This window comes from Nocardiopsis salina YIM 90010, assembly GCF_000341025.1.
In the GTDB taxonomy this organism is placed as follows: domain Bacteria; phylum Actinomycetota; class Actinomycetes; order Streptosporangiales; family Streptosporangiaceae; genus Nocardiopsis; species Nocardiopsis salina.
Genome location: NZ_ANBF01000084.1, coordinates 1 through 46,467, shown reverse-complemented (window position 1 = coordinate 46,467; position 46,467 = coordinate 1). Strand labels below are relative to the sequence as shown.

Genomic DNA, 46,467 nt, shown 5'->3' with positions numbered 1-46,467 from the left:
GGCGTCGTGGTCGATCCCGGCCCGGCGGGCGGCGTCGGTGAGTTCGGCGGAAAGGCGCTGGGCGGTGGCGCGGTCGCGTTCGATACGTTCGGCGACCCGGTCGGCCTCGGTGCGCAGCCCGGCGATCTCGTGGGCACGCCCGTCGAGGCGTTCTGCCTGGGCCTTCAGGCGGCGGCCGTTCTCCTGTGCGGTGTTGCTCCGCTCTCGCAGGCCGGCGTGGTCGGTCAGGGCCTCGTCGGCCTCCAGGGCCTTGATCTGGGCGGCGAGCTCGCCGCCGCGGGCCTCGTGGCGTTCCTGTTCGGTGCGGGCCTCCTCGCGGGCGAGGGTGGCGCGGTCGTGTTCGGCCGCGGCCCCGGTGACGGCACGGGCGTGTTCGCCCGCCTGGTCGGCGGCCGTGCGGATACGGCCCAGTCGGCGCCGGGCGTTGGCGGTCAGGTAGGCGGAGTACTCGCCGAGGAAAGTTCCGACGGCCTCGTGCGCGGCGTTGGCGCTGTCGAAACGGCGCTGTACGGCGGCGAGGTTGGCGAAGTCGCGGGCGGCCTGGTCCAGGAGGGTCTCGTCGACAGGGCTCAGGCCGCTGGTGAGGGTCTCGGAGACCTTCTCCGGGTCGAGGTCCTTGGCGAGCAGCGGCCGGCGCAGGGCCAGAAGCAGGTCGAGGAGCTGGACGTAACGTTCCTTGAGCCCGAACAGCCGGGCATCGACGGCGCGGCGGTAGTCGGTCGCGGTGCTGTGGTGGGCCTGCTCCCCGAGGGCGGCCTTGAGCTGGCGTTCGGTGAGGGGGCGGCCGTCGGAGGCCAGCAGCCCGAAGTCCACCCCCATGCGCCGGTCGGTGACGAAGAAGGAGGGCACGACGCCGTCGCGGTGCTTGTGGGCGCGCAGCCCGATGACGAGGGTGACGGTCTCGGGCGGGGTGCCGTCCTCCTCGACGGGGCGGGCGAACTCCATCCACACGTACCCGTAGGCGGACTCGTCGCCCCGGTAGAGCAGGTTGGACTTCATGGTGCGGTTCTGGCCGCTGAACGGGTCGAGCCTGCGGGCGTCGGTGTAGCCGTCCAGGATGAAGGGGAACAGCACCTCCAGCGCCTTGGTCTTGCCGGAGCCGTTGTGGCCGCGCAGGACGAGCCGGCCGTCGGCGAAGGCGAACTCCTCGTCGACGTAGTCCCAGACGTTGATGACGCCTGCGCGGCTGGGCTGGAAGCGGTCGCTCCTGCGGCTCATGGGGTGGATCCTTCGGTGTGGTGCAGGTCGGCTGCGTCGGGGGCGCTCGCGTGCCGGCCGACGGACTCGGACGGGCCGTCGGCCGTGTCCTCGGCGTCGGTGTTCCCGGTGTCCGGGGCCGCGGCAGGTTCCCCGCCCTCGGCGGTGTCCGGGGCCTCGAGGGGGCCGAACGGGAGTTGGCCGGTGTCGGGGCGTTCGGGCAGCGCCCCCTGGATGTTGCGGTAGCGCAGTGCGGCGGGCATCACCGCGACCCCGTCCGGGGTGGGGCGCACCAGCCGCAGGTCGGTGAGCAGGGCCAACGCGGCGTCGAGGAGCCCGTGGGGGTCCTGCTGCCAGGTGTTGGTGAACGAGGCGGACCCGAACTCGGCGAACAGGTCGGCGACCATCCCCTCCAGACGGGCCCGGTCGACGACGGGTACCCGGTCGGGGGCGGCCGCGGGCCCGGTTCCGGCGGGTGAGGGGTCGGTCCAGGCGAGTTCTCCGACCACCCCGTGGCGCGGCAGCCCTGCATCGACCTGGCGCACCAGGTCGCCGTGCTCGACGGCGCGTGCGGGCAGTTCACGGTGGTCGAGGGCGGCCCAGGAGGTCTCGAACAGGTCGGCGATCTGGGCCAGCAGGAGCCCGGCGGTGCGGGTGACCGCGCCGCCGCGGCCGGGGAAGGGACGGTCGGTGAACAGTCCGGAGGGGTCGGCGAGCAGTACCCCTTCGGCGCGGCGCTCGACCACCATGCCGGTCATACGGGCCACGTCCTCGGCCGGGCCCTTGGTGCGCAGGGCGGAGGCGACCTCCGGGTCGAGGTCGGCGTAGAGCACGACGGGGTGTTCGACCAGCAGGCGGCGGGCGCGCTGTGCGGCGCGCTCGCGGCCCAGTTCCCGGGGGACGGGGTCGCTGAGCAGGCCGGTGACGCTGCCCAGGTGCTGCACGGGGCGGGCGGGCCGGAAGAGGATCTCGCAGATCTCGTGGTCGATGTCGAAGAGCGCGTCGGCGTGCTCGTGGCCCCGTGCCCAGGCCTCCAACGACCCGTCGGACAGGTGCAGGGCGCCACGGTCCAGGAGCCAGTGCGCGGCGTCGACGAGGGCTGCCTTGTGGGTGGAGTCGGTGGGATCGTAGCCGAGCCCGTCCACGGCATTGGCCGAAGGGGTGAAGCGGCGGACCAGGTCGCCGAGGCTGATCTCCACCTGTGAGCGCTGGAAAGTGGCCAGGAGCAGGCACAGGTAGGCCAGGCGGCGCCGGTCGAAGGGTTTGCCCTTGCGCGCGAAGACCTGGCGCTGGGTGGGGTCGAGCTCGTCGAGTTCGCGGACCAGGCGCACGTGGTCGGTGGTGGCGATGAGGGTGTAGCCGAAGAGGGCGCGCAGGTCCTCCGACATCTGGTCGGCCCAGCGGAGTACGTGCTCGAGGGCGCCGGGGCGGGGGCGCGTGGCGGTGATGAGGTCGCACGTGAGCCCCCGCCGTACGGCCTGTTGGTAGGTGCCCAGGTCGGCGGGGTCGACGGTGCGTGCGGGGCCGCGGCGGCGGGCCATCACTTCCCCTTCCCGGAGAGGAGCTCGAGGCGGAAACCCGGCAGGTGGATGCTGCCCTGGGCTGTGCGCACCGTGCTGCCCTGCTCGCTGGGGACCAGGCGCACGGTGGTCCCGCCGTCGGTGCCGTCGGCCGAGCTCAGGCGGCCGGCCACGACACTGCGGGATTCCAGAGCCTTGGTGACCAGGCGCAACAGGATGCGGGTGTCGGTCTCGTCCAGGACGCGGGTGTGGGCGCCGTCGGAGACCAGGTCGCGGGCGGCCCGGCGTTCGGCGGCGCGGTCCTCGGCCTGGCGCTCGCGCAGGGCGGCCTTGGCACCGGGGTTGCGGCGCACCGGCTTGGGCACCCCCGTGCTGGGCGCGCGGTCGCTGCGGAACAGCGTCACCGACACCTCGACACCGGGGGCGTCCCACCAGGTGGCATTGGGTGAGATCTGTTCGCCGTCCTCATGCGCGCTGCCCAGGTGTCGGGCGGAGCGCATGTTGAACGCGGCGCCCATGAGGGCGTGGGCGGCGCCGTCGTCGGGGGCACCGTGCACCCATTCGGCGAGGTGGCGCAGTTGGGTGGAGCGGTTCACACCGCTGCGCTGGGCCTCGGTGATCTGGCGCAGCAGGGCGATGACACCGGAGACGGCCGAGCGGGTGGCCGCACCCAGTTCGGCGGCTCGGGTGGGCGNCCGGCCAGCCAGCGGCGGCGCCAGTCCTCGAGGCGTTCGGCACGGTCCATGAACAGGCGCTCGTCGGCCTCGGCGGCACGTGAGAGCAAGGTGGCCAGACCGGTGTCCTCGACCTCGTGCACGGCGGTGTCCAGGCGCGGCAGGTAGCGCTCGAGCTCGGCCATGAAGTCGGACATGTGCACGAGCAGCGCGTTCTTGTGGCGCAGGAACACCTCCGGGGAGGCCTCCGTGGAGCGCAGGATCTCGCCGAGGGTCACGTGGAACTGGGCGGAGCGGCGACCCATGTCCTCCATCACCGAGTCCAGGCGGGACAGGCGCCGGTAGACGTCCTCACCCTGCCCGGTGCGGTTGGCCTCGGACAGGGCTCGCAGGTCGTCGAGCACGTCGGAGAAGACCAGCCGGGAGAGGTTGACGTCCTCCACGCGGGCACCGAGCACGTTCTCGACCGCCTGGTAGGCCCAGTATCCGAGCTCGCCGAATTGGTAGACGGACTGCCGGTTGCGGTAGCTGGCGAGGTTGCCGGCACGGGAGGCGTCGTCGAAGCGGTGCACGAGCCCGTCGGCGGCGAGCTGGTCGAGGCGGTCACGCAGACCGCTGTCGGGCACGGGCACCTCGGGGTGGGAGGCGGCGAGTTCGCGCAGGGCTCCGGCGACGTCTCCGGCCCCGACCTGGACCTGGTGGACCTCACGCAGGCGGTCCATGGCCCGCAGGATCCACAGGTAGGTGACGTGGTCGTCGCGGCGGGTGAAGTTGAACAGTCGGAAGCGGTCGCTGACCGCGAGCGCGTCCAGGTCCAGGGCCCTGCGCTCAGCCACGGATCATCCCCGTCTCTGTCCGGATGCACGGTTGCACGTTCGTCGAAGGCGTCGCGGCCGCGGCGCTCCCCCGCCCCTGACCGGCCCGACCGGCGACCCTCCCATTCTGACAGCGTCGCGGGGCGGCCGGATCCGGGTCGAACGGCGAGGGCAGTGGGGTGGGGCACACGTCTGCTCCGCCCGCCCCGCAAGGGTTCCGGGGCCGCAGAGTATGCTCCCGACGGGTCGGTGGACGTTGAGGAGGACCGCGGTGGGACGGCGGCGCAGGCGGGGTGTGTGGGCGTTCGTGCGCCGACACCGGGACGGGTGGCCCTGGGTGGTGCTGGGGCTGCTGGCGCTGGGCACGTGGCTCAGCGCGAACGCGGACCGGCCCCTGCTGTGGGCCGCGCTCGGGGCCGCCGGCCTCGCGGGCGCCGTGGTGCTGGTGTGGTGGTTGCGCCGACGGTGGGCCGCCTGGCGTGAGCAGCGGTCGGTGGCCCGCACCGACCTGTCAGGGGTGGACCTCATGACCGGGACCGAGTTCGAGGCGTTCGTGGCCTCCCTGCTGCGCACCCACGGGTACCGGCAGGTGGAGGTGGTGGGCGGCGCCTCCGACGGTGGTGCTGACGTGCGCGCCCGTGCCCCGGACGGGCGCGCGGTCGTGGTGCAGTGCAAACGCTGGCGGCGGCCGGTCCCACCGAACGAGGTGCGGGCGTTCGTGGGCACGCTCTCGGGGAGCCACCGGGGGTTCACGGGGGTGTTCGTGGCCTCGCGGGGTTTCACCGACGCGGCGGTACGCGAAGCGGGCGCGGGCCACGACGCGGCGCTGACCCTGGTGGGCCGCGAGGACCTGGCCCTGTGGATGCGCGGCGAGCGCGCCCCCGAGCTGCCGCCGGCCCGCGCCGCCTGAGGGCGGAGTTCGCTTCAGCCGCGCGGCGGTGTGCGCGGCGGGCGGTCCAGAGTGTGGGGCGATTCGTCGATCAGGCGCGCCAGGGCCTCCAGGAACGCGTTGACCTCCCCCGTGTCCAGGCGGAGTTCGGTGAGGATCTCGCGCCGGCTGCCGTCGTCGTGCTCGGGTCCGGGCAGGCCGGAGAGCTGATTGAGGCGTTTGACCCAATTGCGTTCGAACATGGTGTAGGCGCCGCGCCCCAGGCTCTCGGTGGCGTCGTTCATGCTGACCACGCTGTGGGTGTCGAGCCAGTCCAGCCCGGCCTCGTGTACGCGGCCGCGTGTGGCCAGGACCTCGCGCCACTCCACCTGCACGATGCGTACGTACATGCGTGAGGCGCGGCGGGTGCCGGAACGGCGGCGACCGACCGAGCGCCAGGCCTCGTTGCGTTCCTCGACGAGCCGGTGCAGCTCGTCGGTGTCGGCGTCGGTGTGCAGGGCGGCGTGCAGCGCGCGGGCCAGGGCGGCGTTGCGGGCGCGGGTGCGGTTCAGGGCCTCCAGGACGGTGCCGCGGTCGTCGGTGCCGAAGGCGGCGTACACGGCCCGTTGGAAGTCGGCGCCGACCACTCGCGCGCGGCGCAGCATCTGCCTGCGCAGATCGGCCTCGGCACGGGCGTCGGTCAGTCGGCTGTAGATGAGCAGGGCGGCGGGGATGCCGAAGGTGAGTCCGGTCAGTCCGGAGACCATGGAGGTCAGGTAATCCAGCCCTGTCCAGAACCCGGTGGCGTCGCCCCACAGGCCGAGGGTGAGCAGAACCGCGCCCAGGGCGGCCGAGACGGCCGAGGACCGGCGCAGCCAGGGCGGGCTGTCCGACCAGAAGTCCCACACCGCCCGGCNTGCCCCCCCCCCCGCCATTGTGGCGGTGGTTGCCCCACCGGGGAGGAAGGCCGAACACGGGTGTCGCACGCGGAACCGGGTCCCCTCCGGTGTCGGAGCCCACACCCCGCACCACGGACGTCATGGTCCGGCAACACGTGGGTGCGGCGCGTGTAACGCAACGGTAGTTGCCTGTGCGCGGCGCTCGACAGCACCATGTCGGTGACCGGCCCGCGAGGCGCGACGGGCAGGCTCGCCGATCCCCCACGGCACTGACGAACCGGAAGGTCCCAGATGAAGTTCCCCAAGGGCAGCAAGGGTCAGAGCCCCGCGCCGGACGGCCCGGCCGCGCGCCCCGAGGACACACGTCCCCCTGCGCGCTGGATGTTCACCTACGGTCTCCAACACATCCTGGCGATGTATGCGGGTGTGATCACGCCGCCCATCATCATCGCCGAGGCGGTCGGCCTGGACGGCACGGAGACCGCCATGCTCATCAGCGCCGCACTGCTGGTCAGCGGCCTGGGGACCCTGTTGCAGACCTTGGGTCTGTGGCGTTTCGGCGCCCAGCTGCCCCTGGTCATCGGCACCTCGTTCGTACCGGTGAGCGCGATGACGGGCATCGGGCAGAGCAGTGGACTGCCCGCGGTGTTCGGCGCCGCGATCGCAGCGGGTGTCTTCGGGCTGGTCGCCGTTCCGTTCGTGGCGTCGCTGATCCGCTTCTTCCCCCCGCTGGTCACCGGAACCGTCATCACCGTGATCGGCGTGACGCTGCTGCCGGTCGCGGTCGGCTGGATCCAGGACGACCCCGGGTCGGGCGCGCCCAGCACCCCCGCTCTGGCCATGGCCGGCGGCACACTGGCGACCATCCTGATCCTGAGCAAGGTCCTTCCGGGTGTGTGGAGCCGGATGGCGATCCTCATCGGCCTGGTCCTGGGAACCCTGGGGGCGGCCGCCTTCGGACAGGTCGACCCGTCCGAGGTGGGAGAGGGCCCGGTGTTCTCGGTGGGCCAGCCGCTGTACTTCGGTGCCCCCGAGTTCCAGCTCGCAGCGATCGTGACGATGTGCGTGGTCATGATCGTGATCCTGGCCGAGGGTGTGGCCGACATCCTGGCGGTGGGCCAGGTGGTGGGCACGAAGGTCGACGGACGCCGACTGGCCGACGGGTTGCGGGCGGACGCGGCCACCGCCGTGGTGGGTCCCTTCCTCAACTCCTTCCCCGGCAGCACCTTCAGCCAGAACGTCGGCCTCATCGCGCTCAACAGGGTGCGCAGCCGCCACGTGGTCGCCGTCGGCGGCGGGATCCTGGTGACGATGGGCCTGTTCCCTCACCTGGGACAGGTCGTGGCGATGGTCCCGTCCCCGGTGTTGGGCGGGGCCGGGCTGGTGCTCTTCGGTTCGGTGGCCGCGGCGGGGATCCGCACCCTGTCGGAGGTGGGCTTCGACGGCAACCACAACCTCATGATCGTGGCGGTCTCGATGGCCTTCGGTGTGCTGCCGATCGCCGCACCGGATTTCTTCACCGCCTTCCCGGAGTGGGCGGAGATGATCCTGCACTCGGGCATCGTCACGGCCGCGGTGAGCGCGCTGCTGCTCAACGCGTTCTTCAACCTGTGGGGGTCCTCCGCCGACCCGGCCGAGGACCCCGACCCGGGCGAGAAGAAGGCAGCGGACGGTGGCGGACGCCGGGATTGACCCCCACAGCACCGGACGGAGCTGGGGAAACACGATCGAGGATGCAGGGACCGTCCGGAACTCTTCCCAGCACCCGAACGGCCGTGGAGCCAGAAACCGACGCACCAGGGCCTGCTCGGCGAACGCCGGCCCACACCGTCACCCGCCACCGACCCTCGAACGACGCCTGACGGCGCAGTGGTCGATCGAAGCGACGGAAGAGTCCACCGAACAGACCTGGGGCCGTCACAGCGATTTCGAAGCCGGACGAAACTGTCGAAGCGAACACGGGAAAGGTCCGTTCGGCAGACTGGACGTGGAGCCCCGGGGAGAAGACGAGGCATCGAACCTTGCCGGACTGCCGGGGGCCTGTTCCACGTGCCCACCGCGGACTTCCCCGAGAACCCGCCCGCACCCCGGAGCACCGGCGGATGAGCAGGAGCGGACCCGTGGGGCCGCCGTCCGCGTTGACCACGTCCTCACTCAGTCGGGCACGGGAAGGGCGAGATCGACCATTGCCGAGCACTCGGCCAGGCACCCGCCCAAACGGAGTTCGCCGCCCGGATCGGCCCCGGGGAAGGTGAAGGCGGCGTGGGTCCCGCTGCCCGCGTCGAGTTCGTAGCGGCCCGCGGACACGGCGGCGGGTTCCTCGGCGTCCGACCCCTCGGGCACGTAGGCAGCGCCGTCCAGGTCGAGGCTGACGTCATCGACGGTGGTGAGGTCTGCGGTGACCACGAGGGTCCCGTCCTCGACGCTCCGGTAGGCGCTGAGGAAGGTGGCGTGTACACCCTCGGATTCGTCGGTGACCCCGTCGGCCGCTGACAGCCGGGGGCCGGGATCGGTGCCGTCCACGCGCAGGTCGGCGAGGCGTTCGTCGTTCTCGGTGAAGTGGTCGTGCACCGCGCAGACGGGTTGGGTCCCCGGCTCCCGGGTGCGGCAGACCTCGTTCCCGCCGGACGCGGTGTGCACATCGCTGTCCGGAAGCGGTGTTCCGGCGTCCTCCCAGGCCTGGGAGAAGCCGGCTTGGTGACGCAGGTAGGCGTGGGCGGTGGAGTCCTCTTCGGCCAGGTCCAGGCCCTCGCGCATCCGATCGGGGTCGGAGGCAGCGGCCAGCGCACTCACGTAGTCGTGCACGAGGGGCTCGGAAGCCGCCTGTTGTGTGGCTCCCCCGGGCGGCGGGTCCTCGCCCTCGCTGCCCCGGCGCCGGTCGGCGTCGGTGGCGTCGTCGCTCTCGGAATTCGGCGCGGTGCGTTCGCCGGTCTCCTCCCCGTTGGTTCCGGGCAGGACCTCGTCCGCGCCGGGAAGCTCGCACCCGGACGCCGCCAGCAGTGCCAGAGCTGCGGCTGCGGTGGACACTCGTGCGGAGAACATCGGCCTCTCCCGTGGGTCCCGAGGGTCCGGGACACACACGATAGGACGGCATGCGTCAAAGGAGAGCCTTGGTGCGCCAAGTCTTGTTTGTACACCGGTGGGACGCCCGGGCCGGCGCCCCACCGCACGGGGGTCAGGGCCGCAACAGCACCGGCAGCTCCTTGAGGCTGTTGACGACGATGGAGGGGTGGTTCTCCAGCTCGGCGTCGGGCACGGCCAGGCGCATGTCGGGGAAGCGCTCGAAGAGCGCCGGCAGGGCGATCTGCCCCTCCATGCGCGCCAGGTGGGAACCCGGGCACACGTGCGGCCCGAACCCGAAGGAGATGTGGCGCCCGCGGTCGCGGGTCAGGTCGAAGGTGTCGGGGTGCGGCTCGGTGCCGTGCTCGTCGCGGTCGCGGCTGATCGCACCGTAGGAGACCATCAGGGCCTGGCCCTTCTCGATGGTCACACCCCCGGCCTCGACGTCCTCGGCGGCGAAGCGGAAGACGAAGTTGGACGTGGGCGGGTCGAAGCGCAGCGTCTCCTCCACCACGGTGTCCCAGCCAACCTCGCCCTTCTTGACCAGGTCGAACTGTTCCGGGTGGGCCAGCAGCGCACGCACGGCGTTGGTTATGAGGTTGACGGTGGTCTCGTGGCCGGCGGCGACCACGACCTGCAGGGTCCCTCGGATCTCCAGGTCGGTGAGGGCGTCGCCGTTCTCGCCCGCGTTGATGAGGTCCGTGGTCAGGTCGTCGCCCGGGGCCGCACGCTTGGCCACGATCATGTCGTCGTAGTAGCGCTCCAGGGTCGCGTAGACCTCCATGAACTCCTGGGGCGAAGTCACGGAACTGAAGAACTTCACGTACATGTCGCGCAGGTAGGCGTGCTCGGAGCTGTCGACGCCGTAGAGCTCGCCGATGACGTTCATGGGGAGCTTGAACGCGAACTCCGATTTCAGATCCAGAACCTGGTCGGCGCGGTCCTCCAGAGCGTCGAGCAGCTCCCCGGTCAGCTGCTCGACGCGGGGGCGGATCCGCTCGGTACTGCGCGCGGAGAACGCCTTGGCGGTGAGTTCGCGCAGGCGCCGGTGCTCGGGTCCGTCGGTGCCGAGCAGGTTGGTGGGGGTCGGGGGGATCGTGCTGAGCAGGGGCCACCCCTCGGGGATGCGGCCCTGCTGCAGGTCGTCCCAGTGGGCGACGTCCTTGACCATGCGGCGGTCGGTGAGCAGGTCGCGGGCCAGAGCGTGGTGGGTGACGGCCCAGGCGGTCACCCCGTCGGGCAGTTCGACGCGGGTGATGGGGCCGGCCGCGTGGAGTTCCTCGCGCTCGGAACGCAGATCACGCACGTAGGGGTCGAGGGTGACGGTTCCACCGGAGCCGTGATCGACGGGACAGGGCATCAGTAGCCTCCTCGGGGGGTTACGGGGGTGAAGGTGACGGGGAGGGACGAGACCCCGCGCACCCAGGGAGAGGAGCGCCAGCGCAGGTCGTGGGGCGCGACGGCGAGTTCGGCGTCGGGCAGGCGGTCCAGCAGGATCTCCACGGCTGTGGCGGCGACCGTCTCTGCGATGTCCTGCGCAGGGAAGGGGCACCGGTGCGCACCGTGGGAGAACGACAGGTGCGCGTTGTTCCCCTCGGCCGTGACCCCCGCGCGCACGGACGGGTCCTGATTCGCGCCCGAGAGGCCCAGCAACACCATGTCGCCCCGGCCGATCCGGCGTCCGCCCAGTTCGGTGTCGTGCACCGCGAACCGTCCGGCATGGATCTGGGTGGGGGTGTCCTCCCACAGGACCTCGTTGAGCGCGGCCCGCACACTGCTGCGCGCGCCCGCGAAGGATGCGGAGAAGCGCTCGTCGGTGAGCATGAGCCGCAGGGCGTTGCCGATCCACTCGCCCGTGGGCTGGTTGCCGCCGCCCAGGACCACGATGAGTTCGGCGGTGAGTTCGTCGTCGGTGTAGCCGGCCGGGTGGGCGAGCAGCCGCGAGACCGCGTCGGGGCCGGGTGCGGCCCGGCGTTCGGCGACCAGGTGGGCCATGCGGGTCATGAGTTCGCGCTGGGCGGCCATGGCGTCCGGACCGCCGTCGATCATGGTGGTCATGATCTGGGCCAGTTCGTCGCCGCGGCGGTCCTCGAGCCCGTAGATCCACGCCAGGACCAGCGCTGGGATGCGGGCGCTGTAGGCCGTGCGCAGGTCCACACTGCCCGAACCGCAGAAAGTGTCGATGAGCCGGTCGGCCATGCGCACGGTGACGGCCCGCAGCTCGTGCGGGTCCACGGCCGAGAGCGCGTCGGTGATGGCGCGGGAGCGGCGCCGGTGCTCGTCGCCCTCGGAGTAGAGCACGGTGGGCAGCTGCATGACCATGGGCAGCAGGGGCCAGTCGGCGGGGACCCGCTCCCAGGCGTTCCAGCGGGCGGAGCTGCGCGCGAACACCGACGGGGTGTTGAGCACGTGGTGCAGTTCGCGGTATCCGATGACCAGCCACGCGGGCACGTCGGAGTCCATGAGCACCGGGACGACGGGGCCGTGCTCGGCGCGCATCTTCTCGAGGTGGCCCGCGGGGTCCGTGGTGTGTTCGGGACCGCGCAGGCGGACCGGGCAGACGTTCACGTCGCGCTCCTCTGCGTCGGGGCCGAGGCTGCGACCAGGGCCTGCACGTGTTGGACGAGGGTGATGAGGACCTGTTTGGCGGAGGCGCGCTCACGGGCGTCGCACCGGATGAGCGGCACTCCGGCGTCCAGGTCCAGGGCCGCGCGCACGTCCTCGAGGTCGTGCTCGACACCGAAGTCGTTGTGGGCGACCACGAAGGGGGTGCCCTGCTGTTCGAGGCGGTCGATGGCGTACCAGGAGTGTTCGATACGGCGGGTGTCGACCAGGACCACGGCGCCGAGCGAGCCGGTGAAGAGACGGTCCCACAGGAACCAGAACCGTTCCTGGCCGGGTGCGCCGAACAGGTACAGCACGGAGGTGGCATCCAGGGTGATGCGGCCGAAGTCGAAGGCGACGGTGGTGGAGCGCTTGTCCTCGACGCCGGCGAGGTCGTCGACGCCCCCGCCGGCGCGTGTCATGGTCTCCTCGGTGTCGAGCGGCCGGATCTCGCTGACCGAGCGCACCAGGGTGGTCTTTCCGACACCGAAACCGCCGACGACGGCTATCTTGAGCGCTCGGGAGGCGGTCGGGGGCAGGGCGACGCCGTTCGGTTCGGGTTCAGAGGTTGTGGAGTGCAACGAGCACCTTCTCCAGCACGTCCGGGGAAGCGAAGGGGTGGGACTGCGAGGGCGCGGGCGCGGGGTGGCGTGCGGTGACCTGCCCGGTGTCGATGAGGTCGGTGAGGAGGATCCGCACGACCGTGACGGGCAGCCGCAGGTGCGCGGCGACCTCGACGACGGCGGTGGGGGTCCGGCACAGGCGCAGGATCGCCGCGTGTTCGGACTGCATGCCCGGTGCGGGGGCGCTCTCGGCCACGACGAGGGTGACGGCGTCCAGGGCGTCGTCGGCTCCCCGGCTGCGCCCCCCGGTGATGACGTGGAGGCGGTCGGGGCTCTCGTCGCGGTGGGAGCGGGTCACGACGCCCCCGTGGCCTGGCGCGGCGGGGTGGTCAGGTACTCGCCCATCTGCTCGACGAGTTCGTTCATGTTGTGCCCGACCAGCCCGGGGTCTGCCTGCTCGGAGGTGAGCACGGCCAGGTGGGCGCCGGCACCGGCCTCGACGATGAAGAGGAGCCCGCCGTAGAACTCGGTCATGGCCTGGCGCACACCACCGCCGCCGTTGCCGAACTCGATCGATGCGCTCTGCGACAGGCTCTGGAGCCCGGCGGCGATGGCGGAGAGATGGTCGGCGCTGTCCCGGGTCAGCCCGGAGGTGTGGCAGAGCTTGAGGCCGTCCCGCGACAGGACCAGCCCGTGGCGGGTGCCGGGGGTGCGTTCCAGGAGTCCTTCGAGGAGCCAGGTGAGCTTGTCGAGGTCCATCATCCGTCCTTCGGTGTTCCGGTCGGTCCCTGCCCGCGTACGGCGGAGCGGAATGCTCCGAAGCCCTGGGACGAGGTCGCGGGGCCGGAGGTGGCCGGTCCGGGTTCGGGCCGTTGGGTGGCTGCGAGGGTCTGTCCTCGCCTGCGCATGGGCAGGCCGCTGGAGTGGCGCGGGGGTGTGTCGCGGTCCTCGGTGGCGGGGCGGTCGGCCGGTGCGGGCCCCGGTGCAGGAGATCCGGTGGGCGGTACCTGTGCGGCAGGGGCGGGCTCCGGCGGAACGGATGCCGTTCCCCGCGCGGGCGGTGTGCCCTGACCCGGGCTCGGGCTGCCGGCCCCCTGCACGGGCGGTGTGCCCTGACCCGGGACGGGGCCGGTACCCGGAGAGTTGCCTCGCGCGGGCGCAGCACCCGGGGCGCTCCCCCGCCCCGGCGACGGCGGCAGGCCGGACGCCGGGGCGCCCCCGGTCGTGGGACCGGTCGCGAGGGGTTTGACGAGTGTGCGGGGCAGCAGGACCACGACCGCGGTGCCCCCGCGCGAGGAGGGGCGGAAGGAGACCGACAGCTCGTAGCGGTGGGCGATGAGCCCGACCACGGACAGTCCGAGCCGGGTCCCGGAGATCTCCCCGATGTCCGCGCCCCGGGCCACGGTCTCCCGCGCCCGGCCGAGGGCCTCCTCCCCCATGACGAGGCCGCCGTCCTCGACCATGACGGCCAGCCCGGCCTGGACCTCCTCCACGTGCACGTGGACCTCGGAGGTGGGCGGGGAGAACTTCGCGGCGTTGTCGAGGACCTCCGCGAGCGCGTGGATGATTCCCTCGGCGGCGAACCCGGCGATGGCCTGGTCGGGTACGTGGTGCAGACGCACACGCTGGTAACCGCCGATGCGGCTCATGGCGCCGCGCGCGATGCTCTCCATCGGGATGGCACGGCTCCAGCGGCGACCGGAGCGTGCCCCGGTGAGCACGGCGATGCTGTCGGCAGTGCGGCCGGTGCGCGCGACGGTGTGGTCCAGGTGCATGAGGTCGCCGAGCACGTCGGCGCCGGCGGTGCCGTCCCCGTGGCTGTCCTGCATCCGTCGCAGGTCGGCCAGCATCGTGGTGGTCATGGCTTGGATGCGACCGGCTGCGGTGGCGCAGGCGCTGACGGTGGCCGCGCGGCGCCGTTCGGCCCGGGAGATCTCGGAGACGACGAGGTCGAGCACGGGCTGCCAGGCGGGATACTCGGAACGGGACAGGGTGTGCAGGACCCGTTCGGCGCTCTCACCCTCGCGCAGGCGGGTGATGACCCGGGGAAGGTCGCGTTCGGCGAGGGTGGCGGCCTGGTCGAAGACGGCGTCGACGCGGCCGTCGAGTTCGCGCACCTTGCGGGCGCGGCGGGCCAGGAGGGCGGCGCACACGGTCAGCAGGACGACGGTCGCGCCTCCGGCGGCCAGGACGGGCGCCGTCAGGTCCGCTGGGGCCTCCCAGAACACCCACGTCCAGAGCAGGAGTGCGGGCACGGGCAGCAGGAACCACAGGGGTTCGGTCGACCGGGACGAGGGCGCTCCTCGGTCTCGGGGGATTTTGTCGCTCATCTCCAGATCCGGCCACGTCGTCGCTGATGGGACCGCTCGGGGCGTCGGGGTCCCACGTGCACGAGGGAGCGAAAGGGTGCACCGAAATGCATCGGCGCCGCTTTCGCCGCACAGCGGCACAACCTACCACTGCGCCGCGCGGACGACGATAACGGAAATGCGGACCTTTCCGTTGCACCCGCCCCAGGAAAAAGCACACCATTGCGCACGGGTGAAAGCTTGTGATACTCGCACGGACGCACATGCTGCTGATCCGTTGACACCGTTACGCACCGGGATGCCTGTGACGGGAAGGGTTCACGTGCACCCACGAGAACTGCAGGCCAGAGACGTTCCCTCCCACGACTCCGGAACAACAATCGCGGAAAACACGAAGGCCGGCGGGCCGCACCCCGAATTCACGCACGCTCGACCGGGCCGTGACCATCGCCTCGCCCCCCGCATCCCCGGGGCGATGACAACGCACGAATGCGCAGGCCGTACGGTGGGGGACGCACAGACAGGGGCGCACACGGACGATCGGCCCGTGTCCCGCATCACACCCACGCAGCGACACCGAGGCGACGCACGCACCGGGAGGAGGCACGGCCCCCGGTGCATCATGCGCGGTTCGATCTCGGGTCCTCGGGGAATCTTGACGTGGACCGACGCGTTACAACCCCGCGAGAGAGCACGAGCGCCTGGAGGCACCCACACGATGGCCGAGCGAGCACTTCGCGGAACCCGGCTCGGAGCGACGAGCTACGAGAACGACCGCAACACCGACCTGGCTCCCCGGCAGGAAGTCACCTACGACTGCACCCGAGGACACAAGTTCTCGGTCACCTTCGCGACCGAGGCCGAGGTTCCGGTGGAATGGGAGTGCCGGTTCTGCGGCGACCGCGCCCGTAGGCGGGACGGTGAGGGCGAGGAGCCCAAGAACGCCAAGCCGGTGCGTACGCACTGGGACATGCTGCTGGAGCGCCGCAGCATGGAGGACCTCGAGGAGGTCCTGGCGGAGCGTCTGGAGGTTCTGCGCGCACGGCGCCGCGAAGAGGCGGCCAAGGTCGAAGAACTGGCCGACCAGTAGTAACACCACCCTCGCAGCAGCGACATCACGGGGCGGCGGACCACGNCCCCGGCCCGCCGCCCCGTCGTCGTGTCCGGTCCCGGCCGGCCCGCGAACGGCGGCGGGGCCGACCCATGTGGAGGGTGCTCAGACGTCGGGCTGGAGGCCGTCGGCCCCGAAGGGGTCGCGGGTCCTGCCGACCAGGGTGTTGACCGATTCGAGCACGAGGGTGGGCCGGTAGGGGAACTGCTCGGCGGTCTCGCGCCCGGAGATGCCCGAGAGCACCAGGACCGTCTGCAGGCCGGCCTCGAGCCCGCTGAGCACGTCGGTGTCCATGCGGTCGCCGACCATGACGGTGTTCTCCGAGTGCGCACCGATGCGGCGCAGCGCCGAACGCATCATGAGCGGATTGGGTTTGCCCACGAAGTAGGGGCGCCGCCCGGTGGCCTTCTCGATGAGCGCCGCGACCGCGCCGGTGGCCGGGAGCGGGCCCTCGGCGCTGGGGCCGGTCGCGTCGGGGTTGGTGGCGATGAAACGCGCACCGTTGCGCACGAGCCGGATCGCGCGGGTGATGGCCTCGAAGCTGTAGGTGCGGGTCTCGCCGAGCACGACGTAGTCGGGGTCGCGGTCGGTCATGACGTAGCCGACGTTGTGCAGGGCCGTGGTCAGACCGGACTCCCCCACGACGTAGGCCGAACCGCCGGGCCGCTGGGTCTGCAGGAACTGCGCGGTGGCCAACGCCGAGGTCCAGATGGACTCCTCTGGGATGTCCAACCCCGCGTTGAGCAGCCGTGCACGCAGGTCCCGCGGGGTGTAGATGGAGTTGTTGGTCAACACCATGAACGGGGTCTCGTTCTCACGCAGCTCCGCCAGGACCGCGTCGGCGCCGGGGACGAGGTGCTCCTCGCGCACGAGCACGCCGTCCATGTCGAAGAGGTAGTTCCACTCGCTGTCGTTGCTCACGGGACCATTGTGCAGGCACGGGGGGCCGCGGGAACACGTACCCCGCGGTAGTTGAGGCGTCTCACACCGGCGGCCAGGGCACCGAGGGCCAGTCGGGGGCCGGGTAGGGGTGGATGCCGTGCTGGATCAGCAGGTCGACCCGGTCGCGCACCGCGTGTGCCTCCGGGCCGGTCAGGTGGCTCTCCAGGGCGGCGGCGACCTCGCTGCCGGGGTCGGCGAGCAGGCCGCGCAGGCGCATGAGCGCGGTGAGCGCCTCCTCGGTCAGGGGCAGGCCCTGCCACTGCCACAGGACGGTGCGGAGCTTGTAGTCCTCGGCGAAGGAGACGCCGTGGTCACAGCCGTACAGGTGGCCGGCGGGGGTGGGCAGCAGGTGGCCGATCTTGCGGTCGGTGTTGTTGATGACGGTGTCCAGCACGGCCATGCGCCGGAGCCCGGTGTGGTCGGTGCTGCGGGAGAGTTCCACCAGGTCCGCGGTGGTGTCGCCGTGCACCCACAGCTGCACCATGCCCTCGCCGAAAGGGCCGTCACGGTGCACGGTGGGCGGGACGACCGCCCAGCCCAGAGCCTCGGAGACGGCGAAGGCGGAGGTCTCGCGGCCGGCCAGGGTGCCGTCGGGGAAGTCCCACAGGGGCCGCTCCCCCGCCACGGGTTTGTACACACACGCGGCCGAGCGGGTGCCGTCGGAGACGGTGCAGTACAGGGTGGCGTTGGAGGCCTCGGTCAGGCGCCCCTCGACGGTGAGTGCGCCCTCGTGGAGCAGGCGCATCCCCTCTGGAGGCGTGAGGCCGCCGAAGGCGTCGCGGGACCCGCCCGCCACCGGTTCGGACGGCGGGTTCCCGGACTGCTCGCGCTCGGCGGCCACGTCAGACCAGGCTGTCGGGCCGGTACCCGTTCTGGCGTACGCACACGTGCCCGGCAGGGTCCAGCGGGCGGCCGCACAGCGGGCAGTCGGGACGACCGGCGGAGACGACCTTGAGCGCGCGGCCGGCGAAAGCGCGCGCCTCACCGGGGGTGAGGTAGACGCGCAGGACGTCGCGGTGGGCGGGGCCCTCCTCGGTGAAGACCTCCAGCTCCTCCTCGTCCTCCTCCGTCAGTTCCTCCCCGGCGCTCTCGTCGATCTCCTGGGCCTCGATGATGACGCGCGCCGCCTCGGCGTCCCAGGCCAGAGCGAGGGTCCCCACCCGGAAGTCCTCGTCGATGGGCTGTTCGAGGGGCCCGTCGTCCTCTGGCGGTTCGGCGTCCTCGGTTTGGGCGCCGAAGCGGCGGTTCACCTCTTCCAGCAGTTCCTCGACTCGGGTGGCCAGGGCCTCGACCTGGGCTTTCTCGAGAACGACGCTGGTGATGCGCCCCTCGCCCACGGCTTGCAGGAAGAAGGTGCGTTCCCCGGGCTGGCCGACGGTCCCGGCGACGAACCGTTCCGGCGGGTTGAACTGAAAGACGGGCATGCCACGAGCCTAAGGGATCACGGTGACACGGGACGATTCCCGGTCAGGTGATCACGCGTTGGACCTCCCACATGCGCTCCACCGTGCGGAACCCGAAGAGGTCGTTGACCGCGAGCATCGGTGCGTTGTCGGGGTCCACCCACGTGCGGAGCCACCTCGACCCCGGGGCCTGCCGGGACAGCTCCTCGAGGTTGCGCCGTTTGAGCGCCACGCCCAGCCTGTGCCCCCGATGGGACCGCATCACCAGGGTGTCGTCCTGGTAGACCTCCCCCGCGCCCCCGTCCGGGACCATCATCAGGCTGTACCCGGCCCACTCCCCCGACGCGGCCCGCGCGACGGAGACGATGGTGGTGTCTCCCTGCTCGACCCGGCGCAGGTCCTCATCACGGACCCGGTCGGCATCCCACACCTGCGGTTCGGTGTCGAGCTCTCCGGTGGGGACATCGCGCTCCATGGCGGTCCGCATGCGCGCGTAGGGCTCCAGCAGGTCCTCCGGGCACGGCCCGGTCCAGGTGAGGATCCGGTGGCCGCCGGTCGCCTCGGGCAGGGCCGCCTGCCGTTCCTCCGGGAAGGGCAGGTCCAGGACCTGGTAGTCCTCCTCGTGTACGACGTCGAAGCCGTGGGACCGGGCGAACAGGGCGCCCGGCCAGGAGTCCGGGGACTGCCCTCCGGGCAGGCAGACCTCGCCGGCCGCGGTGGTACGCCCTTCCTCCGCCATGGTCTTCGCGGCCTGTCCGAGCAGCCGTGCGCCCAGGCCCCGGCGCCGGTGCCCGGGAACCACCGACACGTCCAGCTCGGCCAGGTGCCGGTTCTCCAGGTCCGGGAGGTCGACGAGGAGGGTCCCCACGGTCCGACCGTCCTCCGAACCCGAACCCAGGAGGAAAACATGAAAAACATTCATGCACACCGCCACAAAACAACAGAAATCACCGCTGTTGTACTGATGCGAGACCCTGAGAACCGTCGGAAACGAGGCATGCGAAAAGCCGGAGAAGACCGTCGGACCGACGGAGAAAACCCGCTCCGTGCGGCGGCGGGCCGGGTCGGGGGTCACGCCTGTTCGGTGCGCCCCGAGACCCCCGCTCCCCCTCCGACGGCGGCTTCGCCCTTGGCCTCGTAGGCGGTGGGCAGCCCGGCGGCCAGGGACTCGCCGGTGTCGTTGAGCCCGTTGAGGAAGGGGCGGGAGCGGGTGTAGGTGACGGAGGTGACCGAACAGGGGTCCACGCGCACACGCTGGAACAGGTCGAGGTGCATACCCAGGGCGTCGGCGACGATCGCCTTGATGATGTCCCCGTGGCTGCACACGACATAGACGGGCGGCACCGGCGGGGTGTCGTCGTCGCTGGGCGGCGCCTGGGCGGCGACGTGCCCGTTCCAGTCGCGCACCGCCTCGACGGCCCGGGCCGAGGCGGCGGCCAGGGCCTCGCCGCCCGGGAAACGCGCGGCGCTGGGGTGGTCCTGTACGACCCGCCAGAGCGGTTCGTCGGACAGGTCGGTGAGGGAACGCCCGGTCCAGCTGCCGTAGTCGCACTCGATGAAGCGCTCGTCGGTGGTGACCGGCAACCCGAGGCGTTCGGCCACGGCCTCGGCCGTCTCCTGACAGCGCTCGAGAGGGCTCGAGACCAGAGTGGCAGCGGTCAGGCCCTCCAGGCGCCGGGCCAGGTCGGCGGCCTGTCCGCGCCCGGTGTCGTTGAGGTGGACACCGGGCGCGCGCCCTGCCAGCTTCGGCCCGGTGGCGTCGGTCATACCGTGCCGGACCAGGAGGAGGGTGACCGCCTCGGGCGCGGGCGGGGAGCCGTGGGGTGCTGCCGGTGTCGCCATGCCCCCACCCTAGGACGTCCCCTCCCGCGTGCCCACGGGACGGATCCCGGTGTCGGGCGCCGTGTCAGGTCGATCCTCCCACGCCCGCGCCGCCCTCCGGGGCGAGCACCCCGTACTGGACCAGGACGAGGATGAGCACGCCCAGGGCGATGCGGTAGAGGACGAAGGGCATGAAGCTGTGCGTCCGGATGAAGCGCATGAGCCAGGCGATGACGACGTAGCCCACCACGAGGGCGACGAGGGTCCCAACGACGGTGGCACCCCAACCGGCGTACTCGTTGCCGCCGATGTCGAGCATCTTGTAGAAGCCGGAGGCGAAGACCGCCGGCATGGCGAGCAGGAACGCGAATTCCGCGGCGGCCGGACGGGTGAAGCCGAGCAGGCGGCCACCGGTGATGGTCGCACCCGAGCGTGAGACACCGGGGACCAGCGCGAGGGTCTGCGCGAGACCGAAGCCCAGCCCGCGGCCCAGAGTGAGGTCCTGCAGCTCCCGGTCGCGGCGGGCCATGCGGTCGACCACGCCGAGCACGATGCCGAAGACGATGAGGGTCAGCGCGATCAGGCGCAGGTCCCGGAAGGCGCCCTCGATGTGGTCCTCCAGGGTGAGGCCGAGGATGCCGATGGGGATGGTGGCCAGGATGATGTACCAGCCCATACGGGCGTTCATGTCGCTGCGCAGGCCGCGGTCGACGAGGGATCGGCACCAGGTGGAGATGATCGCCCACACCCGCTTGCGGAAGTAGATGACGACCGCGAGTTCGGTGCCGATCTGGCTGACGGCGGTGAAGGCCGCACCGGGGTCGGGCCAGTTGAAGAAGGCCGCGAAGACCCGCAGGTGGGCGCTGGAGGAGACCGGGAGGAACTCGGTGAGTCCCTGGATGAGGCCGAGGACGACCGCCTCGAGGATGGACACGGAGCTGTCGGACTTTCGTGAGGGTCCGGTGCGCGCGGTACCGGAGCACGGCCAGGGGCTCTCGGCTCGACCGGGCGCGGGAACGGTGTGACGTCCGCGGGTCGGCGCCGACCCCCACTGTAGTCACCGAAAACAATTATATAACTGCAAAGAGTCGCTACATGGGGGCGGCACAGGCACAGGAACCCACATCCGAGGGGATTCCCGACCGCCCGGGGGCGGCGAGCCGAGTGCCCCAAAACTAGAGCAGCAAGGTGTACCCGAGGCCGCTGCAAGTTGAACACGGTACTCTCCGCCGCATGGAACAGCGACAGGTGGGCAGATCAGGCCTCTGGGTCTCACGGACTGCTCTGGGCACGATGACCTGGGGCAACGACACCTCCGAGGAAGAGGCCGGGCAGCAGCTCACAGCGTTCCTCGAGGCGGGCGGCACGTTCGTGGACACCGCGGACATCTACACCGGCGGGCAGAGCGAACGCATCCTGGGCCGCTTGCTGCGCGGGACCGTGCGGCGCGAGGAGGTGGTCGTGGGCACCAAGAGCGGCCACACCCCCGGCGCGCACCGCCCGGTGGACACCTCCCGCCGCCACCTGTTGGCCTCCCTGGACGCCTCCCTGCGACGCCTGCAGACCGACTACGTGGACCTGTGGCAACTGCACGCCTTCGACCCCGCGACCCCGCCGGAGGAATCCCTGGCAGCGATGGAGGCGGCGGTGGCCGCGGGCAAGGCCCGGTACGTGGGGGCCGGCAGCGTGGAGCCCTGGCAGTTCGCGACCCTGGCGACCTGGCAGCGGGCCTGCCCGGGCCGGGTGCCGATGGTGAGCGCGGGTTCGGAGTACTCCCTGCTCAACCGCGAGGCCGACCACGCGCTGCTGCCCGCGGCCGGCGCCTCGGACGCCCACGTGATCGCGTGGTCGCCGCTGGGGCGCGGGGTACTCAGCGCCAAGTACCGCGGCGGCGTGCCCCAGGACTCCCGGGCGGCCTTCCCCCACATGGCCGGGTACGTGGAGCCCTACTTGGACGAGCGCGGCCGCCGGGTCGTGGAGTCGGTCTGCACTGCCGCCGAGGGGCTGGGTGTGCCCCCGCTGGCGGTGGCGCTGAGCTGGGCGCGCGACCAGGAGGGCGTGGCCGCCGCTGTGGTGGGGCCGCGCACCCTGCCGCAACTGGAGGAGATCCTGGACGTGGAGGCGGTCGAGCTGCCGCCCAAGATCCGCGAGGCACTGGACGACGCCACCTCGGTACCGGGGCGCTGAGGTCCGCGGTGCACCGGCCTCGGCACCGGTGGGGCCGGGGGTGGCCGTCCTCAGGGAGCGGTAGGCTCACCGGAGTCCGCCCACTTTCCGTGACGAGGGGAACCGGTGTCCGAGGCTGTCGAACAGGTCAGTGCCGTCCTTGACCGCATGGGTGCCCCGCCCGCTCTGGCTCCGCGCCTGGTCTCCGTGCTCGGCCCCCACGCGGCGCTCGACCTGGACACCGATCCCTGGCTGCTGCTGCGCCTGCCCCAGGTGAGTGTGGAACAGGCCGACTACTGCGCCCGCCGCCACCTGGGGGAACAGGCACGCCCCGACGACCCTCGTCGCCTGGCCGCGCTCACCTCGCACGTGCTGCGCCGCGCGGCCGCGCGCGGGCACACGGCGGTGGAGGACAAGCGCCTGGCCACGATGGTGGGGCAGCTCGGTGCACCCGACCCCCCTGCGGCGGTGTCGGCGGCCGAGGAGCGTGAGGAGGCCGTGCTCTTCGAGAGCACCGACGACACCGACGACGACTTCGACCCGGCCGAGGACGGGGTCCCGGACCTGCCCGACCCCGACCGCCACTACGCGCTTCCCGACGTGGGCCATGCGGAGCAGCGCCTGGGCGAGCAGCTGTTGCGCCTCATCGGGGGCAACGACCCGATCATGGACTCGGCCACCGCCGGGGAGACCGTGGACACCGCGGCCGAGAAGTTCGGGTTCGAGGTCACCCGGGCGACCCGGGACGCCCTGGTGACGGTGGCGCTGCGACCGCTGGTGGTACTTCGCCAGGGCCCGTCGTCGCTTCCGGAGCTGGCCCGGGCAGTGCTGTGCCTGCATCTGATCGCCGAGGACAGCCAGGTGGGCCTGTCCGTGGCGGCGCCCACCGCGCAGGCCGCGGCCGCTCTGCAGGACGCCGTGGCCGAACTGGTGCCCGACCCTCCGGTGCGGGTGGAGTCGTTGACCGCACTGACCGGGCGCGCACCCCTGGAGACCGGCCTGGTCGTGCTCACCGAGGCGATGTCGGCGGGGGTCTCCACCGCCGCGCAGCTGGCCTCCGCGTGCCCGGACGGGGCCCACCTGGTGTTGGCTGCCGACCCGCACCAGGCCCCGTCGGCCTCCCCCGGGCGGGTGGTGATCGACGTGGCCACGTCCCGGACCGCACACGTGGCCCAGCTCGGCGAGGGCCCCGCCGGCCCGGTGCGGGAACTGGCTGCGGGTGTGGCCGCGGGCGAGGTCCCCGACGTGGCTGCACCCGGCCGTGAGGTGGTGCGTGTGGCCGCGTCGTCGGCGGAGGAGGCCGCGCACCGGGCCGTGCAGCTCATCACCGACTCGATCCCGCGCGCGCTGGAGATCGCCCCCGAGCATGCCCAGGTCGTCACCGCACGCGAGGACGGGCCCGCGGGCGCCCACGAGCTCAACGCCGCATTCAAGGAACGCATCAACCCGGGCCGGGGCTTCGACGCCGGCGACCGGGTCATGACCGCCTCCGGCGACCAGGGCCACCTGCGCGAGGTCAACGCGGACGGCGCCGTGGTCGAGCTGGCCGGCGGTGCGCGGACCACGGTGTCGGATCCGGGATCGCTGCGCCACGCGTGGGCCGTCCCTGTGGCCGCGGCACACGGGGGGCTGTGGCCCGCGGTCGTGGTGGTCCTGCCGCCGGACACGCCGGTCTCGCGCCCACAGGTCTACACCGCGCTGACCAGGGCGACGCGGCACGTGTCGTTGGTGGACGCCACCGGGGGCACCCTGGAGTCGGGGGTACGGGACAACGCCGCCCTGGAGCGCACCACACGCCTGGTGTCGGTCCTGCGCGAGGGCTGAACACCCGGTCGCATCTTCCACGGTCGCACGTGTGCCCCGGCCGCGCGGCCGGGGCACACGTGCCTGCCGGGCCGGGCCCGCCCGGGTCAGGCGATGCGGTCGAGGAAGGCTCCGTCGACGGTGAGGTTCTGCCCGGTGATGAACTCGGCCGCGGGGCTGCCCAGGAACGCGGCCGCGCGTGCGACCTCCTCGGGTCGGCCCAGGCGCCCGTACGGGATGCGGCCGCGGATGGTCTCGTAGAAGTCCGGGTCGCTCTCCCTGCGCCGTTCCCAACCGCCACCGGGGAATTCGACCGGCCCGGGCGAGACGGTGTTGACGCGTACGCCGTCCGGCGCCCAGGTACGGGCCAGGGACGCGGCGTGGTGGTTGAGTGCGGCCTTGACCGCTCCGTAGGAACGCGGCCCGGCGGGCCGGGTGGTGTGCAGGGCCGAGGTGGTGGAGATGAGCACCACGGCGCCCTGCTCGGAGGCCTTGAGGTGGGGCTCGGCCGCCTCGGTCAGGCGCACGAAGGGCATGAGGTCGGCGTCGAAACCGCGCTGCCACTGGTCGGGGGTGGGCGCGCTGCCGCCGGAGACGTTGGACACGAGCACGTCCAGCCCGCCCAGGGCGCGGGCGGAGTCCTCGACGAAGTTGGGCAGGGCGTCGTGCTCGGTCACATCGAGGGCACGGGTGAAGGCACGCACCCCGAACCCTTCGGTGATCTGCTCGGCCTCGGCCTCCAGGGCCCGTTCCCCTCGCGCGCACAACGCCACGTCGGCGCCCTCCTGCGCGTAGAGCCGGGCAATGGCCCGCCCGATGCCTCGGCTGGCCCCGGTGACCAGTACCTTCGCCCCTGACAGTCCCAGATCCATGGTTCCCGCTCTCTCGGTGGTGGTTGTTCCCAGGGATACCGGACGCGCCGGGGACGGAACGGTTCCGGCCCCGGCGCGCCTCGCGGGTCCTCTGCGGGCCCGCCGCAGCGGGGCCCGTGCGCTGTCTCTAGTGGCCCATGCCGAGACCGCCGTCGACGGGGATGACCGCGCCGGTGATGTAGGAGCCGCCGGGGCCGGCGAGGAACCCGACGGTGCGCGCGATGTCCTCGGGGGCGCCGAAGCGGCCGAGCGGCACGTTCTTCTTGATCTCGTTCTGCCGGTCCTCGGGCAGTTCGTCGGTCATGTCGGTGGTGATGAAGCCGGGGGCGACGACGTTGACGGTGATGTCGCGCGAGCCGAGCTCACGGGACAGCGAGCGGGCGAAGCCGACCAGGCCGGCCTTGGACGCGGCGTAGTTGGCCTGGCCGCCGGAACCGAGCAGGCCCACGACCGAGGAGATGAGCACGATGCGGCCGGAACGCTTGCGCATCATGCCGCGCACAGCACGCTTGGCGACGCGGAAGGAGCCGGTGAGGTTGGTGTCCAGGACCGAGGAGAAGTCGTCCTCGCTCATCAGGGCGAGGAGCTGGTCCTTGTTCATCCCGGCGTTGGCCACGAGCACCTCGACGGGGCCCTGGTGCTCCTCCACCTCCTTGAAGGCGGCGTCGACCTGGGCGGTGTCGGTGATGTCGCACCGCACGCCGAACAGGCCCTCGGGCGGTTCGCCGGAGCGGTGGGTGATGGCGACCTTGTCGCCCGCTTCAGCGAGTTCGCGGGCGATGGCCAGGCCGATCCCGCGGTTGCCGCCGGTGACCAGTACCGAGCGAGACATAGTTGGGCACCTCATTCTGTCGCGGCCCGGTCGGGGCGGGGCGACGTGGGTTCGGGGGTCCGGATCGCCAAGCAGCGTACCGAGCTACTCGCCGGTAAACCCAACCGGGGCCCGGTGGGCCGGGGGCCCGACGCCCCTGCGGACACGGACATCCGGCCACGTCAGGGGTACCGCGTGAGGCACACCACTCTCGCGTGCGGGCGCAACCGTGTGCGGGTCAGGCCCACCCGGCGTCGTGCGCGAGGATGGCCGCCTGGACCCGGTTGGACATGCCCAGTTTGGACAGGATCCGGCTCACGTGCGCCTTCACGGTGGCCTCGCGCATGCCCAGCGCCCGGCCGGCCTCGGCGTTGGAACTGCCCTCGGCGACGGAGACCAGCACCGCACGTTCGCGTTCACTGAGCACCGACAGCCGCTCCTGCGCCTCCACCCGTCCCGCGGCCGAGTCCGCGGGGGCCGGCGCGGCGAAGCGTTCGAGCATCCGCCGGGTGACGCTGGGCGAGAGCATGGCATTGCCCTCATGGACGGTTCGCACCGCCTCGACCAGGTCTCGGGGCGGGGTGTCCTTGAGCAGGAACCCGACCGCACCGGCACGGAGGGCGGCGTGCACGTACTCGTCGAGGTCGAAGGTGGTCAGCAGCACCACCCGCGGAGGGTTCGGCAGGGCAGCCAGATCGCCCGCGGCGGTGAGGCCGTCGGCGCCGGGCATGCGGATGTCGAGCAGGATCACGTCCGGTTCGAGCTCGCGGGCCAGGGAGACGGCCTCGTCGCCGTCACCCCCCTCCCCCACGACCTCGACATCGGGGGCCGAGTCCAGGATCATCCGCAGCCCGGACCTGACCAGGAGTTCGTCATCGACCAGGAGCGTGCGGATCACCGTCTGCGTCCCCTTCCTCGGTGTCGGGCCGGTCGGTGGGAACGATAGCGCGCATCCGCCATCCTCCGTCGGGGCAGGGCCCCGCCGAGAGGGAGCCCCCGGCCAGGGTGAGGCGTTCGCCCAGCCCGGCCAGGCCGTAACCGCTTCCGGGTGGCGGATCGGCAGGTGCGGGCGCGGGGGTGTTGGCGACCTCGGCCTCGATCCGGTCATTTCCGCGGTGCAGGTGCACGGTGACCCGCGCGCCGGTGGCGTGCTTTGCGACGTTGGTCAGCCCTTCCTGGACGACCCGGTAGGCGGTGCGCTGCGCGGCCTGCGGCACCGGCGTGTGCGTGTCGCCGGTGTCCTCCCGACGCAGGTCCATGCCTGCGTCGCGCCACTCCTCGAACAGGCGGTCGAGGTCGGACAGCACGGGCTGGGGTGCGGTGGGCGCGGTGTCGGTCTCCCCGTCACGCAGGACCCCCAGGATCCCGCGCAGTTCGGCCAGCGCCTCGCGTCCGGTCGTGCGGATCAGGCCTGCGGTCTCCACGGAGTGCGGGTCCTGGGTGGATACCTCCAGTCCCCCGGCGTGCAGGACCATGAGGCTGACGCGGTGGGCGACCACGTCGTGCATCTCACGGGCGATGCGTGTGCGTTCGCCGGTGATCGCCTGCTCGGCCATGAGGTGCTGCTCGCGTTCGAGGCGGGCGGCGCGTTCCTGAAGGCGGTACACGAGCTGGCGACGGGTGCCCACCCACAGTCCCAGAAGGGTGGGAACTACCAGGAACATCACCCACAAGAACGCGACCGTGCCAGGCGGGTAGCCCCAGTGGGAAACCAGCAGCACCGCCGTGTGCAGCCCGAACCACACGGCCAGGGCCCTGCGGTTCGCGAAGTGGCCCGCGTAGCTGTACAGGGCAAGCCCCGCCGGGAAGGGGTTCCCGGTCAGCAGCAGGAACAACCCTGTAGCTGCCAGGAGCAGGTGAGGGTGGCTGCGGCGGACGAGCATCAGGCCCATCACCAAGACCCCGGGCAGGGCGTAGAGCGCCATCCCGGCCATGAGCTGCGTGGACGTCAGGTCCTCGCGCGTCCCGCCGATATCCGGTTCCTGCAGGTGCCCTCCCACCAAGCCCAGCATCGGCGCAAAGGCGACCAGCACCTGGAAGAGGAGCACGAAGGGCAGCGGCAGGAGCGCGAAGAGCCAGTCGGCCATTCGCGCCCGGTGCCTCCAGCACCAGTGCCACACGCGTCGGACCAGCGCGGCCGGCCGGCCCCTCCCCCGTCTCCTGAATGTCATGGTGGGGAGTCTACGAGCGTGTGCGCAGGGGCGATCCGGGCCCCGAAAGCACCCCCTCCTTTCGGACGACCCGGCATCCGTGCAGGTCGGAGAGGGTTTATCCCGCCTCGGGCCCGCCCCGGACCCGCCGACCACCGACTTTCGTCGGGGGTGGTCACCCACTCAGGGGACATGAACCCCTGCCCCGGCTCGGTCTTTCGCCGCCTCCAGGATCGCTCCCGCGGTGGATGTGGCGCAGTGCCCGGTCTTCCTAGCGTGGAACGTACCGCCGCAGGCACGCCCCCGACGGGACGGCCCCGGCGGGCCAGACCACCACCAGACCAGGAGACACCCGTGTCCGAATCCACCGTCCACCCGCAGGCCCGAACGCAGTCACCACCGGTCGTCGTCGCGCGGGGGCTCGTCAAGACCTTCGAGACCGGAGGCAGCCAGGTGCACGCCCTGGCCGGGGTGGACGTGGACTTCCACCGCGGCGCCTTCACCGCGATCATGGGCCCCTCCGGGTCGGGCAAGTCCACGCTCATGCACTGCCTGGCCGGGCTCGATGCCCCCACGTCCGGCACCGTGCACCTGGGCAGGACCCCGATCACCGGTCTGCGCGACCGGGACCTGACCCTCCTGCGGCGCGACCGCATCGGTTTCATCTTCCAGTCCTTCAACCTGCTGCCGATGCTCACAGCCGAGCAGAACATCCTGCTGCCCTCGCAGATCGCCCGCCGCAGCGTGGACCGGGAGCGCTTCGAGCACATCGTGGAGGTCGTGGGGCTGCGCGACCGCCTCGACCACCTGCCGGCCAAGCTCTCCGGCGGCCAGCAGCAGCGGGTGGCCGTGGCCCGGGCCCTGCTCAACGCCCCCGAAGTGGTCTACGCGGACGAGCCCACGGGCAACCTCGACTCCCGTTCGGGGGCGGAGGTCCTGCGGTTCCTTCGCGACTCCGCCCGCGACCTGCAGCAGACCGTCGTCATGGTCACCCACGACCCGGTGGCGGCCTCCTACGCCGACCGGGTGGTGTTCCTGCGCGACGGTTCGGTCGTCGACGAGGTCACCGAGCCGACCGCGGAGCTGGTCTCGTCCCGTCTGCTGAAGCTGGAAGAGGCCTGAACCGATGCTGCGCACCACACTCGCGGGGCTGCGACTGCACACGTCCCGCTACGTCACCACGGCCCTGGCGATCCTGCTGGGCGTGATGTTCGTGACCGGCACGATGGTCTTCGCCGACACCCTCGACTCCGACTACGAGTCCTCGGTGATGGGGTCGGCCACCAGCGTCGACGCGATCGCCGAGCCCGAGGAACCGGACTTCGACCCCGAGGCCGGGCCGCCGCCGCCCGCCGTGTTCGGCGAGGACGACCTGGAACGCGTCCGGGACCTGGACGAGGTCGCCGACGCCGACGGCCGGGTCGAGGGCCAGGCCGTCCTCCTGGACTCCGATGGGCGTGCCTTCGGGATGACGCCCCCTGCCGCCCTCTCGCTGGGTGAGGTCAGCCGGTTCGACGCCTCGGAGGGCACACTCCCCTCGGGCGGCGACGAGATCGCGCTGGCCACCTCCACCGCCGACGAGGCCGGGTTCGGTACCGGCGACACGGTGACCGTGCTCGACCCCGACCAGGAGGAGCGCGAGTTCACCGTGACCGGGCTGGTCGAGCTCGGGATCGACCCCTCCTACACGATGGGCGGGGCGATGATCCTGGACCGCGACACGGCCGAGGAGATGACCGGCGCCTCCGGTTACGTGGAGATCGACGCCCTCGCCGCCGAGGGCCACACCGACCAGGAGGCGGCCGACGCCATCGCCGCCGTCGTGAGCGGTGACGCCGACGTGCGCACCGGCGAGCAGTTCGGGCTGGACATGGCCCAGGAGGCCGGCGCCGACACCGCGGTGATGCGCGTCGCCCTTCTGCTGTTCGCGTTCATCGCCATGTTCGTGGCCGCGATCGTCATCTACAACACCTTCGCGATCGTCATAGCCCAGCGCCAGCGCGAGATGGCGCTGCTGCGCTGCGTGGGCGCCAAACGCAGCCAGGTGTTCGGGTCGGTACTGGCCGAGTCGACGGTGGTCGGTCTGGTCTCCTCCGCCCTGGGTGTGCTCGCCGGCATCGGTATCGGCATGCTGGGCGCACGCTTCGGCAGTGACTTGTCGGCAAGCGGCGCCGGCGGACCGGTCGACCTCGTCATCACCCCGGCCGCCGTCGTCTCCGGACTGGCTGTGGGCACTGTCGTCACGGTGGTCTCCGCCCTGGTCCCGGCGCTGCGGGCCACCCGGGTGAGCCCGCTGGCGGCGCTGCGTACCAGCGCCACGTCGGCGGGCCTGGACAGGCGTACCGGCCGGCTGCGTACCGCGGCCGGGCTGGCCGCCTTCGCCGCCTCCGCTGCGATGGTCGGGCTGAGCCGCACGGGCGGGACCTCCGAGGCCGACATGGTGATCGTGACCGCGGCAGCGCTGACAGCGTTCGTCGGTGTGGTCGTGCTCGGCCCGTTGCTGGTTCGAGGGGTGGTGCACGTGGCCGGCCTGGGCCTGCGGCGTACCGGGGTGGCGAGCATGCTGGCGGTGGACAACTCCACCCGGAACCCGAAGCGGGCTGCCACCGCGATGATCGCGCTGACCGTGGGCGCCACCCTCATCACGGGATACTCGGTGGTCAGCGCCTCGACCGAGTCGACGATGAACGCCGTGTTCGAGGAGCAGTTCCCGGTCGACTACCAGCTCAGCCCACAGTTCGCGATGGATGAGCCGACCGGCGGGGAACCGGCGGAGGAACCCGCCGACGAGGACGGGGACGCCGGCGCCGAGGTGCCGGACGCCGAGACGGTGCCCGAGAGCGTGCGGTCCGCGCTGGCCTCGGCCCCGGAGATCGACCAGGTCATGGGCCAGCGCACCGACTTCGTCGAGAACGAGGGGAGCGCCGACGGCCCCGGGGGCCCGGTGAACCTGATGGTGAACACCTACACCGACACCGACCTGGCCACCGACATGCCTTCCGACCTGGTCAGCGGTGACCTGGAGGACATGGGGCCCGGGCGGGCGACGCTCTCGGAGGACTACGCCGACGGGCTCACCGCAGGCGACACCTACACGCTGCCCACCGAGGACGGCGCCCTCGATCTGGAGGTCGCCGCGGTCACCGAGGGGACCGGCCAGATCCGCGGTGTGGTCGTGGACCCGCAGGACTTCGAGCAGGCCTTCCCGGGCCACACCGGTGACGACATGCTCTACGTGCGGGGCGCCTCGGGGGCCGACCCTTCGGAGCTGCGCAACGCGGTGCACGACGCCGTCGACGACCACCCGACCGTGCAGGTCGCGTCGATGGCCGAGATGAAGAACCAGTTCTCCCAGGTGCTCGACATCGCCTTCTACACGATCGCGGCGATGCTGGCGCTGGCGATCCTCATCGCTGTCTTCGGGATCTCCAACACGATGGCGCTGTCGGTGCTGGAGCGCACCCGCGAGTCGGCGCTGCTGCGGGCCCTGGGGCTGACCCGGGCCCAGCTGAGGCGGATGCTGGGCGTGGAAGCGGTGCTCCTGTGCCTGATCGGCGCGCTCATCGGTATCACGCTGGGTGTGGTCTTCGGGTGGGCGGGCGCCGCCTCGGTCCTGCCCGACCTGATCCTGACCGTGCCCTTCGCCCAGATCGGTGTGTTCGTGGCGATCGCGGTGGTGGCCGGGCTGCTGGCCTCGATCATGCCGGCACGCCGCGCGGCCAGGACCTCGATCACCGGCTCGCTCGCCGGGGAATGACGGTCGANCCCCCCCGCCGTACCGTGGGTCGGGGGTGGAGCGTGTGAGTGGTTCGGCTTCGACCCCGGTCTCGTCGGCCGGGGTCTCTTGGGGCACACCGGCGGCGCGGTGGATGCTGGCGGCGACGGTCCTGGGTTCGGGGATGGCGTTCCTGGACTCGACCGTGGTGACCGTGGCCCTGCCCGCCATCGAGCAGGAACTCGACACCGGGTTGGCGGGCCAGCAGTGGATCGTCAACGGGTACATGATCACCCTGTCGTCCTTGATCCTGCTGAGCGGTTCGCTGGCCGACCGGTTCGGCCGCGTGCGGCTGTTCATGGCCGGCATCGCGGTCTTCGCGGTCGCCTCCGCGCTGTGTTCGATGGCCCCGACCCTGGAACTGCTGGTGGCCGGGCGCGTGGCCCAGGGTGTGGGCGGTGCTCTGCTCACGCCGGGCAGTCTGGCGATCCTGCAGGCGGGTTTCCGCGAGGACGACCGGGCGCGGGCGATCGGTGCGTGGTCGGGGCTGACGGGTGTGGCCTCCGCGGTGGGCCCGTTCGTGGGCGGCTGGCTGGTGCAGATCGGCGACTGGCGGCTGATCTTCCTCATCAACCTCCCCTTGGCGGCGGTCGTGCTGGCGATCGCGTGGTTCAAGGTGCCCGAGTCCCGTGACCCGTCGGCGCCGCAGAACCTGGACTACGGCGGCGCGCTCCTGGGTGTGGTGGCCCTGGGCGGCATCACCTACGCGCTGATCCAGTGGGGCGCCGTCGGGGCCACCCCCGCTGTGCTCGTGGGTGCCGGCGTCGGTGTGGTCGCGCTCGTGGTGTTCCTCGTGGTGGAGGCCCGCAGGCGTGCACCGATGCTGCCTCCGAGCATCTTCCGTTCGGTGCCGTTCAGTGTCACCAACGCGGCCACGGTGATGATCTACGCGGCTCTGGGAACGCTGCTGTTCCTCCTGGTGATCCACCTGCAGGAGGTCGGCGGCTTCTCGCCGGTCGCAGCCGGTGCGGCCTCGTTGCCGCTGACGGTGCTGATGTTGCTGCTGTCTGCGCGCTCGGGCGACCTGGCCTCCAAGATCGGGCCCCGTCCGCAGTTGATCGGCGGCCCACTGCTGCTCGCGGCGGGCCTGGTGTACCTGTCGCGGATGCCGACCGACCCCGGGTACCTGGTGGACGTCTTCCCCGGGATCCTGCTGGTGGCGATGGGCATGTCGGCGACGGTGCTGGCCTCGGCGGCCCAGCGGCACGCAGGTCTGGCCTCGGGCGTCAACAACACGTTCGCGCGCGGCGCTCAGATGATCGGTGTGGCCGCGGTCCCGGCTCTGGCGGGGATCGGGGGCGGTTCGGGAGGGCAGGCGGGTGCGAGCGCGCTGGCGCAGGGGTTCGGTCCGGCGATGCTGATCCTGGCGGGCCTGGCGGTGGTGGCGGCGCTGTGTGCGGTGGCGCTGCCGCGAGGGCGGATGCCCGAGGCACGGGAAGCGGCCGAGCGGGGCACCGCCCCGGAGGAGGCCCCGGTGGCGGAGCCGGAGAACGAGGAGCACGGACCGTTCTTCTGCGGGGTGTCGGGGCCGCCGATGAGGTCGTGCCCCGGGTCGAGCGCCGGAGGCGAGGAGGAGGGCCCTGCGGCGGGGGACGGTCGGTGAGGACCGGGGCCGGGCGGCCCGCCCCACGGCGGACGCCCGCCGCACGGGTTCCTACCAGTCGTCCTCGCGGTCCGGGTCGACCTCGTTGACGGCCCCGGACTCGGCGCCCTCTCCGTCGAGGTCCCAGTCCTCGCGGGCGAGGGCGTTGCCGCGTTCGTCGCGCACCTCGTCGCTGATACCCCGGCCCTCGGAGGTGTCGTCCTCGACGAAGGTATAACCGGCGTCGTCGCCGGGGGCGTCCATGCGGCTCTCGGCCTCGGCGACCTCGCTCTCCTGCGGGTCGTCGCCCATGTCGGCGTCCACGTCGTACGGTTGCTCGCTCACGGTGCCCCTCCTTTCCTTGCGACCGATGATCGCAGCAGGTCACGGCATTGTGAAGGAATGCGGCACCGGTGCGCGCGGTGAGGGCGCCTCAGCGGCGGGTGTTCTCGGCCCGGCGCAGACGAAGAGGGCGCAGCGCGGCCTCCAGAGCCACTCCGGCGTCCAGCTTGCTCTCGCCCTCGACCCGGTCCTCGAAGTGGATGGGGATCTCGACGAGCTTCTGGCCCCGGCGATAGGCGCGGTAGTGCATCTCGACCTGGAAGGCGTACCCGGTGCTCTCGATGCTGGGCAGGTCGAGCACACGCAGCGCCGAGGCCCGCCAGATCTTGAACCCGGCGGTGACGTCGCGGACCGGCATCGACAGGACGGTCTTGACGTAGGCGTTGGCCCACCCGCTGAGCATGCGGCGGCGCAGACCCCACTGTTCGGACAGGCTTCCGCCGGGCACGTAGCGGCTGCCGATGACCACGCCGGCGCCGGTGGAGTGCAGAGCCCCCAGGAGCTGGGGCACGTAGCCGACGGGGTGGCTGAGGTCGGCGTCCATCTGCACGACGTAGTCGGCACCGCGGTCCAGGGCGTGGGTCATGCCCTCGACGTAGGCACGGCCGAGGCCGTCCTTGTGGGTGCGGTGCACGACCGACAGGCGCCCGTGTTCGGGGCCGCCGAGCTCGACCGAGAGCTTGTCGGCGATCTCACCGGTGCCGTCGGGCGAGTTGTCGTCGACCACGACCACGCGCAGGTTCGGCAGGTCCAGCGCCATGAGCTGGGCGACGATCCTGGGCAGGTTCTCCGCCTCCTCGAAAGTGGGCACGACGACGGTGACACGCGAGGAGGACCAGGGTTCCGGGAGGGCCACCGGTTCGGGGGTGACACGCACCGGCCGGGTGGGGAACTGTTGCTGGGGCGTCGGCTGTGCGGGCATGCGCGGCGGCTCCTGCCTGGTGGACGACGTGGGCGGTGGGGCACCTGGGCGCGTTCGGCGGACCTGGGGCGAAGGGACAGCATCACGCGTGCGGTCCCCACTGCACAAGTGGCGTGGCCCGTAGGTTACGCGTTCGTTCCCGCCGCGGGTGCCCGAACACACAGGGGGTCAGTGGCCGCGTTCACCGACGGCGACCGCGACGTGGACGAGGGCACCGGTGTCCTCCAGGGTCATGAGGACCTCGGGGTCGGCGCCGTTGTCGGTGACCAGGTGGGCGATCTCCTCGGGGACGACGGTGGGGACCATGGTGTCGGCGCCGATCTTGGTGTGGTCGGCGAGCACGACGGTCTCCTCGGCGCAGGACGACAGTGCGCGGTCGACGGCCGCCACGGCCGGGTCGGGGGTGCTCAGGCCGCGCTCGGCGCTGACCCCGTTGCCGGACAGGAACGCCCGGTTGACGCGCAGCGCGGCAAGAGTGGCCTGGGCCTCGGCACCCACGAGCGCGCGCATGGGGCCGTGCAGGGTTCCACCGGTCATGACCACGCGCACCCCGGGGGCCGTCGCCAGGACATCGGCCACGCGGAGGGCGTTGGTGACGACGGTGAGTTCGGTGTGCTGGAGGAGTTCGTGGGCCAGCGCCTCGGCAGTGCTTCCGGGCCCGAGGGTGACGGCGTCACCGGGGCGCACCAACCGGGCGGCGGTGGCGGCGATGGCGGCCTTCTCCGTGGCGCACTGGGTGCTCTTGCCGGAGTAGCTCTGTTCGTGCCCCATGCGTCCGGGCAGGGCCACACCGCCGCGGCGCCGGTCGACGAGCCCCTCGGCCTCGAGGGCGCGCACGTCGCGGCGCACGGTCACCTCGGAGGCGTGCACCTGGGCGGCGAGGTCGCGCAGGGACACGGACCCGTGTGCGCGGACGAGTTCGAGGATGCGTTCGCGGCGTACGGCGGCGAAGGCCGGTCGGTTCTCCTCGGCCACGTTGGTGGGTTCCCCGTTCTCGTCGCGTCCGGACACGGTGGGCCTCCGTGCCCGCTTGCGCTCCTAGAGTACGGAACCTTCCTGGTCCGGGCTGTGTTCGGGGTCGGAGGGGCGTTCGAGGAGGAGGGTCACCAGGACCACTGCGGTGAGCGCCACCAGGCCGATGAACGCTCCTGCTCCGAACAGTACGACGACGGACATCGGGGCCTCCCCAGGGGACGGGCTGACCTGTCAACGAACGAATTCCCTGTTCGCGCCCGGCCCACACGCCCGTACACGACCCGACTCGGATGCACAATTGAGGCATGAGCCCCGACCCCACCCCGACACCACTGACGGCCACGGTCTGGTGGGCGCACACCTCGGCGGCGAGCAGCCGGCTGGTGCGTCTGCTGGACGAGGGCGAGCGCACCCGCAACGAACGGTTCCGGTTCCAGGCCGACCGCGACCGGCATCTGCTGGGACGGGCGATGACGCGGTTGACCCTGGCGGAGCTGTCCGGGTGCCCTCCAGAGTTCATCGCCTTCGACCTGCACTGCCGTTCCTGTGAGGACAAGGAACGTGCGGGTGTCGAACGCGACCGGAACCCGCACGGCAAACCGTTCCCGATCGGAGCGGCACAGGGCTGGGAGTTCTCGGTGACCCACTCGGGCGAGTGGGTGGCCCTGGCGGTGACCGAGGGCATCCCCGTGGGTGTGGACGTGGAGCGTGTGGCCCCTGCCCGCGACCTGGACGGGCTGGCGGGATACACGCTGGCCGAACCCGAGCACCGGGTTTGGTCCGGCTTGGGTGAGCCCGAGCGCACGGGGGCCTTCTACGGCTACTGGGCTCGCAAGGAGGCCTTGCTCAAGGCGACGGGTCTGGGCCTGTCGGGAGGTCTGCGCCGGGTGACGGTGAGCGCGCCCCACGAGGCGGCCGAGTTCGTCTCCTGGGAGGGTGGCGGAGCCCCCGGCCCGGTGTGGATGGCGGACCTGGAACGCGAGGAGGAGTACCGGTCGGCCGTCGCGGTGCTCACCGACCGCCCCGTGGATCTGCGGGTGCGCACGGCTCAGGAGACGGTCTCCGAGCTCCTGGCCGCGCGTTCCTGAGCGGGTTCAGCCGTCCTGGGCGAGGTGGCGGGAGATCACCAGGCGCTGGACCTGGTTGGTCCCCTCCACGATCTGCAGGACCTTGGCCTCGCGCATGTACCGCTCGACGGGGAAGTCGCGGGTTTAGCCGTAGCCGCCCAGCACCTGCACGGCATCGGTGGTCACCCGCATGGCGGTGTCGGTGGCCATGAGTTTGGCCATGGCGGCGCGCTCGCCGTAGGGGCGTCCGGCGTCGCGCAGGCGGGCGGCCGACAGGTAGAGCTCGCGGGAGGCGGCGACCTGGGTGGCCATGTCGGCGAGCGTGAAACCCAAGCCCTGGAAGTCGCCGATGGGGCTGCCGAACTGGCGGCGTTCCCGAGAGTAGGACACGGCGGTGTCGAGCGCGGCCTGGGCCAGGCCCACGGCGCACGCGGCGATGCCCAGGCGGCCGGAGTCGAGCGCCGACAGTGCGATGCCGAACCCCCGGTTCTCCTCGCCGACGAGCGCGTCGGCGGGCAGGCGCACGTCGTCGAAGAGCACCCCGGCGGTGGGCGAGGAGTTCATGCCCATCTTGCGTTCGGGCGCGGCCGAGGAGAGTCCGGGGGTACCGGCGGGCACGTGCAGGCAGCTGATGCCCTTGCCGCCGGAGTCGGGGCCGCCGGTGCGGGCGAAGATAATGTAGTGGTCGGCCCGGCCGCCGTGGGTGATCCAGGCCTTGGCACCGTTGACGAGGTAACCGTCACCGGTGTTCTCGGCGCGGGTGGTCATGGCGGCCGCGTCCGATCCGGATGTGGTCTCGGACAGGCAGTAAGCGCCGAGGGTGCTGCCGCCGAGCATGTCGGGCAGGAAAGCGGCGCGCTGCTCGTCCGTGCCGAACTCGGCGACAGGGTAGGCCGAGAGGCTGTGCACGCTCACGCCCAGGCCGACGGCGAGCCATCCGCGGGCGAGCTCCTCGACGACCTGGAGGTAGACCTCGTAGGGCTGGTCCCCGCCGCCGTACTCGGACGGGTAGGGCAGGCCGAGGAGGCCGGCCCCGCCGAGGGTCGTGAAGACCTCGCGCGGGAAGGTTCCGTGCTCCTCGTCGCGGGCGGCGCGCGGGGCGAGCTCCTTGTCGACGAGTTCGCCGGTCAGCTCGAGCAGCTGCCGCGCCTCGGGTGTGTGCAGTTCGCGTTCGACCGCCATGGGTACTCTCCATCGTCGTACCGGCCCCGCCCCTTTTACTAGGACGTCCAATCATCATGGTGACGGACGGCACCATATCCCACCCCGACCGGCACCTGTGATCCGGGCCGGTGGCTCGCACCACGGGCACGCCCGGACGGGAGGCACCCCGCCACCTGAGCGACGGTACGCACGTCTGTACACGGCTGCCCCGGTGGTCCTACATTCCACGCATGGACCTCGAACTCCGGCACCTCCGCACCCTCTGCCTGCTCGCCGACACCGGCAGCGTCACCAAGGCCGCCGCGGCCCTGGCCACGTCGCAGCCGGCCCTGACCACGCAGTTGCAACGCATCGAGCGCGAAGTGGGCGGGCGCCTGTTCCATCGGGGGCGCGCCGGGGTCGAACCCACCGAACTCGGCGAGTTCGTACTGGTGCGCGCCAGGTCGGTCCTGCTGTCGATGGACGACCTGCTGCACGACGTCAGCGCCCGAGGCGCCTCACCCGCGACCCTGCGCGTGGGGGGTGTGGGCCCCCTGACCGTGGAGCTGTCGGCGCGCCTGCCAGAGGTCTTCCCGAACACACCGGTCCATGTACGCACCGAGTACTCCCCCAAGCTGGTCGTCGACCTGGTTCGGGCCGGGCGCCTGGACCTGGGCACGGCCATCGACTACGCGGACCGCGACCTGTCCACGGACGGCCCGCTGTCCTGGGCGATGCTCGCGGTGGAACCGTTGCACGTGGCGCTGCCGTCCGGCCACCGCACGGCCGGGGCGCCGGTGGTGGAGCTGGCTGATCTGCGGGGCGCCCTCTGGGCGCTCACTCCCCCGGACGGGAGCGGGTGGCCGGAGTGCTTCTACCTGGCCTGCCGACGCGCCGGGTTCACGCCGGAGGTGCCCTTCCGGCTGCACGACCGTGCGGAGATCCGCGAGCTGGTCGCGAGTGGGCGCGCGGTCGCCCCGTGCCGTCCCGGCTTCGACGGCGGGGAGGACGTGGTCGTGCGCCGCTTGGAGGGAGAGCCGATCCAGTTGCGCCATCTCCTGGTGTGGCGGCGTGACGGTGTGGCCCACCAGGCCGCGGACGCGATCGCGCGGCTGGCACGGAAGATCCTGGGCGCTCCCCGGACGCACGAGCGCACGGAGGCCGCGCCGGGGACCGCCGCCGCACGGCCCGGAGCCCCGGCCGAGCCACCCCACCTGGACGAACCAGCACATACCGAGCGGTAGGGTCCGTCACGCGTTCCCGGAGATCCGGCGACCTCTCACCAGTGACGTTCCGTGACCACGGCTAACCACCTCCGTGGCCCCGGAAGGGGCACCGGTGCTTTACCCTTCAGTAACGTACTGGAGAGTAGGAGTCCCCCTGTCGCCCGCTCCCGAGCTACGTAACTTCCTTTTCCCCCAGGGCGGCACACACGCCCACCGAGAAGGCACGACCGAGTTCAGGACAACACATGCGACCACTGAGACTCTTGGCCACAGTGATGGCCGTAGCGGTCCTCGCCACCGCCTGTGGCGAGGGCAACGGGGGTTCGGAGACCGACACCGACACCCAGGGCGTCACCGACGACGCCGTGGTCATCGGGACCCACCAACCGCTGACCGGCCCGGCCTCCCCCGGCTTCCGCAACGTCTNTCCACGGCCGCCGTATCGACTACCAGGTCCAGGACGACTCCTTCGACCCCGCCCAGACCATGGAGGCGACCGAGACCCTCCTGGACGAACACGAGATCTTCGCGATGCTCGGCGGTCTGGGCACCCCCACCCACGAGTCGGTCATCGACGACCTCAACAGCGAGGGCGTCCCCGACCTGTTCGTCTCTTCCGGCACCCTGCAGTGGGACCAGCCGGCCGTGTACCCCTACAGCTACGGCTTCCAGGTGGACTACACCAAGGAGGCCAAGATCCAGGGCGACTACCTGGCGGAGAACTTCGCGGGGGACGACATCGGCCTGCTGTACCAGAACGACGACGTGGGCCCCTCCACCCACGCCGGCATAGAGCAGTACCTCATCGACGAGATCGTGGCCTACGAGTCCTACGACCCCGGTGTCCCGGAACTCGCCGGACAGGTCGCCGAGCTCAAGGCCGCCGACGCCGACGTCGCGGTTTGCTCGTGTGTGCCCGCCTACCTCGCCCTGGCCGTCACCGAGGCCGCCGCCATCGGTTACGAGCCCCAGTGGGTGGCGCCGTCCTGGAGCGGCGACGTCGCGGTCGCCACCGAGCTCATCGAGGAGCACGCCGAGGGCACCCCCGCCGAGAACATCCCACCGGAGGCCTTCCTGGACGGGCTCATCATCACGGCGTTCCTACCGATGGTCGAGCAGTCCGACGATCCGTGGACGCAGTTCTTCCAGGAGATCCACGACGAGTACAACTCCGGGACCGAATTCACCGACACCACCGTGTACGGCATGGTCCAGGCCGTGCTCTTCGCCCAACTGCTCATGGAGACCGGCCCCGACCTGGGCCGCGAGGCGCTCCTGCAGACCCTGGAGGAGCACGACCTCGAGGGCCCGGGCCTGGTGCCGTTCATGGCCACCGAGAACGACCACAGCGGTTACTCCGGTGTGATGGTCGTCCAGCACAACGCGGGCGAGGAGCCCGATGTGCTCCAGGAGCCGATGATCACCGACAGCGATGGCGGCGAGATCACCGACTTCGACCTCGACCGGCCCGATCCAGACGACGTCGAGCTGTTCAACTGACCGTTTCTCAGCACGGCGCTCAGACGGCGTCCGGCCGGGCCGAGGACCCGCGCCGGGCGCCGTTGCCGCACCGGGACCAGAGCCACCACCCCANCGGGGCGGCCCTGCCGTAGTCGGCTCCGCCCGCGCCCACCAGGACGAACGCGGCGGTCACCGGGAGACTGCCCACGAACGTGCCCAGCACGAAGTGCCACGTACGGATACGGGTGAGTCCGAACCCGTAGTTGATGGCCTGGTACGGGATCACCGGGATCAGCCGCAGCTGGATGGCGGCGAGCAGACCGCGGTGGTCGGCCAGTGCGTCGAGCCTGCCGCGCACGCCCTCGGGGAGCCGGCTCGCGACCGCCTCGCCGGCCACGTGCCGGGCGAAGAGGAACTGCACGAACGCGGAGAGTACGCCGCCCACGGTGGCCAGCACCAGCCCCGGCCCCATACCGAAGAGCAGGCCACCGGCGACGTTGAGCGCCGGTCGGGGCAGCAGCGCGAAGACCGCTACGACGTACAGGCCCACGTAGAGCAGGGGCCCGCTCAGGGCGGCCGAGTCCACCCAGTCCTGGATCTGGCCGAGGCTGGGGCCGTGGAAGACGGCCCACACGAAGAAGACGAGCCACAGGGTCACCAGCCCTGCCTTCACCAGATACTCCCCGCGCGTGCCTTTGCCCCAGATGTCCACCGCCCCAGGGTAGGACCTGTTCGGACGGCATCGGCCGTGCGGAGAGCCGTCTCACCTCAGCGGCGCTCGTCCTCCGGTGGCGCCAGGGGAAGGCGGACGGTGAAGACCGCACCACCCAGCAGCAGGCTGTTCCCGGCCGTGAGCGTTCCGCCGTGGACCTGCACGATCTCGCGGGAGATGGGCAGGCCCAGACCGCTGCCACCGGGGTCGCGTTCCTTGGACTCGGCGAGGCGGGAGAAGCGTTCGAAGACCCGTTCGCGGTCCTGCTCGGGGATGCCGGAACCGTCGTCGTGCACCTCGACCACGGCGGTGTCGCCGTCCTTGCGCACGTAGACGTCGATCCGGCTGTCCATGTGGCGTTCGGCGTTGGCGACCAGGTTGGTCAGGACCCGCACGATACGCAGCCGGTTGACCTGGACGGTGACCGGTTCGGGGGTGTGGGTGCGCAGGGCGGGACAGCGGCAGTGGTCGCCGAACTCTCTTGCGACCACCTCGGCGAGATCGATGCGTTCGACCTGGGCGGGCCCACCGGTCTCCAATCGCGCCATCTCCAGGAGGTCGTTGACGATGTTCTCGAGTCGTTCGGTGTCCGAGAGCAGGCCGGTCAGCAGGCGTTCGCGGGCGCGCAGGTCGGGCTCGGGATCGGAGAGCTCCACCTCGAGCTTGGTGCGCATACCGGTGATGGGGCTGCGTAGTTCGTGGGAGGCGTCGGAGACGAAGCGGCGCTGGCGGGTGACGGAGGACTCCAGGCGGTCCAGGCTCTCGTTGGCTGTCCGGGCCAGCTCCGCGATCTCGTCGCCGGTCTTCGGGACCGGAAGGCGGCGGTGCAGGTCACTGGCGGTGATGTGCTCCATCTCGGAGCTGATGCCCCGAACCGGTCGCAGGGCCCGGCCCACGCCGTACCAGATGACGAGCCCGGTTCCCACGGTCAGCAGGGCGGCGGCGCCCACGAGCACGAGCTCGAGCACGTTGGTGGCCAGGAACCCGGGGGTACGCGACGCGGCCAGAACCGTGACGTCGTCCCCGTAGGCGGAGTCCGGGACCTCGTAACCGACGACCAGGAAACAGTCGCCCTCTCCCCCGCCGGCGATGTCACCGCACACCGGCGTGGAGATGCGGCGATCGTCGCCCGCGGGTTCCTCCTCCGTGATGGGGGCCAGGCCGCGCAGGGCGTCGCTGGCCGCGAGAACCTCACCGCTCTCGTGGTCGACGACCTGCATCCGCGTGATCGGTTCCGAGACCGGAATCGTGTTCCCATAACGCTCAGTAGCAACATGCGCCGCCATCTCGCGTGCGACAGCGTCGGCGCGGTCGATGTTCTGCTCCTGGGCCAGATCCCGGATCAGGACCGCACCCACGACCAGGACCGCACACAAGATCACGGCGAACGCGAGAATTGCACCCGTGGTGACACGCGCGCGGATCGAACGTGGGCGCATCCTCCCCCACGTCCGACCGGCGTGCTCGTTCCCCTGTGACACCCGCCCATTGTCACTCAGCGCAACCACGTTCCGGGGAACGTGGGGCGGTGTGGCGGGCCCCGCAGGGACGCAGGCCCGCCCGCTCACTCACTCGTAGGGGTCGGGCGGGTCGGTGACCTCCTCGCGTTCCTCGACCCGGAACTGGTGGTCGCTGACTTCGGAGAGCTCGCCCTCGGGTTCGACCCAGCTCCCGCGCACCGTCCACCAGGTGTCGGCCTCGGGGGTGGGACCGTCGTCGACGATCTCGACCCGGTTGACCACGGCGTCGGCAGCGCAGCAGGCCATCTGCAGGCGGGCCAGGTACCAGCCCTCCCCCTCCTCGTCGGGCACGGCGAACCCGGTGAGCTCGATGTCGCGGCCTGCCATCTCCCGACCCTCGTCGATCCAGGCGCGCATGACGAACTCCTGAACGGCCATGGACACGGTCTCCCCCGCGTCGGCCTCGGTGAGGGCGTCCTTGAACCCGTCGGAAGTCTGTTCCTCCGGCGGCGGGCCGGAGGATCCGCCGGTCGACTCCACCGTGTAGGAGCCCAGCGCCGGTGGGGCGATGACGAAGACGGCGACCACGGGCAGCAGCAGGAGCCAGGCGACCTTGGGGGCGCGGGAGTGGTCGTGCCCGCCGTCACCGTACTCCTCGGCCACGGCGCGGTCGCGCTCACGCGCTCCGTCCACGGTCGGCACCCCGTCCGTCTGCGCACCATGGGCGTGCTCGGGCGTGGCCTCACTGTGGTCCAGGGCCCCGCTCTCGCCGCGCAGTTCGGCGACGATCACGAGCACACCGAGGATCACGGTGACGGCACCGGCCGCGACGAGGAACGGGCCGAAACCGGCCTTGACCCAGTTCAGGTAGAGGTTCGTGGGGACGGTGGCGGTGAGGGCGGCCGCGCCGAGCAGGACGAGGGTGAGCCCTTGGGCGATCCGGTTCACAGCAGCAGCCCTCCGATCAGGAACGTGCTGGCGAGCCCGACGATGAGGCAGATCGGGGCGAAGCGTGCCACGAAACGCCACCCGAAGACGCCCGCCTGCATGGCGATGAGCTTGAGGTCCACGATTGGGCCGATGACCATGAAGGCGAGCTTGGCGGTGGGCGAGAAGTCGGTGAGGCTGACCGCGACGAAGGCGTCGGCCTCCGAGCAGATGGACAACACGATCGCCAGCAGCGCCAGGACCAGGACCGAGATGATCGGGGCCTCGGCCACGGCCAGCAGCCACTCACGCGGCACCATGACGTTGAGGGTGGCCGCGGCCAAGGCGCCGACGACAAGGTAACCGCCGGCGTGCATGATGTCGTGCAGCATCGATTCGCGGAAGATCTGCCAGCGGGAGGCCCCTGGCGTGTGGGAGCGCGAGGGCAGCCGCAACCAGTCCGCCTTGCCGAACCGCACCCAGATCCATCCGATGACGACCGAGGCCAGGAGCCCGGCCACGAAACGGGCGAGCACCATCTCGGGCTGTCCGGCGAAGGCCACGGCGGTGGCGATCATGACGATGGGGTTGATCGACGGCGCCGCCAGGAGGAACGTCAGCGCCGCAGCGGGTGCGACCCCGCGTTTGATGAGGCTGCCGGCGATGGGCACGGACGCGCACTCGCAGCCGGGCAGCACGGCACCGGAGGCTCCTGCGACAGGGACGGCCCGGCCCGCGTTCTGCGGGATGAACTTCCGGTACACCGAGGCCGGCACGAAGGCCGTGAGCATCGCCGACAGGGCCACTCCGAAGACCAGGAACGGCAGGGCCTGGAAGGCGATGGCGGTGAAGATGGTGGCCCAGGCGAGGAAGGCCTGGTCGGTGAGCTCGTCGGTGAGCCAGGAATGGGCCATGGCCATCGCGGTGATCATGAGCGCGAACAGCCAGACGGTGCCGGTTCTGCGGGTGCTGGTGCGGCGCCCCCAGTCGGCCGGGGGCAGTTCGTCTCGGTCGCTCCATCCCTGGGCGATGCTGTCACCCAGGGCGGACGGGGGTGTGGCGTCGGCTGACGTCCGGTCGGACACGGCGGAACTCCGTGGGGGTCGTACGGGAACTCGCTGCATCGTACCGAAAACGGTTTTCGATTGCGTCCCGCACGACCCGCCTGTGGAAAGGGTCACCTGATTCCGGTGCTGCCCGTCCCCTCGTCGTCGTCACGGCCCTCGTCCTGGCCGGTCCCGCCCGGCTCTTCGCCGGTCCCGGTCTCCTCGGTCTCGGCCCCCGCAGCGGACGCCCCGGCGGGCGAGGCACCGGAAGCGGTCCCTCCGTCCCCGGGAGCGTCGAGGTCCTCGGCAGCGGGTGTGTCCTCGGGGTGCAGGGCCTCGGCCCCGTCGTGGCCGCGCTCGACCTCGGTGTCCAGGGCACGCCAGGACCCCTCGTCGGCCTCGGCGGCCGGATCTCCGGGTGCCAGGGCCTCACTCCGGTCGATGTCGTCTGGAAAGTTGCCGTGCACCGGCCCCCACGCCGTGACGTTCTCCAGGTCCGGCATCTTGGCCAGTGTGAACTGCGGGTCGAGCCCGTACCGGAGTTGGCGGCTGTAGTCGGACAGCAGGCGGAACGCGATCGGGGACAGCAGGGCGAGCGAGACCAGGTTGACCGTGGCCATCACACCCATGGAGATGTCGGCCAGGCTCCAGACCACCGTCAGCGGGGCCACACAGCCGATGAAGACCGCCGCCAGGACCGCGTACCGGAAGTAGGTCATGTGGCGGTGCTCGGCGTCGAGGAACTGCAGGTTGGACTCGCCGTAGTAGTAGTTGCCCAGGACCGAGGTCCAGGCCAGAAGGAACATGATGACCGTCAGCGCGTGCAGCGACCATCCGCCCAGCGAGGCCTGCAGCGCCTCCTGTGCGACGACGATGCCCTGGTCGGTTCCGGGGTCGTAGACAGAACCGTTGATGAGCACGATGAATGCGGTCACCGAGCAGACGAGCCAGGTGTCGAAGTAGACGCCGAGCGACTGCACCAGGCCCTGTTTGGCGGGGTGGGAGACCGATGCGGTGGCAGCAGCGTTGGGGGCGGAGCCCAGGCCGGCCTCGTTGGAGAACATGCCGCGGCGCATGCCCTGCACGATCGCGGCGCCCACACCGCCGGCGGCGAACTCGCGGACCCCGAAGGCGTGCCCGAAGATGTCACCCAGCACCCGCGGGACCTGTTCGATGTTGAGCACGACCACGGCCACGCCGAGCAGGATGTAGAGGATCGCCATGAGGGGCACCAGACCCTGCGCCACTGTGGCGATGCGGCGCACGCCTCCGAAGATGACCGCGCCGGTCAGCAGGGCCAGGCCGATCCCGATGAGGGCGTTGAGCCAGAACCCTCCGCTGCCCCCGGCGTACTCCACGGAAGTGCTGATCGCACCCGCGACGCTGTTGGCCTGCACCGAGTTGAAGACGAGGCTGAAGGTGATGGTGATGACGACGGCGAAGAGCACACCCATCCAGCGGCGCTTGAGGCCGTAGAGCATGTAGTAGGCCGGCCCACCACGGAACCCGGTGGCGGTGCGTACCTTGTAGAGCTGGGCGAGCGTGGACTCGACGAAAGCGGCCGCACCCAGGACGCCGGCCATGACCCACATCCAGAACACGGCGCCGGGCCCGCCCAGGATGATGGCCAGGGACACACCCACGATGTTGCCGGTGCCCACGCGCGAGGCGGCCGAGAGCGCGAAGGCCTGGAAGGAGGAGATCTCCCGTCCGCCGTCAGGGGCCACGCCGGGGCTGCTGCGCAGGACGCGGAACATCTCGGGGAGGAGCCGCAGCTGGACGAACCCGCTGCGCACGGTGAAGTAGAGGGTCAGAACGACCAGGAGCGGGATGACCAGGAAGCTCCAGAACAGGTCGTTGAGGCCCACGAGCAGGTCGTTGAGGACGTTCACGCATTCCCCTTCAGGTGGCGTGCCGGTCCCGAGTGCGGGAATCGGGGTTTCCCGCAACTGTCCTCGCCCTCTCACGTGGTGCCGGGCCGGAACACGCGAATGCGCGGTAAAGGAGCGCAAAACACCACTGGGACAGGCGAAGGGCCCGCCCCCGGCTGTTGCCGGGAACGGGCCCTGCCTGTTCTGCGTGCCCGGTCCCTCCCCGCCGGAGCGGGACGGGACCCGGGGAGCCCCTAGTGCGGGGCGGAGTCGAAGCGGTCGCGGCGGTTGTCCCCGCGGCGGTCGTTGCGGCGCTCGCCCCGGTGACCGCCGCGGCGGTCGCCCCGGGGTCCACCTTCGCCACGAGGGC

General features: G+C 71.5%; 39 protein-coding genes and 2 pseudogenes. 11 read left to right on the top strand and 30 right to left on the bottom strand.

Annotated elements, in window-relative coordinates:
- Nucleotides 1-1,214 precede the first annotated feature (1,214 nt).
- From D474_RS28130 to D474_RS33845, 3 genes are read right to left on the bottom strand one after another with little or no spacing between them, the layout of a single operon-like run.
- Nucleotides 1,215-2,738 (bottom strand): DUF2398 family protein, encoded by a 1,524-nt coding sequence (locus tag D474_RS28130; RefSeq protein WP_017613338.1) that lies wholly within the window; start codon nt 2,736-2,738, stop codon nt 1,215-1,217.
- Entirely contained in the window at nt 2,738-3,391 is a 654-nt protein-coding gene (locus D474_RS33850) for a DUF2397 domain-containing protein (protein WP_275040780.1), read from the bottom strand. The genes D474_RS28130 and D474_RS33850 overlap by 1 nt, the downstream gene beginning before the upstream one ends.
- Nucleotides 3,310-4,113, bottom strand: coding sequence for a DUF2397 family protein (locus D474_RS33845; protein WP_449289348.1), 804 nt, complete (start codon nt 4,111-4,113; stop codon nt 3,310-3,312). The genes D474_RS33850 and D474_RS33845 overlap by 82 nt, the downstream gene beginning before the upstream one ends.
- A gap of 388 nt (nt 4,114-4,501) precedes the next feature.
- Between D474_RS33845 and D474_RS0109440 the strand changes: the two genes are divergently transcribed.
- Together D474_RS0109440 and D474_RS0109430 are read left to right on the top strand one after the other, a co-directional pair.
- The gene (locus tag D474_RS0109440; RefSeq protein ID WP_017613337.1) at nt 4,502-5,116 is read left to right on the top strand and encodes a restriction endonuclease; all 615 of its coding nucleotides are present in this window, start codon (nt 4,502-4,504) and stop codon (nt 5,114-5,116) included.
- Between the two features lie 1,148 nt (nt 5,117-6,264).
- Nucleotides 6,265-7,665 (top strand): nucleobase:cation symporter-2 family protein, encoded by a 1,401-nt coding sequence (locus D474_RS0109430; RefSeq protein ID WP_017613335.1) that lies wholly within the window; start codon nt 6,265-6,267, stop codon nt 7,663-7,665.
- A gap of 462 nt (nt 7,666-8,127) precedes the next feature.
- Here D474_RS0109430 and D474_RS0109425 read toward each other — a convergent pair whose 3' ends face one another.
- From D474_RS0109425 to D474_RS0109395, 7 genes are all read right to left on the bottom strand, one after another.
- Nucleotides 8,128-9,015, bottom strand: a complete 888-nt coding sequence (locus tag D474_RS0109425; protein WP_017613334.1) for a hypothetical protein — start codon at nt 9,013-9,015, stop codon at nt 8,128-8,130.
- A 133-nt stretch (nt 9,016-9,148) separates the two neighbouring features.
- Complete coding sequence (locus D474_RS0109420) at nt 9,149-10,393, bottom strand: cytochrome P450 family protein (protein ID WP_017613333.1); 1,245 nt, start codon at nt 10,391-10,393, stop codon at nt 9,149-9,151.
- Nucleotides 10,393-11,601, bottom strand: coding sequence for a cytochrome P450 (locus tag D474_RS0109415; protein WP_017613332.1), 1,209 nt, complete (start codon nt 11,599-11,601; stop codon nt 10,393-10,395). Before D474_RS0109415 ends, D474_RS0109420 begins: the two co-directional genes overlap by 1 nt.
- Complete coding sequence (locus D474_RS0109410) at nt 11,598-12,218, bottom strand: GTP-binding protein (protein ID WP_017613331.1); 621 nt, start codon at nt 12,216-12,218, stop codon at nt 11,598-11,600. Before D474_RS0109410 ends, D474_RS0109415 begins: the two co-directional genes overlap by 4 nt.
- Nucleotides 12,199-12,558, bottom strand: a complete 360-nt coding sequence (locus D474_RS0109405) for a DUF742 domain-containing protein (protein ID WP_017613330.1) — start codon at nt 12,556-12,558, stop codon at nt 12,199-12,201. Before D474_RS0109405 ends, D474_RS0109410 begins: the two co-directional genes overlap by 20 nt.
- Nucleotides 12,555-12,959, bottom strand: a complete 405-nt coding sequence (locus D474_RS0109400; protein WP_017613329.1) for a roadblock/LC7 domain-containing protein — start codon at nt 12,957-12,959, stop codon at nt 12,555-12,557. The genes D474_RS0109405 and D474_RS0109400 overlap by 4 nt, the downstream gene beginning before the upstream one ends.
- On the bottom strand, nt 12,959-14,530 hold the full coding sequence (locus tag D474_RS0109395; protein ID WP_017613328.1) for a sensor histidine kinase: 1,572 nt from the start codon (nt 14,528-14,530) through the stop codon (nt 12,959-12,961). Before D474_RS0109395 ends, D474_RS0109400 begins: the two co-directional genes overlap by 1 nt.
- Before the next feature lie 697 nt (nt 14,531-15,227).
- Between D474_RS0109395 and D474_RS0109390 the strand changes: the two genes are divergently transcribed.
- Nucleotides 15,228-15,599, top strand: coding sequence for an RNA polymerase-binding protein RbpA (locus tag D474_RS0109390; protein ID WP_017613327.1), 372 nt, complete (start codon nt 15,228-15,230; stop codon nt 15,597-15,599).
- Between the two features lie 126 nt (nt 15,600-15,725).
- Here the strand turns inward: D474_RS0109390 and D474_RS0109385 are convergent, their stop codons facing one another.
- The 6 genes from D474_RS0109385 to D474_RS0109360 all read right to left on the bottom strand — a co-directional run bounded on the left by D474_RS0109385 (nt 15,726) and on the right by D474_RS0109360 (nt 20,720).
- On the bottom strand, nt 15,726-16,505 hold the full coding sequence (locus tag D474_RS0109385; protein ID WP_051050943.1) for an HAD-IIA family hydrolase: 780 nt from the start codon (nt 16,503-16,505) through the stop codon (nt 15,726-15,728).
- Between the two features lie 97 nt (nt 16,506-16,602).
- A complete protein-coding gene (locus D474_RS0109380; protein ID WP_083931776.1) occupies nt 16,603-17,307 on the bottom strand; it encodes an SCO1664 family protein in 705 nt (234 codons plus the stop codon).
- A 97-nt stretch (nt 17,308-17,404) separates the two neighbouring features.
- Nucleotides 17,405-17,986 (bottom strand): DUF3090 domain-containing protein, encoded by a 582-nt coding sequence (locus D474_RS0109375; RefSeq protein WP_017613324.1) that lies wholly within the window; start codon nt 17,984-17,986, stop codon nt 17,405-17,407.
- A gap of 43 nt (nt 17,987-18,029) precedes the next feature.
- A complete protein-coding gene (locus D474_RS28120; protein WP_083931775.1) occupies nt 18,030-18,887 on the bottom strand; it encodes a GNAT family N-acetyltransferase in 858 nt (285 codons plus the stop codon).
- Nucleotides 18,888-19,036: 149 nt separating this feature from the next.
- A complete protein-coding gene (locus D474_RS0109365) occupies nt 19,037-19,807 on the bottom strand; it encodes an MSMEG_4193 family putative phosphomutase (protein ID WP_017613322.1) in 771 nt (256 codons plus the stop codon).
- Between the two features lie 64 nt (nt 19,808-19,871).
- Entirely contained in the window at nt 19,872-20,720 is an 849-nt protein-coding gene (locus D474_RS0109360) for an undecaprenyl-diphosphate phosphatase (protein ID WP_017613321.1), read from the bottom strand.
- Nucleotides 20,721-21,019: 299 nt separating this feature from the next.
- Here D474_RS0109360 and D474_RS0109355 point away from each other — a divergent pair, with 299 nt between their 5' ends.
- Entirely contained in the window at nt 21,020-21,973 is a 954-nt protein-coding gene (locus D474_RS0109355; protein ID WP_193373988.1) for an aldo/keto reductase, read from the top strand.
- 105 nt (nt 21,974-22,078) lie between these two features.
- A complete protein-coding gene (locus D474_RS0109350) occupies nt 22,079-23,776 on the top strand; it encodes a helix-hairpin-helix domain-containing protein (protein ID WP_017613319.1) in 1,698 nt (565 codons plus the stop codon).
- An 86-nt stretch (nt 23,777-23,862) separates the two neighbouring features.
- Here the strand turns inward: D474_RS0109350 and D474_RS0109345 are convergent, their stop codons facing one another.
- The 4 genes from D474_RS0109345 to D474_RS0109330 form a co-directional block, all read right to left on the bottom strand.
- Nucleotides 23,863-24,627, bottom strand: coding sequence for an SDR family NAD(P)-dependent oxidoreductase (locus D474_RS0109345; RefSeq protein ID WP_017613318.1), 765 nt, complete (start codon nt 24,625-24,627; stop codon nt 23,863-23,865).
- A gap of 127 nt (nt 24,628-24,754) precedes the next feature.
- Nucleotides 24,755-25,459, bottom strand: coding sequence for a beta-ketoacyl-ACP reductase (gene fabG, locus D474_RS0109340; protein ID WP_017613317.1), 705 nt, complete (start codon nt 25,457-25,459; stop codon nt 24,755-24,757).
- A 217-nt stretch (nt 25,460-25,676) separates the two neighbouring features.
- Complete coding sequence (locus D474_RS0109335; RefSeq protein WP_017613316.1) at nt 25,677-26,336, bottom strand: response regulator; 660 nt, start codon at nt 26,334-26,336, stop codon at nt 25,677-25,679.
- On the bottom strand, nt 26,311-27,609 hold the full coding sequence (locus D474_RS0109330; RefSeq protein ID WP_026118325.1) for a sensor histidine kinase: 1,299 nt from the start codon (nt 27,607-27,609) through the stop codon (nt 26,311-26,313). Before D474_RS0109330 ends, D474_RS0109335 begins: the two co-directional genes overlap by 26 nt.
- Nucleotides 27,610-27,942: 333 nt before the next feature.
- Here D474_RS0109330 and D474_RS0109325 point away from each other — a divergent pair, with 333 nt between their 5' ends.
- From D474_RS0109325 to D474_RS0109315, 3 genes are all read left to right on the top strand, one after another.
- A complete protein-coding gene (locus D474_RS0109325) occupies nt 27,943-28,710 on the top strand; it encodes an ABC transporter ATP-binding protein (protein WP_017613314.1) in 768 nt (255 codons plus the stop codon).
- Between the two features lie 4 nt (nt 28,711-28,714).
- Entirely contained in the window at nt 28,715-31,345 is a 2,631-nt protein-coding gene (locus D474_RS0109320; protein WP_017613313.1) for an ABC transporter permease, read from the top strand.
- 43 nt (nt 31,346-31,388) lie between these two features.
- Nucleotides 31,389-32,966 carry an MFS transporter gene (locus D474_RS0109315; RefSeq protein ID WP_026118324.1) on the top strand — a complete coding sequence of 526 codons (1,578 nt, stop codon included), beginning with the start codon at nt 31,389-31,391 and terminating at the stop codon, nt 32,964-32,966.
- A 51-nt stretch (nt 32,967-33,017) separates the two neighbouring features.
- Here the strand turns inward: D474_RS0109315 and D474_RS0109310 are convergent, their stop codons facing one another.
- From D474_RS0109310 to D474_RS32635, 4 genes are all read right to left on the bottom strand, one after another.
- Nucleotides 33,018-33,290 carry a hypothetical protein gene (locus tag D474_RS0109310; protein WP_017613311.1) on the bottom strand — a complete coding sequence of 91 codons (273 nt, stop codon included), beginning with the start codon at nt 33,288-33,290 and terminating at the stop codon, nt 33,018-33,020.
- An 88-nt stretch (nt 33,291-33,378) separates the two neighbouring features.
- Nucleotides 33,379-34,209, bottom strand: coding sequence for a polyprenol monophosphomannose synthase (locus D474_RS0109305; RefSeq protein WP_017613310.1), 831 nt, complete (start codon nt 34,207-34,209; stop codon nt 33,379-33,381).
- A 168-nt stretch (nt 34,210-34,377) separates the two neighbouring features.
- Nucleotides 34,378-35,184: a DeoR/GlpR family DNA-binding transcription regulator gene (locus D474_RS0109300; RefSeq protein ID WP_026118323.1), complete on the bottom strand. Its 807-nt coding sequence runs from the start codon at nt 35,182-35,184 to the stop codon at nt 34,378-34,380.
- Between the two features lie 63 nt (nt 35,185-35,247).
- Entirely contained in the window at nt 35,248-35,385 is a 138-nt protein-coding gene (locus tag D474_RS32635) for a hypothetical protein (RefSeq protein ID WP_017613308.1), read from the bottom strand.
- 104 nt (nt 35,386-35,489) lie between these two features.
- On the opposite strand from D474_RS32635, the gene D474_RS0109290 reads away from it, so the two are divergent.
- On the top strand, nt 35,490-36,272 hold the full coding sequence (locus D474_RS0109290) for a 4'-phosphopantetheinyl transferase family protein (protein WP_017613307.1): 783 nt from the start codon (nt 35,490-35,492) through the stop codon (nt 36,270-36,272).
- A 6-nt stretch (nt 36,273-36,278) separates the two neighbouring features.
- Here the strand turns inward: D474_RS0109290 and D474_RS28115 are convergent.
- A pseudogene (locus D474_RS28115) lies at nt 36,279-37,433 on the bottom strand (acyl-CoA dehydrogenase family protein).
- Between the two features lie 212 nt (nt 37,434-37,645).
- Here D474_RS28115 and D474_RS0109280 point away from each other — a divergent pair.
- Nucleotides 37,646-38,638: a LysR family transcriptional regulator gene (locus D474_RS0109280; RefSeq protein WP_017613304.1), complete on the top strand. Its 993-nt coding sequence runs from the start codon at nt 37,646-37,648 to the stop codon at nt 38,636-38,638.
- A 227-nt stretch (nt 38,639-38,865) separates the two neighbouring features.
- Nucleotides 38,866-40,120, top strand: a pseudogene (locus D474_RS0109275) (ABC transporter substrate-binding protein).
- Between the two features lie 19 nt (nt 40,121-40,139).
- Here the strand turns inward: D474_RS0109275 and D474_RS0109270 are convergent.
- The 5 genes from D474_RS0109270 to D474_RS0109250 all read right to left on the bottom strand — a co-directional run bounded on the left by D474_RS0109270 (nt 40,140) and on the right by D474_RS0109250 (nt 46,118).
- On the bottom strand, nt 40,140-40,631 hold the full coding sequence (locus tag D474_RS0109270) for a TVP38/TMEM64 family protein (protein WP_449289347.1): 492 nt from the start codon (nt 40,629-40,631) through the stop codon (nt 40,140-40,142).
- A gap of 218 nt (nt 40,632-40,849) precedes the next feature.
- A complete protein-coding gene (locus D474_RS0109265) occupies nt 40,850-42,232 on the bottom strand; it encodes a sensor histidine kinase (RefSeq protein WP_017613301.1) in 1,383 nt (460 codons plus the stop codon).
- Nucleotides 42,233-42,361: 129 nt separating this feature from the next.
- The gene (locus D474_RS0109260) at nt 42,362-43,201 is read right to left on the bottom strand and encodes a TIGR03943 family putative permease subunit (RefSeq protein ID WP_017613300.1); all 840 of its coding nucleotides are present in this window, start codon (nt 43,199-43,201) and stop codon (nt 42,362-42,364) included.
- On the bottom strand, nt 43,198-44,265 hold the full coding sequence (locus tag D474_RS0109255; RefSeq protein WP_017613299.1) for a permease: 1,068 nt from the start codon (nt 44,263-44,265) through the stop codon (nt 43,198-43,200). Before D474_RS0109255 ends, D474_RS0109260 begins: the two co-directional genes overlap by 4 nt.
- 92 nt (nt 44,266-44,357) lie before the next feature.
- Nucleotides 44,358-46,118, bottom strand: coding sequence for an alanine/glycine:cation symporter family protein (locus D474_RS0109250; RefSeq protein WP_017613298.1), 1,761 nt, complete (start codon nt 46,116-46,118; stop codon nt 44,358-44,360).
- Nucleotides 46,119-46,467 lie beyond the last annotated feature (349 nt).

Bases quoted from the DNA above. Each gene is read 5' to 3' on its own strand.
- D474_RS0109355 (WP_193373988.1), top strand. From the start codon at position 21,020: ATGGAACAGCGACAGGTGGGCAGATCAGGCCTCTGGGTCTCACGGACT.
- D474_RS0109420 (WP_017613333.1), bottom strand. From the start codon at position 10,393: ATGCCCTGTCCCGTCGATCACGGCTCCGGTGGAACCGTCACCCTCGAC.
- D474_RS0109385 (WP_051050943.1), bottom strand. From the start codon at position 16,505: ATGGACGGCGTGCTCGTGCGCGAGGAGCACCTCGTCCCCGGCGCCGAC.
- D474_RS0109400 (WP_017613329.1), bottom strand. From the start codon at position 12,959: ATGGACCTCGACAAGCTCACCTGGCTCCTCGAAGGACTCCTGGAACGC.
- D474_RS28130 (WP_017613338.1), bottom strand. From the start codon at position 2,738: ATGGCCCGCCGCCGCGGCCCCGCACGCACCGTCGACCCCGCCGACCTG.
- D474_RS0109305 (WP_017613310.1), bottom strand. From the start codon at position 34,209: ATGCCCGCACAGCCGACGCCCCAGCAACAGTTCCCCACCCGGCCGGTG.
- D474_RS0109290 (WP_017613307.1), top strand. From the start codon at position 35,490: ATGAGCCCCGACCCCACCCCGACACCACTGACGGCCACGGTCTGGTGG.
- fabG (WP_017613317.1), bottom strand. From the start codon at position 25,459: ATGTCTCGCTCGGTACTGGTCACCGGCGGCAACCGCGGGATCGGCCTG.
- D474_RS0109345 (WP_017613318.1), bottom strand. From the start codon at position 24,627: ATGGATCTGGGACTGTCAGGGGCGAAGGTACTGGTCACCGGGGCCAGC.
- D474_RS0109430 (WP_017613335.1), top strand. From the start codon at position 6,265: ATGAAGTTCCCCAAGGGCAGCAAGGGTCAGAGCCCCGCGCCGGACGGC.
- D474_RS0109320 (WP_017613313.1), top strand. From the start codon at position 28,715: ATGCTGCGCACCACACTCGCGGGGCTGCGACTGCACACGTCCCGCTAC.
- D474_RS0109280 (WP_017613304.1), top strand. From the start codon at position 37,646: ATGGACCTCGAACTCCGGCACCTCCGCACCCTCTGCCTGCTCGCCGAC.
- D474_RS0109375 (WP_017613324.1), bottom strand. From the start codon at position 17,986: ATGCCCGTCTTTCAGTTCAACCCGCCGGAACGGTTCGTCGCCGGGACC.
- D474_RS28120 (WP_083931775.1), bottom strand. From the start codon at position 18,887: ATGAATGTTTTTCATGTTTTCCTCCTGGGTTCGGGTTCGGAGGACGGT.
- D474_RS0109390 (WP_017613327.1), top strand. From the start codon at position 15,228: ATGGCCGAGCGAGCACTTCGCGGAACCCGGCTCGGAGCGACGAGCTAC.
- D474_RS0109425 (WP_017613334.1), bottom strand. From the start codon at position 9,015: ATGTTCTCCGCACGAGTGTCCACCGCAGCCGCAGCTCTGGCACTGCTG.
- D474_RS0109365 (WP_017613322.1), bottom strand. From the start codon at position 19,807: ATGGCGACACCGGCAGCACCCCACGGCTCCCCGCCCGCGCCCGAGGCG.
- D474_RS0109395 (WP_017613328.1), bottom strand. From the start codon at position 14,530: ATGAGCGACAAAATCCCCCGAGACCGAGGAGCGCCCTCGTCCCGGTCG.
- D474_RS0109380 (WP_083931776.1), bottom strand. From the start codon at position 17,307: ATGCGCCTGCTCCACGAGGGCGCACTCACCGTCGAGGGGCGCCTGACC.
- D474_RS0109330 (WP_026118325.1), bottom strand. From the start codon at position 27,609: ATGACATTCAGGAGACGGGGGAGGGGCCGGCCGGCCGCGCTGGTCCGA.
- D474_RS32635 (WP_017613308.1), bottom strand. From the start codon at position 35,385: ATGTCCGTCGTCGTACTGTTCGGAGCAGGAGCGTTCATCGGCCTGGTG.
- D474_RS0109265 (WP_017613301.1), bottom strand. From the start codon at position 42,232: ATGCGCCCACGTTCGATCCGCGCGCGTGTCACCACGGGTGCAATTCTC.